Source organism: Pandoraea bronchicola (assembly GCF_902459805.1).
GTDB classification, from domain to species: Bacteria; Pseudomonadota; Gammaproteobacteria; order Burkholderiales; family Burkholderiaceae; genus Pandoraea; species Pandoraea bronchicola.
In genome coordinates this window covers 115343-173013 of record NZ_CABPST010000002.1, presented here as the reverse complement: position 1 = coordinate 173013, position 57671 = coordinate 115343, and the positions used below count along the sequence as shown (strand labels likewise).

The following is a 57671-nucleotide window of genomic DNA, read 5'->3' as shown; positions in this document are numbered from 1 at the left end:
CGGATATGCGCATGAGCCCGCGCGAAGCCGCTGGCAACCGTCGTTCGATGCGCTTCACTTCGTCGTCAATGTCCTTGCCATAGCGCTGTGCCGCAGTGCTCGCGCAACGCGCTATGGCGGCCGCATCGGTCAGGCGCTGGCACTGTTTGCGCTCAAATTCCAGACCTCGCTGCGGCACGGCGCCGCCGCCGTCCTCCTCGGGCACCGTCGCAGGCGTCAGACGGCCTTCCAGACGGAATGCTCCTGCCGACGCGCTCTCCAGATCCGCGCGGTAATACGTCAATGCCTGAGCCCGTCGTTGGGTCAGCATCATCACGTCGTTCGCATTCATAGGCGCGTACATCGTGCCTCGCGTCGTGGCGTACACTGCGCCGACCAGTTTCAGGTCGGCATCACGGCTCGCCAGCCACGCCCGCTGCGCCTCAAGCAACGCAGCCCGCGCCGCTTCCGGCAGATCACTGCGCAGCGCCTGATAACTGGCATTCAGCCGCGCGTCCCACGCATGGGTGGCGTTGACGATGCACTCGTCCTGATCGCCGGTTGACTGTTTGCCCGGATCGTCCAGGCACCGATCCAGACGCGAATCAATGTCACCGGCGCGGACTGACGACGGCCCGTCCCCCGCCATCGCTGCGAAGGACAGGCATAACGCCAGCATTGCCAAGGATTTCATCATCGTGCCAATCACGCTATCCGCCCTGAGCCCAAGGAATACCGGATTCAAACGCGTGCGGAACGGAAAATCAAGCGGCTGGCGACATTCCGGTGCCCAAGGTGTTCCGATCAGACGCCAATCGCCTCGCCGGGGTTGCCCGGCGGACCGGCACAGCGTCAGAGCGTCATGACTTTCCGAATGGCATCGGCAAACGCCTTCGGCGCTTCCTGCGGCAGGTTGTGCCCGTTGGCCTTACGCATAACAACCGATATGGTTATCGGAAATCCGTCATCTTCACCGCCGGGCCGCGTGATAGCATTCCGGCTTCCCCCGCGCGCCAACCGCTCACGACGCATGTCTTTCACCGCACGCAAACGCTTATTCGCATGGCTCGGCCTCGCCGCCATGTGGCTCGCGATTTGCATGCCGGCCGTCAGTCAGGGACTGGCCTCGCATCGCGCTGCGCAGGCGCGAATGCTGGAGGTCGCGTTCTGTACGATCGACGGCTTGGCGCCTGCGATGGCACCAGCCCCCTCGGCTCGTGCGTCTGACAGCGACGGCATGCATGGCGCGTCCATGTCCCACACGTCGCACGACGCTCAGGGCGACGTCTGCGGATACTGTTCGCTGCTCGCCAATCACCCGCCGCTCGTCATGCCCGTGCTCACCGGTGCAGTGTCGTTCGCATGGATTGGCCGCGCCGGACCGCTCGCCGATATCCGGCCGTCCCACACTCAACTCGCCTTCACGCCGCCTGCGCGCGCGCCCCCCGCCGTTTCCTGATCTCGCGTTCAGTCCGATGCCTCGCCGCTGCCGGTGACGGCGTCGTTCATTACTCGCGCCTCCTGCTTGCCTAACGTTCACGATGGCGGCAGGCGCGCGCCGCTGCCGCCATCCATCGCGCGCCGCAGCAGCAAAACGAGACGGAATCGTTGCCCTATGCAGATCCCCTATTCCCAGACGCGCGAAGCGCAACCGGCCACCACCGCCGGGCAATACCGAACTCTCTGGCGCTGGCATTTTTACGCCGGGCTGTTCGTCATGCCATGGCTCATGGTGCTCGCGATCACCGGAACGCTCTATGTCTTCCAGCCGCAAATCGAACCGTGGCTGTATCACGACCGGATGGTTGTCGCGGCTTCCACCTCCCCCCGGCAGAGCGAGCAAGCGTTGATGGAACGCGCGGCCGCAGCGCTGCCCGCCGGATCGCAAATCAGTTCCGTCGAAGTCAATCGTGACCCAGAACGCAGTGCCGAATTCATCTTTCGCCTGCCCAGCGGCGAGCGGGAAAGCGTCTACGTGAATCCCTATACGGGCACGGTGCTTGGCACCCTGAGCGTTGAGCATCGGTTGATGAAGCAGGCCCGGGCGCTCCACCGCTCGCTCATGCTGGGCAAGCCGGGTGAACTGCTCATGGAGTTGGCGGGTTGCTGGACGCTCGTCATGCTCGCGACAGGACTCGCGTTGTGGTGGCCGCGCGCCGGCGCGACATGGGCCGCCGCGTTACGCCCGCGTCTGCAATTGCGCGGACGTGCGCTGTTGCGCAATTTGCATGGCGTCGCGGGCCTGTGGCTGGCTGCCGGCGGACTGGCGTTCGTGCTGACGGGACTCCCGTGGTCCGGCTCGTGGGGCTCGCAGTTCAAGGCACTCGCGACGAAGGCCGGCATGGGCTCCCCAGCCGACGTCTGGGGCGCAGCGCCGGTGCGCTCGCAGATACCCGCCAAGCCAACGAAGATGGACGACCTGCCCATCGCGCAAATTCCCTGGGCCGTCGGGAACACGACGGTCCCTGTCTCGACATCGCCAATGTCGATGCCGGGGATGACGCATGGCGGCACCAGCGAGCACACCGCGCATGAAGGTCACGAGGGCATGGGTAGCACAGGGATATCGCCCGCGCGCTTGCGCGCCGAAGGTGCGCTGCCGATCGACGAGGTCATGGCGATTGCAGCGCGTCGTGGCGTTCAGAGCGGCTATAGCCTGGTCGTGCCGTCACGCCCGGACGGCGTCTACACCGTGTCGTACTTCCCGGCAGACCCGCGCGACGAGCGCACGCTGCACATCGACCAATACAGCGGCAAGGTCTTGCGCGACATCGACTACAACGCCTACGGCGCTGTAGCGCAGGCGATCTCGTACGGAACCTCGCTGCACATGGGCAAGTACTTCGGCACCGCCAATCAGTGGCTGTGCGCGCTGATTTCCATGGGACTGTTCACGATGGCCGTCACCGGTGCCGCAATGTGGTGGATACGCCGTCCGGCGCGCTCGCTCGGCGCGCCGTCCCGCCCGCAAGCGCGACCGCCGATGCGCGAATGGACGATCGGCATGTTCGCGCTTGGCTGCCTCTTTCCGCTGATGGGGGCGACGATGGCACTCGTCTGGGCCGCAGACCGTCTCATCTTTGCGCGGCCCGCGCGTGGATAACCTCGGCACGTCTCCGGGGGCTCACACCGGCGGTAATGCCGCCGGCCGCTCGCCGACATACGCCGCACGCGGGCGAATCAGTTGCGTGCTCTCGCGCTGCTCCATCGCGTGCGCGATCCAGCCGATGGTGCGGCCGAGCGCAAACAGGCCAAACGCCGCACCCACGGGCAGGTTGAGGTGACGGCGTACCGCCACGAGCGCAAAGTCGAGCGACGGACGTTGCCCGATGAGCCCATCGGCGGCGTCGATGATCGTCTGCCATGCCGGATGCGCGGGCAATACGCGGTCAAGCATCGCGCTCGCACGCACATCCCCCGCCGGATACAAGTGATGCCCGAAGCCCGGCAGCTTTTCGCCGCGAGCGAGCCGCTCTCGCATTCGCACAGCCACATCGATTTCACCGACTTCGTCCCACATGGCTTCATTGCGGGCGGTGGTGCCGCCGTGGCGGCCACCGGTCAGAGCCGACAGCCCCGCGATGACCGCTGCACGCAGGCTCGCACCGGTCGACGCGACGCAGCGTGCCGTGAAGCTCGAAGCGTTCAACTCATGGTCGGCGCATAGCACCAGCGCCATGCGGATGAGATCGGCGCCATCGGCATCTTGCACGCCCCACGCTTGCGCACACTGCTCGTGGATAGGCGCGTCGGCGGGCAACGTGCCCAGCAAACACGCCGTCATCAGCCGCAACAAGGCAGCGCTTCCCTGTGCGACGCGAACCGGGTCGTGCTGCCAGATCGCCGTCGATGCGTCGTCGCTCGCCACGGTAAACGCGGGCAACAGCGCCTCTTCCGCCCGCCGGCCGCGATAGCGCTCGAGTAATAGCACCGGCCAGTCGGCCAGTTGACGCTTGCGCTCGCCGGCTGCCACGAAGGCCGACGCCTCATCGCATTGCCAGAGCCAAGCGGCAGTCGCCTCAACCGACACGGTCCCGGCCATCGTCAGCGCATCACGTCCCCGGTAGTAGCAGCGGCCATCTTCGATCAGCGTGATTGACGACTCCAGTACCGGCATCCCCCAATCCAGCGCTGCCTTGGCCACCTCTTTCGGTTTGCGCCCTCGCGTACGCTGTGCGGCCAGACGCTCGACGTCCGCCACCCGATAACGGCGCTCGCGATGGGTTTTCCCCGGCTCCGCATGCAGCAATCCGCGGCTCACATAGGCGTAGAGGGTTTGCAGCGATACGCCGAGACGCTCGGCGGCCTGCGTGGCAGTGTAGTAATTCATCGTTTTCGCGGCGCGTGTCGAAGGGAAATGAGCCAACAGATTGATTAAGTTAATCAATATTGACAATAAAATCCATCGGCATAAGCTTCAAGGCGCCGGCAGTTTCGCATCGCGACTCATTGCGATGCCACGTATCGAATCGCTCAAGGACTTCCTATGCATTCCGCTGTTTCAGGGCGTGTAGTGCCGCTCGCCGAGGCGTCTCATTGCGTCGCGTCTTACCTGCACGAGATGCGTCTGGCGATCGCCGGGCACAACACCTCGCCCCTCAACGCCCCTATCAACCTGACGATCAGCGGCAATGGCGCATTACCGTGCGCCTTTCCGTACACCGATTTCGCCACGGCGTCCATTGCCAGTGCGACGCTCGCCATCGCCGGGCTCGCGGCCGGCCCGGCGGGAGAATATGGATTGGCGGATAACGCGGCAATACCGGCCGTGAATGTCGACCGCCGACTGGCGTCGTTCTGGTTTCAAACGTCGCTGCGGGCACAGGGATGGGCGTCACCGCCAATGTGGGATCCGATTGCGGGCGATTACCGGGCGGCCGATGGCTGGATTCGTCTGCACACCAATGCCCCGCATCATCGCGCCGCCGCCCTGTCGGTTCTGGGCGTGGACGCCGATCGCGACGCCGTGGCACGGGTCGTCGCCACCTGGCAGGCAGATGCACTGGAGACAGCCGTGGTGGCTCAGGGGGGATGTGCCGCAGCCATGCGTACGCTCGCGCAGTGGGACGCTCATCCGCAGGGCGAAGCCGTAGCCCGCGAGCCCTTGTTGCACTGGGAAACGTTCGACATCGGACCGGCTGCGGGCGCGAACCGCGATATCGCCAGTTGGAAGCCGATGCGCGAACGTCCGCTCAGCGGCATTCGCGTACTCGATCTCACACGCATTCTCGCGGGGCCAACGGCGACACGCTTTCTGGCGGGGTTCGGCGCACAGGTGTTGCGTATCGATCCCCCCGGCTGGGACGAACCCGGCACGGTGCCGGAAGTCGTTCTCGGCAAGCGTTGCGCGCGCCTCGACCTGAAGCAGGCTGATGGCCGCGCGACACTCGAAACGCTGCTGCGTGAGGCAGACATCGTCATTCATGGGTATCGCCCCGATGCGCTTGAGCATCTCGGTCTTGGTGCGGCGCGGCGTCGCGAACTCAATCCCATGCTGATCGACGTATCGCTCGATGCCTACGGTTGGCAAGGCCCCTGGCAGGCAAGGCGCGGTTTCGACAGTCTGGTGCAGATGAGTGCCGGAATTGCCGATGCAGGCATGCGGGCGGCGGGCGCACAACGGCCTGTGCCATTGCCGGGGCAAGGCATCGACTATGCAACGGGGTATCTGATGGCGGCAGCGGCCGTTCGCGCGCTTGCCCTTCGCCAGTCACAGCGCGTCGGCAGCACCGTGCGCGCCTCGCTGGCCCGGACCGCCCGCCTGCTTGTGATGCATCGCACGCCCGAACCTGCGCCGTCGCTGCTCGCGGCAGAGACGCCGGAAGATCTGTCTCCCCGGATCGAGGATACGTCGTGGGGACCGGTGCGGCGGGTGGCCGCGCCAATGTCGGTTGCAGGCGCGCCCGTCGACTGGGCCTTGCCGGCGATGGCGCTGGGCACGGCGACCCCACGGTGGCCTTGACGTCTGATTACTCCATGACGTGACGCCGCGCCTGCCGCGAGGCGTGGAGTTGGCGCTCCGCCTGACTCAGGAGTGCCGAGATGTTAGCCGGCTCACCGGCCGTCAGGCCGTTCGCGTCGAACGTCACCGCGTTGTCGACGGCAATACCGAAGCTCGCCGTCAGGGGCAGGACTTTGCCGTGCGGCAACGTCAGCGCCGTGGCTTCGATACGCCCGCGCAGCAGTTCCGCGAATTGCTGCGCGCGCGATCCGTCGAGCACGCGGGCGAGAATCACGAAGGCGTCCGCGCCCAGCCGCGCCACCACATCGCCGGGCTGAGAGGTATTCAGGCAGACAGTACCGACGCGGCGCAACACATCGTCCCCCACGGCATGCCCCCAGGTCGCATTGATCTGCGAGAAATTGTCGATGTCGAACTTGATCAATGCCACACGCCCCGGCGACGGCATCGCACAAAGTGCGCGCGCCTGCCGCTCGAACGCCCGCCAGTTCATCAGGCGCGTCAGCGGATCGGTATCCGTGCTCATCTCCAGTTCGCTTGCGAGGCGCGTACGTTCGCGACGCAACTGCACCAACTCGATGGCATTCTGTTTCAAAACGCGCAACGCCTCGAACAAGGCACGCACCTGCCCTCGGCGCATCGGTGTGCCTTCGTCAGGCAAGGGAGCCTCGAGATTGCCTTGAGCGAGCGCGTCGACAAAACGCGTTGCCGCCTCGAGCGGCTGCACCACGCTGCGACGGAAATTGCGCAGCACGAAGACGATCAGCAGCACCAGCGCCACCTCGGTCAACGCAATGAAAATCACCACTTTGAGCGCGCTCGAGCGTTTTGCGTCGACCTGATGCCTCGCCAGCGAGAACATGTCGTCGCGAAAATCGGTGATCGCCCGCATCGTCGGCACGTAGTTATGCGCAAACTCCGCCGTCGTAAGCGAGGTTGGCCGGGGCTGACTCGCCAGCGTGCGCACGGTCGCGACGTAATTCAGCCCGGCAGCAAAATACTGCCGGTTCAGGGCGTTGAGCATCTCGGGCCCAAGTTCCGGGGGCGCGTTCATCCGGGAGCCGATCATCTCGCGCAGTTGATCGATACGACCGAGCGTTCTCTCGATGGTGCGCTGATCCGCGTCGCTGAGGGTCTTGCCGGTGGTAAGTGTCGCGGTGAAGTTTGAGCCGAGTTGGCCTGCGTACTCACGCAAATCCGCCGCCAGACGGGCCAGGATGATGTAGTGCAGCGCGTCGGGCACCCCGCGCGAAATCACGTCGATACGCGACGACGCCACCGGGGCGAAATCAGCGATGACACGGACCATGCGATCGACAGCGTCGCGCACCGCCGCGTCACTGCGCATTTCGCGCGGGCGTTGCACCAGCAGATCGACGTTGGCACTGGCGGCGGCGAGATCGAGACGCGCGCGCTCGACCGCGCGCAAACTACTGCCACATGGATCGCATGCGTCGTCCGAGAGCGCGGAGAGCAATTCCTGCAATCGTGCATTCGTCGCCTCGCGTGCATTGCGCAGCGCGATGACGGACTCGTTCGGCAGCGGGAGATCGGCGCCCAGCACCGCGTTGGCCGGTCCGCGCTCGGCAGACGCCTTCTCCATCGCCAGCAAGGTGGCACGCAGGGCGTCGAGCGCGACAGACGCATCATTGGCGCGCTGGTAACTTTCCCAGGCCCAGATGAGCAGGCTGCTGCAAAGGATGACGACAACGGAGACGACGGCAAGGTTCTGCAACCGCAGACGGCCGTTGAGCGAAAGGGCCGAAAGTAACTTGTGCTTCATTGACGATCACACCGTCGGCCACACGGTACAGGCTCCAATGGCAGCCGCAGCGGGACTGCCGCAACGGCAGCAATCGGCAGCGCACTACGGAAACGTTGTGCCCGGCACAAGGCACGCACGCTTTGGCTTCGCTTCGGCACCGGCAGGCCACCCGCGCCGAAGCGGTGCCATTGTCTCACACCGTTTCACCCTTCCGGAGCGCGCACCGCTCTCACAGATCGATCGCCAGCTCCGTGCCCTGCTTGATCGCGCGCTTGGCATCGAGTTCGGCCGCCACATCCGCCCCGCCGATCACGTGTACGCGTGCGCCCGCCGCCTGAAGCCCCTCGGCCAATTCCCGCAACGGCTCCTGTCCGGTGCACAAGACAACGTTGTCGACAGGCAACACGTGCGGCATGTCGTCGATCGTGACGTGCAGGCCGTCGTCATCGATCCGGCGATAGGTCACGCCGGGAATCATTTCCACGCCGCGATGCTTGAGCGACGTGCGATGAATCCATCCGGTAGTCTTGCCCAGTCCGTCGCCCACCTTGGAGGTCTTGCGCTGCATCAGGTACACCTTGCGCGGCGATGCCTCCGGCACCGGCGGGCACAGGCCGCCCGCATGCGCGTAAGCCGGATCGATGCCCCATTCGGCGTAGAACTTCGCAGGCACCAGCGTGGCGCTTTCGCCTGCCTGCGTGAGGTATTCGGCCACGTCGAAGCCGATCCCGCCCGCCCCGATCACGGCCACGGTCTTGCCCACCGTCGCGCCGCCGCGCAGCACGTCGATATAGCTGAGCACCTTGGGGTGATCGATGCCCTCGATGGCCGGTGTGCGCGGCACCACGCCAGTGGCCAGCACGATGTCGTCATACCCGCCGCCGACCAGCGATGCGACTGAGGCACGTGTACCCAGTTGCACCTTGACGCCCGTCGCGTCCAGTTCATGACGGAAGTAACGCAAGGTCTCGAAGAATTCTTCCTTGCCGGGAATGCGCTTGGCCATATTGAACTGGCCGCCGATCTCGGTATCGGCCTCGATGAGCGTGACGTCGTGCCCCCTGCGTGCCGCCACGGTTGCCGCCGCCAGACCGGCCGGCCCGGCACCGACAACCGCCACGCGGCGCACACGGCCCGCGGGCTCGACGCGCAGTTCCGTCTCATGACACGCGCGCGGATTGACCAGACAGGACGTGATCTTGCCGCTGAACGTGTGATCGAGACACGCCTGGTTGCAGCCAATACATGTGTTGATGGCGTCGGCGCGCCCGGCGGCGGCCTTGTTCACGAAATCGGGATCGGCCAGCAACGGCCGGGCCATCGACACCATGTCGGCCTCGCCGTCGGCAAGAATCCGTTCGGCCACGTCCGGCATGTTGATACGGTTGGTCGTAATGAGCGGAATGCCGACATGCCCCTTGAGTTTGCCGGTGACCCACGCGAATGCAGCGCGCGGCACGCTGGTGGCAATCGTCGGAATACGGGCTTCGTGCCAGCCGATACCGGTATTGATGAGCGTTGCGCCGGCAGCCTCGATGGCTCGGGCCAATTGCACCACCTCGTCAAAGGTGGAGCCGCCTTCGACCAGATCGAGCATCGACAGCCGGTAGATGATGATGAAGTCGCGGCCCACGCGCTGACGCACGCGCCGCACGATCTCCGCCGGGAAACGCATGCGGTTCTCGTAACTGCCGCCCCACGCGTCGGTGCGATGGTTCGTCCGGGACGCAATGAACTCATTGATCAGATAGCCCTCGGAGCCCATGATCTCGACGCCGTCGTAACCGGCGCGCTGCGCCAGCGCGGCACAGTTCACGAAGTCGTCAATGGTCGCCTCGACCTCGTCGCTCGTCAGCTCGCGAGGCCTGGCAGGCGTAATCGGCGCCTGCAGTGCACTAGGGGCCACCAGATCGGGGTGGTACGCGTAGCGGCCGAAGTGAAGGATCTGCATGGCGATCTTGCCGCCGGCGGCATGCACCGCCTGCGTCACCACGCGGTGCTTGTCGGCTTCCTCCTCGGTACTGAGCTTTGCCCCACCGGCATAAGGCCGGCCGGCGTCGTTAGGCGCGATCCCCCCCGTCACCATCAGCGCCACGCCACCGCGCGCGCGCTCCGCGTAGAACTCCGCCATGCGGGAAAAACCATTGCGCGCCTCTTCGAGCCCGACGTGCATCGAGCCCATCAGCACACGGTTGCGCAACGTTGTGAAGCCCAGATCCAGGGGCTGCATCAGGTGGGGATAGCCGCTCATCGTTGTCTCTCTCATCTTTCGGTGCAAGCCTTGGGGTTTCGGGGGACTTTCCGGAAAGCATAGGACACGTCGCTCGCGTGTCTTTTATTTATGCAACCCGTTGCATAGTTTGTGGCGATTCTATTCGGGCCCAACGAACTATGCAACGGGTTGCATAGTGGAATTAGAGTCCCTACACTGCCGGTCATGCCGCTCGCCCATGCTCTGATGACCTCGCTGCTGGAGAAATCCTCTTCGGGGTACGACCTCGCCCGCCGTTTCGACAAATCGATCGGCTTCTTCTGGCACGCCACCCATCAACAGATCTACCGCGAGTTGGCGCGCATGGAGGCGGCCGGCTGGATCGACTCCATGGCGGCCCCTGACGGGGGGCGCACGCGCAAACGTGTCTACCGTGTGCTCGACGCCGGTCGCGACGAACTGCTCGCCTGGGCAGCCACCCCCACGGCTCCCTCCGACCTTCGCGACGATCTCATGGTCCGGCTGCGCGCCGACGCCGCCATCGGTCCTCTCGGACTGCAACCCGAACTGCGGCGCCGGGCCGCGCTTCACGCGCAGAAGCTCGCAGCCTATCGGGCCATCGAAGCCCGCGACTTTCCGGCGGGCGAACCGCCGACGCGCGAGGCCGCACTGCAACGGCACATTCTCTTGCTGGGCGTGCGTTATGAACAGGGGTGGCTAGACTGGACGCAGGACGCGCTAGCCCTGCTGGAACATTGGGATGGCGTAGCTGCCGGAGGCGGCGAGCAGGTCTGAAACGCTCGCTTACCATTACGCGGCAGCCGTATCGGCATAATGGCCAATTCGTCCCATTTTCCTGTCAACGGACGGGGTACATGGCGCGTTTAACCAAAGAATCGACGTACGGCTTACCGGCCATGCGTCGCCGTTTTTCGCCCCACCCTAGGCACTCATGGTGTTTTCTTCCAAGCTCTCCCGGCTTTCCTGGCTGACCGGCCGCGTTCGCACCCTTGCGACGATGTCCGCTCTGGTCGCCACGGCTCTCCCGCTCACCTCAGCCCATGCCGGCACGGTCATCGTGCTCGACTCCGGCGCCGCTCAGCTTTCGCTCATCGATCAGGCAACGCATAAGGTCGTTGGCACCATGCCGACGGGCAAGGAGCCGCATCACCTGATGATTACGCCCGACAAGCGTTCGCTAATCGTGGCGAACTCGGTGTCGAACAGCCTGATGTTCCTCGATCCGAACACCGGCAAGCTGCAACGCCAGGTCGCGGACATCGACGATCCGTATCAGCTCGGCTTCTCGCCCGATCGCAAGTGGTTTGTGACGGCGGCGCTGCGTCTGGACCGGGTCGACGTCTATCGTTACGACGGTGAGAACGTTGCGGTCGCCAAGCGCATTCCGCTGGCCAAAACGCCTAGCCACATGACCTTTTCCTCCGACAGCAAGACGGTATTCGTCACGCTGCAGGATTCGGGCGAACTGGCGGCCATCGACCTCGCCACGCAGACCGTCAAATGGCGCATGCCGGTCGGCAAAACGCCTGCGGGCCTGTGGATGACACCGGGCGACAAGTACTTGCTGGTCGGCATGACCGGCGAAGACGACGTCGCCGTGGTCGACTGGCGCGCCCAGAAAGTCATCAAGCGCATCCAGACGGGGCGCGGGGCGCACAACTTCCGTTCGTTGTCCGACGGCCGTCATATCGCGGTGAGCAATCGCGTGGAGAGCACGATCAGCATTCTGGATTACGAGTCGCTGACCAAGGTCGCCGACATCACCGGCCTGATGCCCGGGCCGGACGATATGGAATTGTCCGCCGACAAGCGCTATCTTTGGGTGACGTTCCGGTTTGCACGCCATGTCGGCGTGATCGACCTGACGACGCGACAACTGGTCGACCGCATTGCCGTCAACCGGTCGCCGCACGGCATCTTCTTTGCCGACCGTGCCCCCGTACTCTCGCCGAATCCGGATTGACAAGGCCACCAGATGATTCAGGAAGCCCTCAACTTCGTCGACAGCGGTATCTCTGCCGTACAGACACTCATCTACGTGGATGTGGTGCAGCCCCTGCTGTTCCATTTCAACCTGATGGGCTACGACGACGACATCTATGACGCCCTGTATTGGGTGCTCATCGGTGTCTTGCAGATTGGTGTGACGTACGCGCTGCTGCGCCCGCTCGAGGCGTTGCGCCCGGTCGAGCAGTGGCAGGACCGCCGTCAGGTTCGCGCAGATGTGATCTACACGTGGATCGCCAAGCTCGGCATTCTGAATCTGCTGTTTTTCGTGGTACTGCAACCGGTTTTCAACGAGTTGCAGAGTCAGATGGTAATTCACGGGCTGCCAAGCATCGATCTCGATGGCCTCTACCCGGGCGTGACGGATCAGCCGCTGGTGTCGTTCCTGATGTACCTGATCGTGCTCGACTTCGCCGGGTATTGGTATCACCGCTGGCAGCATCGTTTCGGCGTGTGGTGGGAGTTGCACGCGGTGCATCACAGCCAACAGCAGATGTCACTGTGGTCCGACGATCGCAACCACTTCCTCGACGACATCATGCAAGCCGGGTTCTTCGCCGCGATTGCGCTATTCATCGGCGTGCAGCCGGCGCAGTATGTCGTGCTTGTGGCCGTGGGCAACTTCCTGCAAAGCGTGCAGCACGTCAACGCCCGCCTGCCGTTCGGTCCGGTGCTCGAACGCCTGATCGTGAGTCCGATCTTTCACCGCCGCCATCACGCCATCGGCTACGGACACGAAGGCACGCGCTACGGGTGCAACTTCGGCGTACTGTTCCCGTGGTGGGACATGCTGTTCCGCACGGCGTCGTGGGACCGTGCGGTAGAGCCGACCGGCATTCGCGACCAGCTCCCGGCACCGCAAGGCCGTTCGCGCCGGTATGGTCTGGGGGTGATCGCGCAACAGGTGCGCGCATTCGGGCGCATCGCGCGGCGTCTCGCACCTCGCCGTCCGGCAATTTGACCCCCGCCCAGGCGTGCGGGGGCTCCCCGCCCGGACCGAACCGCGCACGCTTGGGTAACACGATGTAACAGGGGGACGGCCCTCGTCCCCCTGCCCGCCAAGCCCCTGCCCGCCAGTACCTGCGCCCTCGGTTTTCCTCGTCGCGACAGGCATTTACGCTACCCAATACCGCGCCGGCACGGCTGAAGACCGGTAACACGCCGTAACTTCCCGGGCCTGTTCAGCGCGCCAAAACCGGCACCCTCGTCGCTAGACTGCTAATCGTGGCATCCCGGGCCGTTCCGGGAGGCATTCCCCGCGCCTCGGCTCGGGATGTGTGCGGCGCAAGGCGTCGCGCAGGAGGCAGCTATGGACGACACACCGGGCACCGCGTCACCGCCGCCGCAGACGAACAGGCAGCCGAAGCGGCGTCGCACCGCGCTTTGGGTCGGCCTCTTCGTGCTTCTTGCGCTGGTGGCGTGGGTGACGTGGCATCTCATGCACCGGCCTGCGGCGCAGCGCGGCGCCCAACCGCAAATCGTTTCGGTCGCGCGAGCCGTCTATGGCGATATGCCGGTGACGATCACGTCGCTCGGCACGGTAACGCCCGAGGCGACCGTTACCGTTCTGCCCCAGTTGAGCGGCTATCTCACGCAGGTCGGCTATCAAGAGGGGCAGGACGTCAAGCAGGGCCAGTTCCTCGCCCAGATCGACCCGCGCCAGTACGAAATCAGCAAGGAACAGGCGCAGGCCCAACTGGCCAAGGACCGCGCGGCACTCGCGCAGGCCAGAGCCGATCTGGCGCGCTATACACAACTGCACGAGCAGAAGTCCATTGCCGAGCAAACCTTCGTCGACCAGCAATTCACTGTCGCGCAGGACGAAGCGGCCGTGCAGGCCGATCAGGCCAATATCAAACAGTTTGAACTGGACCTCACGTACTGCCGCATCACCGCGCCGGTATCGGGACGCGTCGGGTTGCGCCTCGTCGACCCCGGCAATTATGTGACGGCAACGAGCACGACCGGCATCGCGGTCATCACCAGCATCAAACCGACCACGGTCGAATTCACCGTGGCGCAGAACGCCCTGCCCGATGTCATGAAGCGCTTCCGTACCGGCACGCCGCTGACTGTGACGGCGTACTCCAGCGACAACAAGGAGCCACTCGCCACCGGCGCGCTCTACGCTGTAAGCAACCAAATGGCGACGGCCACTGGCACCGTGACATTACGCGCGCGCTTTGCCAACGACGACGAAGTGCTGTTCCCGCAAGAGTTCGTCAACGTGAAGCTGCTCGTGGACACGCTCCGGCACGTGGTACTCGCGCCAACGCCTGCCGTGCAAAGCGGTGCTCCCGGAGAATTCGTCTATGTCGTTACCCCGCAGAAGACCGCCGCACTGCGCAAAGTCACCATCGGCCCCAGCGACGGCAAGCACACCGTCATCACGGCGGGATTGAACGCAGGCGAGACGGTCGTCACCGACGGGATGGACCGATTGAGCGACGGGGCCCACATCGCGTTGCCGATGGCTGCCAGTGCGGCCGCCGCGCCGGGCCAGCCACCGGACACCCCAGCGGCCTCGCGGCACGGCGGGCATCGCGGTGCGGGCGCGTCTGCCCCCGCAGCCCAATGACTCGAGCCCCGGCGCCCGAGAGCCCGTCGCCCGGCCACCGCCCATGAACTTTTCCCGCATCTTCATCCTGCGCCCGGTGGCGACGTGGCTGCTGATGATCGCCCTCGTGCTCATCGGCCTGGTCGCCGTGCGCGTGCTGCCGGTCTCGTCGCTGCCGAGCGTCGACTATCCGACCATTCAGGTGCAGACGTTCTACCCGGGCGCAAGCCCGTCGGTCATGGCCACGACCGTCACGGCACCGCTCGAAGTGCAGCTCGGCCAGATCCCCGGCTTGCAGCAGATGATTTCGTACAGCGCTGAAGGGTCGTCGGTCATCACGCTGCAATTCGATCTCGCGCTCAATCTGGACGTCGCGCAGCAAAACGTGCAGCAGGCCATCAACGCAGCGACCAGTTTGCTGCCGAGCGGCTTGCCCGCGCCGCCGACCTACGCCAAGGTCAATCCGGCCGACCAGCCGATCATGACGCTGGCCGTCACGTCGAATTCGCTCTCGCTCACGCAGTTGCAAGACGCCGCCAACAACCGGCTGGCCGCGAAGATATCGCAGGTCGCGGGCGTGGGTGTGGTAACGCTCGCGGGCGGCAATGTCCCGGCGGTGCGAGTCGAGGCCGATCCACAGAAGCTCGCGGCATACGGGCTCAATCTCGACGATCTGCGCACGTTGCTCGCCAACGTGAACGTCAGCCAGCCCAAAGGCAACTTCGACGGGCCGGAGCTCGACTACACGCTCGATGCCAACGATCAGATCACCGATCCGCAGGACTATCTCGACACGATCATTGCCTACCAGAACGGCAACCCGGTGTTTCTGCGCGATGTCGCTCGCGTGTCCAAGGCCGCGCAGGATATCGAGCGCGGCGCGTGGCTGGGCAAGACGCCGGCCATCGTCCTGAACGTGCAGCGTCAGCCCGGCGCCAACGTCATTGCCACGGTCGACCAGATCAAGCGCACGCTGCCGCAGCTCGAAGCCACCCTGCCCGCCGGCATGCAGGTCAGCGTGGTGTCCGACAGCACGGGGGTGATCCGGTCTTCCGTGAGTGACGCCGCCTTCGAACTCGTCCTTGCCGTGGTGCTCGTGGTCGCCGTGATTTTCGTGTTCCTGCGCAACGTGCCCGCAACGATCATCCCGAGCATTTCAGTGCCGGTGTCGCTGATTGCCACGCTGGCCGTGATGTACGAGCTGGGCTACTCGATCGACAACCTCTCGCTCATGGCGCTTATCATCGCCACCGGCTTCGTGGTGGACGATTCCATCGTGATGATCGAGAACGTGGTGCGCTATCTCGAAGCGGGCATGCCTCCGCTCGAAGCCGCACTGGCCGGTGCCGGACAGATCGGCTTTACGATCATGTCGCTCACGATCTCGCTCATTGCCGTGCTGATCCCGCTGCTCTTCATGGGTGGCGTGATCGGACGGCTGTTCGGCGAGTTTGCCGTCACGCTCGCGGTCACCATCGTGATCTCTGCCATCGTTTCACTCACGGTGGTGCCCATGATGTGCGCGCGCATTCTCCGCGCGCAGGGCGACCGGCACCCCAGCCGCTTCGAGCGGATCAGCGAACGGGTGTTCGACAAGACGCTCGCCGCTTACGAACGTGGGCTCAGATGGGTGCTCGACCACCAGTTCCTGACGCTGATGGTCGCGTTGGCGACCGTGGCGCTGACCATCGTGCTGTATGTCGTGATCCCGAAGGGGCTTTTCCCGGTGCAGGACGTCGGTGTGCTGCAAGGGATCACCGTCGCGGACAATTCCGTGTCCTACGCTGCGATGGTCAAACGGCAGGCCGCGCTGGCGGACATCGTGCTGAAAGATCCAGACGTGACCTCGGTCACCTCGTACGTCGGCATCGACGGTATCAACACCACGCTCAACAACGGACGCCTCCTCATCAACCTGAAGGCACGCGACGACCGCTCGGAGACCGCCGTCGACATCGGCCGCCGCATCCAGCAGGCGAGCGAGACGGTGCCGGGCATCAAACTCTACGTGCAGCCCGCGCAGGATCTGACGCTCGACACCACGGTCTCGCCGAACCAGTACAAATTCGTGTTGCGTGGTCCCGATCAGGCGACGTTGGCACAATACGTGCCACCGCTGATCGCGCGGATGAAACAGATATCCTCGATCACGGACGTGGCGAGCGATCTCGACACCAGCGGCCTGTCGATTCAGGTGGAAGTCAACCGGCAGTTGGCGGCCCGCTACGGCATCACCCCTGCGACCATCGATAACGCGCTTTACGACGCACTCGGTCAGCGCATCGTATCGACAATCTTCCAACAGTCGAACCAGTACCGTGTGATCCTCGTCGCCCAGCCCGGGTCGCTCACAACGATCCAGTCGCTGGGATCGATCTACCTGCCCAGCCAGACGAGCGCCAGCGGTCAAGTGCCGCTCTCGGCCATCGCGTCGCTCAAGGTGGTCCGCACGCCGCTCGCGATCAGCCATTTGCAACAGTTCCCGGCCGTGACGGTGTCGTTCAATCTGGCGCCGGGGGCATCGCTGTCCAGCGCCGTGAAGGACATCCACGGTGCCGAACAGGCCGTGCATCTGCCTGCTTCGATCGCCTCGTCATTCCAGGGCGCGGCTCAGGCGTTCGAAGACTCGCTCTCGAGCGAGGTCTACCTGCTGATCGCGGCGCTGGTGGCCGTCTATATCGTGCTGGGCGTGCTGTACGAGAGCTTCATCCACCCGGTCACCATTCTCTCCACGCTCCCCTCGGCAGGCATTGGCGCATTGCTGGCGTTGATGTTGACCGGCAGCGATCTCGACGTCATCGGCATCATCGGGATCGTGTTGCTCATCGGGATCGTCAAGAAAAACGCCATCATGATGGTGGACTTCGCGCTCGACGCCGAACGCGTGCAGCACAAGCCACCGCGCGAGGCAATCTTCGAAGCGTCGCTACTGCGCTTCCGGCCGATTCTGATGACCACGCTCGCCGCCATGCTCGGCGCATTGCCCATGCTGCTCGGTTCAGGCACGGGCTCGGAGCTGCGGCGTCCGCTGGGGCTGGCCATCATCGGCGGCCTGACGCTCAGCCAGTTGCTCACCCTGTTCACCACCCCGGTGATCTATCTGTACTTCGACCGCCTGGCAGCACGTGCGCGCGAGCGGCGCGATGCACGGCGGGCCCGCCGCGCCCCTCCTGCCCCTGCTGCCCCGGACAACCCGGCGGATAAGCCACCGGACGGAGACGCGCCGTGAACCTCTCGGCGCTCTTCATCAAGCGCCCGGTCGCCACCACGTTGCTGGCGATCGCGGTGCTGATCTCCGGCCTGCTCGCCTACATGCGGCTGCCGGTCGCGCCGTTGCCCAACGTGGCATTCCCGGTCATTGCCGTGCAAGCCAGCATGGCGGGCGCCAGCCCGGAGATCATGGCCGCCACGGTGGCCGAGCCGCTGGAGCGCCGTCTCGGGGTGATTGCCGACGTGACCGAACTCACGTCCACCAGCACTGTCGGCTCGGTATCGATCCCGGTCGTCTTCGGTCTCAAGCGGGACATTGAAGGCGCGGCACGCGACGTCGAAGCCGCCATTCAGGCTTCGCGCGCCGATCTGCCGAGCACGCTTCGCAGCAATCCGAGCTATCGGAAATTCAACCCGGCCGACACGCCGGTGATGGTGATCGCCCTGACCTCGGCCACGCTCACCACCGCACAGCTCTACGATTCGGCCAGCTCGATCATCCTCCAGCAGCTCTCTCAGGTTGACGGCGTCGGCCAGATCACGGTCGGCGGCGGCGCACTGCCATCAGTGCGCGTCGAACTGGAACCGGGCAAGCTCAATAGCTACGGCATCGGCCTGGAAGACGTACGTGCGGCGCTGTCAGCGGCCAATGCCAACAGCGCGAAAGGTCATCTGGACCAGGGCGATCAGCGCTTCGAAGTCACATCCAACGACCAGATCAGCAAGGCGGACGGGTACAAAGACCTGGTCGTCGCCTATCGCAACGATTCGGCCGTCCTGCTGCATGATGTCGCCCTCGTGCGCGACAGCAACGAGAACATTCGCAACGCGGGCCTGTTCAACAACAAGCCCTCCGTGCTGGTGATCGTGTACCCGTCGCCAGGCAGCAACGTGGTCAAGACCGTGACGCAGATCCGCAAGATTCTGCCGCTCGTGGAAGCCACACTCCCCCACAACATCAAGGTCAACGTGGCGCTCGACCGCTCGGTGTCGGTGGAGGCGTCGCTGCAGGATACCGAACGCACGCTTATCCTTGCCGTCCTGCTCGTCATCGGCGTGGTATTCATCTTCCTGCGCTCCGGCCGCTCGACGCTCATTCCGGGCGTGGTGCTGCCGCTGTCGATCGTCGGCACCTTCGGGCCGATGTATCTGCTCGGCTACAGTCTCGACAACCTCTCCCTCATGGCGCTGACCATCGGCACCGGCTTCGTGGTCGACGATGCCGTCGTCGTCATGGAAAACATCGTGCGCCATCTGGAACTGGGCGTGCCGCCCAAGGAGGCGGCCCTGATCGGCGCGGGTGAAGTGGGCTTCACCGTGCTGTCGATGAGTCTGTCGCTCATTGCCGTGTTCCTGCCGATTCTGCTCATGCCGGGGATCGTGGGCCTGCTGTTTCACGAGTTCGCCGTCACGCTCTCCATCGCGATCCTGATCTCGATGGTGATTTCGCTGACGGTCACGCCGACACTGTGCGCCTACGTGCTCACCCGCGAGTCGGCCACCTCCAGCGCGCGTTGGTCGCAGTGGATCGGCCGTCAGTTCGACCGCTTCCGCGACGCCTACTCGCGCTCGCTCACCGCAGTGCTCGATCACGCCGGACTGGTCGGTCTGGTGATGCTGGCGCTGCTTGTCGGCAATCTGTTTCTGTTCCGCCTGCTGCCCGCGACCTTCTTCCCCGAGCAGGACACCGGCATTCTGATCGGGCAGATCATTGCCGATCAGAGCATTTCGTTCCCGGCAATGCGGCAGAAGCTCGAACAGTTGCAGACCATCGTGCAGACCGACCCCGCCGTAGCTTCGGTGGCAGGCTTTACTGGCGGACGGTCGCTGAACTCCGCAACGGTCTTCGTCCAATTGAAGCCGCTGGCGCAGCGGCACCTGTCGGCCGATGCCGTCGTCAACCGGCTCAGACCCAAGCTCAACGCCGTGGCGGGGGCACGGCTGTTCCTGCAGGCGCAACAGGATCTGCGCATCGGCGGAAGGCAGTCTGCCGCCGAATATCAGTACACGCTGACCAGCGACGACGCTCAAGCGCTTTACAAATGGGTGCCGAAGCTCGTTGCCGAATTGGGCAAGCACCGGCAAACCGTGCTCGACGTCAACACCGATCTCCAGCAGAACGGCTTGCAGATGTACATCGACATGCATCGCTCGACGGCCGCTCGCTTCAATTTGCAGCCGAATCAGATCGACAACGTGCTCTACGATGCGTTCGGGCAACGCACGGTATCGACGATCTACAACCCGATCAATCAGTACTTCGTGGTGATGGAAGTCGCGCCGCAGTATTGGCAGTACCCGAACTCGCTCGATCAGATCTATCTGAGCACGGCGGCCGGCAACGCCAACGGCACCGCGCAAACGCAGATGTCGGGCAAGACGGTCAGCGGCCTGAACTCGAAGACGAAGACGTCCGGCACCAATCCGCAGAACGCAGATGCCGTTGCCAACCAGCAGAACAACGCGATTGCCAACAGCCGCGGCGGCAATTCGAGCGGCAGCGCCGACAGCACGGCCGCCGAGACGATGGTGCCGCTCACAGCGCTCGCCAGCTTCTCGGCGCGTCATACCGCCACGCAGGTCAACCATCAGGGCGGCATGGTCGCGGCCACCGTCTCGTTCAACCTGCCCGCCGGCGGCTCGCTCAGTCAGGCACAGGCCGCCATCGATGAAGCGTCTCAGGCCATCGGCATGCCCGCGTCGGTTCACGGTGCCTTTGCCGGCGCAGCGCAGGCCTTTTCGCAATCGATGGGTACGGTGCCGCTGCTGATCCTTGCCGCGCTGGGTGTCGTGTACATCGTGCTCGGCGTGCTTTACGAAAACACCATTCATCCGCTCACGATCCTCTCCACGCTGCCGTCGGCAGGTATTGGCGCGACGCTTGCGCTGCTCATCTTTGGCACACCGTTCTCCGTCATTGCCATGATCGGGATCATCCTGCTCATCGGCATCGTCAAGAAGAACGGGATCATGATGGTGGACGTGGCAATTCAGTTGCAGCGCCATGAAGGCATGCCGGCCAAACAGGCGATCCATGAAGCGGCGGTTGTCCGTTTGCGTCCGATCATGATGACGACGTTCGCCGCAGTCCTTGGCGCCGTACCGCTCGCCATCGGGATAGGTCAAGGCGCCTCGCTGCGTCAGCCCCTGGGGGTCACGGTCATGGGGGGCTTGCTGCTCAGTCAGGTCTTCACGCTCTATACGACCCCGGTAATCTATCTGTACCTCGACCGGCTGCGCGCACGTGTCGCGCGCTGGTCCGCACGCCTGCCATGGAATCGCGCCGCAGGCACGGAGGTTTGACCATGAAACCACCCAGAATGTCATCCCGCCCCCACGTGTCGTCCATCGCGCCGTTGCGCCACTCATGCCGTTCGCGCCTGGCGCTCGCCTGCGTTGCCAGTCTGGTGCTGCTCGGCGCATGCGCCGTCGGCCCGGACTATCAACGCCCGGCCGTCGATATGCCCACGCACTTCACCGAACTCGAAGGCTGGACACAGGCCAGACCCGATGCCGAAGGGCCCAAGGGCGAGTGGTGGAAGGCGTTCCACGACCCGTTGCTCGACGAGCTCGAGCCGCAGGTGCAGGTCTCGAACCAGACGGTTCGTCAGAACTACGCCAACTACCAGCAGGCGCTGGCTGAAGTGCGTCAGGCGCGCGCAGGTCTTTTCCCGACGCTGGGGGTCGACGGCTCGGCCAACCGCTCGCGCGGCAGCAGCGGCGGTGCAAGTACGTCCGCAGCGCTCGCTTCGCACAGCGGTGCGAGCATCGTCAACTCGGCTTCCGCCGAAGGCACGGCGAGTTGGGCGCCCGATATCTGGGGCCAGGTACGGCGCAGCATCGAGCAAAGCAGCGCCACGGCGCAGGCCAGTGAGGCCACTTTGGCGAACGCCACGCTCTCCGAGCAGATCGCTCTGGCCAACGCGGTCATCGACCTGCGTATCACGGACGCCAACATCGACCTGCTCACCCAGACGGTCAGTGCCTATACGGAATATCTGCGCGTGGTGGCCGATCAGGATCGCGCGGGCACCGTGCCGCCATCGAATGTGATCACCGCTCGCACCCAGTTGGAGAACGCCAAAGCCAGCCTCATTGCACTGGGCGTGTCGCGCGCTCAGTACGCCCATGCGATTGCCGTGCTGGTCGGCCGCAGTCCCGAATCGCTCACCATCGCGCACAGCACGTCGGTGCCGGTGCAGCCCGACGTGCCCATCGGCCTGCCGTCAACGCTGTTGCAACGCCGGCCAGACATCGCGGTGGCCGAGCGACAGATGGCGGCACAAAACGCGGCCATCGGCGTGGCGGTCGCCGCGTATTACCCGAACATCACCTTGTCGCTCTCGGATGGCTTCTCGGCCGCACCGGTGGCAGGCCTGTTCAAGATTGCCAACTATGTCTGGGCGCTGGGCGCGAGTGCCAGTGAAACACTCTTCGACGGTGGCGCCCGCAGCGCCAAGGTCGACGCCGCCCGGGCGGCCTTCGATGGCGCCGTCGCCAACTACCGGGGCACGGTGCTGAGCGCGTTGCAGGGGGTGGAGAACGATCTGGCGTCGCTGCGCATCCTCGAACAGCAGGCACAGGCGCTGGACGCCGCCGTGCGCGACGCCACCGACGGCGCGCGCATCGCGATGAACGAGTATCAGGCGGGGACCGTGGACTACACCACAGTCGTCACCGCACAGACGACGCAACTCAACACCCAGCAAAACGCGCTGAACGTGCAGGAGTCACGGCTGCTTGCCGCAACGTCGCTCATCGGCGATCTGGGCGGGGGGTGGTCCGATACCCAGCTCTCGCAGGCCACGCCGGCCGCTCCGGACACGCCATCCGGCAAGTGATGGCGCGGCACGCCCGCCAACGCGTGACACCGAACCGACTGCGTGACGGCACGGCCCCACGGAGGCGACCCAAGCGGTTGGCGGACGTTGTGCGGCCTCGCCTGCCTTGTCTCGGATACCTAAACTTGCGCTATGCTGCCCGGGCAGGGGATGTGCGCCCCCCCGTGCATGCCGGTCAGTGGTACGGAAACGGTCTGCTGGTATGCTCTCGCGCTGAACTTGAATAATGGGTCGTACACCGCATCGGCTGGGCCGCGCGGCTGACAATCATGGTGCAACTGCAATCGCATGCCGGCGACGCGCTCGCTGGCCCTCACATTGCGTGGTACGTCTATGTACTGCGTTCGTTTCTTGCCCTCGGGGTACTGGGCGCATGCGCCTGGGGAACCATGGCCCTCGCCTATCGCTGCCCCGGCGCGCCGGCGGTCAGGTATTTCGTCATCGCCTGGTGGATCGCGCTCGGGATCGCGGCCATCGTCGCGTTGCTGCGCGTGCGCGCGAGCGTCCCGCTCAAGGGCTGGCCGCTCGGGTTCCTGATCGCGATGGTCCTGCTGCTCGGCTGGTGGCACACGATCAAGCCCGCCAACGACCGTAACTGGGCTGCCGATGTTGCCCAGTTGCTCGACCCGCAGCAGGATGGCTCACGCATCACGCTGCACAACGTGCGCAACTTCGAATGGCGCACCGAGACCGACTTCACGCCCCGCTGGGAAACCCGTGAGTACGACCTCGACAAGCTCGTGAGTGCCGATCTCGTGCTGTCGTACTGGATGGGCCCGGCCATCGCCCACACGCTGGTGTCGTTCGCCTTTTCCGATGGCCAGCGGGTCGTGTTCTCCATCGAGATTCGCAAGAAGCAAGGCCAGAAGTTCTCGGCGGTCGGCGGCTTCTTCAAGGACTTCGAAGCGACACTGGTCGCCGCCGACGAGCGCGACATTCTGCGGGTGCGCAGCAACGTGCGTGGTGAAACGGTCTACTTGTATCGCCTGAATATCCCGCCCAAGGCATTGCGCGAGGTGTTCCTCGGCTATCTGGAACGGGCGCGCGAGCTGCGACGCACCCCGGCCTGGTACAACACGCTCACCAGTAATTGCACGACCATCGTGTTCGAACTGGCCCGCATCATTGCGCCGGGGTTGCCTCTCGACTATCGCCTGTTGCTGTCCGGCTATTTCGCCGAGTACGCCTACGATCAGGGCGGGCTCACACCGGGCTTCACCTATGCGCAACTCTATGATCGCGGCAATTTCGTCTCCCGCGCGCTCGCCGCAGGCGACTCGCCCGATTTCTCGACGTTGATCCGTCAAGGGGTGCCCGGCGACGATCCGAAGGTGACGCCATGACGTCGCCGGCGATTCGCCCGCCCGCGCAAACCTTCTGGCGGCGCCGACTCCACCGGGCGGCAATGCTCGCTGCCGCCGTATGGCTGACGGGCCTGTCGGGCTGCGCGATGGTCGAAGTCCGGTCGCTCGGCCCGGACCAGTACATCGCCATGAAACGCGGCGACATCCTGTCCACAGGCAAGCTCAGTGCTTCGACCGACGATGTCATTCGCGTCGCAGGGCTCGATGAAACGATCTGTGCCAAGCCGTCACTCGACTGTATCGACGCGCTGGGCCGTGCCAAGGAAATCGATATCGACCGGCGTCTGGCTGCGATGGCCGAGATGTCGATGCAGCTCGCCATTGCGCAAACGCCGGCGGGCGAGACGCAGTGGAACGACGCACAGTTCGATCTCTGGCTGCGCTCGGCACGTTATGCGTACGCCTACCTCTTCCATGGAGACCGGCGCTCGAGCGAGCGGGCGTTCGAAGACCGTCAGACGCAGGTGCGCGACTACTACAACTACGCGGTGCAGACCTTCTCCGTCGCCCTCTTTCGCCGCGTGCAACAAACGGGCAAGGTCCAGATTGCCGGATGGACACTGCCGATCGACGCCAGCAGCGTGCGCTTTGCCAACGACCGAATCCTGCCGCGCGAGGTGTTGCCCGCGTCCACTCTGTCGTTTGCGGGACTGCGCAGTCCGTATCGACGTGACGGCTTCGGCGCAGAACTGGTCGCCGTACTCGACGAAAAATCGGCCGCCGACGCCTTGACCTCGGGCAGTGGCAGCCCGGCACCACGCGGCGATGCAGCGACTGGCCTCGACAACCGCCAGGTATCTTCCGAACAAAACGAGGAAAGCGGCGGGGCCCGCAACCCTCGCGAGAGCCGCGCATCACGTGATTTCCGGCGTGCCACCGATCCCGAGGCGGGCCCGGTGTTCAGCGAAATGCCTTCGCCTTCGCTCACGTTGCTGCTGCGCTTCGACGGCACATCGCTCGCGCAAGTGCTGACGACCCGCGTCGCGACGCTGGTCGTCTACGACCCGTACCGGCAGTCGTCGGTCGAACTGAATGGCCAGACGGTGCCGCTCGCGGGCAACTTCACCGCTGGCTATGGCCTGTGGCTGGCGCGTTCCGGCTTTGCCCAGCAATCGTTACGCACCTTGTTCGGCCGTGACCGGGGGATCGTGCGTCCGCACATCTACCTGATGCAGCCGTTCGATCCGGGCCGCCATGTCATTCTGATGCTGCATGGACTGGCAAGCAGTCCGGAGGCGTGGGTGAATCTGGCCAACGAGATTCAGGGCGACGCTACGCTGCGCGAGCATTTTCAGATCTGGCAGGTGTATTACCCGACGAACGCGCCGATCCTCGTGAATGCAATGGCGATTCGCAATGCCTTCGAGGCCACGCTGAAGCATTTCGATCCGGACGGCCTGTCCGCTGCGTCGCACGGCGCCGTGGTTATCGGCCACAGTATGGGCGGCGTGATCGCCCGGCTGATGGTCTCTAGCGCAGACGACGAACTGTGGTCCGTGTTCCAGGACGACTACCACCTCGACGACCATCAGGTCGACCGCGCTCGCGGCAGGCTCAATCCGCTGTTTCAGTTCAAGCCGGTGCCGCAATTCGAGCGCGCCATCTTCATTGCCGCGCCGCATCGAGGCACGCCCTTCGCGCGCAACCGGCTGGGACGCTGGGTCTCCAACCTCATCAAGCTGCCTGTCACGCTGCTCTCGGGGATCGACGACGTGTTGCACTTCGCGACCGGCACCGAGGACAGTCCGTCGGACGGCAAGACAGGCTACGTGCCTAACAGCGTCGATCAGCTACGGGACAACGATCCGTATGTGGTCGCGACCGCCGGTCTGAAGATATCGCCATCCGTGCAATATCACTCGATCATTGCGCGACGTGACCCCAAAGGGCCGCTGGAGGAGTCCAGCGACGGCGTGGTGCCCTACAAGAGCGCCCATCTCGCCGGTGCGCAGTCGGAGCGCGTGATCGTCTCGGGTCACAGCGTGCAGGAAACGCCGCAAGCGATTCTCGAGATCCGCCGTATCCTGCATGAGGATGTCGACGAACTCGATCCGATCAGGCGCCCCGGCCGGCCCGGACCGTTTCAAGCCATCAATCCACCGCCGCTCGCCACGCCGGCGAAAGCAGGAACACAGCCGAATTCCACTGCCGGACGCCCGACGTCGCGCTGAAAATCCGCCGGTTCAGGAAACGGCGTTGACCTGAATGTGATAAACGCCCCACGGGCAAAGGCTGAACCGCTCCTTGAGCGGTTTGCCCGCCAGCAATGGAATCTGCGCCGGATCATAGACCGCCCACAGCGGCCCCAGGCCGCCGAGCGGAAGCGGTTTGTCGCCAAGATGCGTCGCGAGCAGGAACCCGTAATCGCGAACCTGCTCAAGGGTGGTGGAGACGATGTACCCGTCGATGGCGCGCAGCAGCACCTGCGTGAGCGGATTACCGGGCACGCCCGCCTGAGTCAGCACGTCGATCAGACGCGGGCCGCGCAGCGTGTGCGGCCGTGCGTCGTATTCCAGTGTTGGGCGAATCGTCTGCACAGGCATGCGCGTGAGCATGCCGAAATCGAACGCATAAGCGGCGTCGAAGCGCACGAGTTGCTTATGGAATAGCTGATCGAGCGCCGGGTCGACGGGCCCCCGGTTGTGCTGCCGGATGGCGCCGCTGATCGTGACGAGCGGCGTCGTGGCGGACACCCCCATGGCACTTTCCGTTTTGGCCAACACCGGCACCGACACACCAAGGGCTGCCGCACTCGCGAGGAATTCTCTTTTCTTCATGGATATTGACCAAGGCGATTGGGCCTGGGGACAGGTGCGCCCAAGCGTTGCCCGAGCGTATCACGAAGGTTGCGTCGCATATCACCCGCGCGCCGGACACGCACCAACATGAATTAAATTAACGCGAATCACAAATAAGACCATTTTCATTCATGCATCGAAATCTCTATGATCGTTGTCACGGTTTCATTCATCTGGCGGCAAGCGTCAATAGAGAACATGGCAAAGACACATAACCTCGGATTCCCGCGCGTCGGCGCGAAGCGTGAGCTGAAGTTCGCTCAGGAAGCGTACTGGAAAGGCCAATCGTCGCGCGACGAGTTGAAAGCACTCGGCGCCTCGCTGCGCCTGCGCCACTGGCAGGATCAGGCGGCACTGGACCTGGCCCCGGTCGGCGATTTCGCGTTCTACGATCAAGTCCTCGACATGAGCTTCACGCTGGGCAACCTGCCCGAGCGCGTGCAGGGTTTCCATGGCGACGCGCTCGACAACTACTTCCGCGTGGCCCGTGGCCGCTCGGCACAAAGCGCCGAAGCGCACGCAGGCTGCTGCGGCGGTGTGGCGGCCGGTGAAATGACCAAGTGGTTCGACACCAACTACCATTACATCGTCCCGGAATTCTCGGCCGCAACGACCTTTACGCTCGACGCCTCGCGTCTGGTCGAGCAACTCAACGAAGCCCGCACCGCCGGCGTGAAGGCCAAGCCGGTCGTCATCGGTCCGCTCACGTATCTGTGGCTCGGCAAGGCCAAGGACGACAGCGACAAGCTGGCCCTCCTGCCGCGTTTGCTGCCGGTCTACGTAAAGCTGCTCGAAACGCTTGCCGCGCAGGGGGTGGAATGGGTGCAGATCGACGAGCCGATTCTCGCCACCGAACTGAGCGCCGAATGGCAAAAGGCTTTCGAGACGGCTTACGCCGCCCTCGCCGCCGCGCCGGTCAAGCGTTTGCTCACCACGTACTTTGGCGAACTGCAAGACAACCTGCCGCTGGCCTGCCGTTTGCCAGTCGACGGCCTGCATCTGGACGCCGTGAACGCCCAGAACGAAGTCGCCAAGGCCATCGCCGCACTGCCAGCCGACAAGGTCCTGTCGCTTGGCGTGGTCAACGGCCGCAACATCTGGAAAGCGGATCTGAGCGCTGTCCTCGACTGGCTTGAGCCGATCGCCAGGACGCTGGGCGAGCGCCTGTGGGTTGCGCCGTCGTGCTCGTTGCTGCACGTGCCGGTCGATCTGGATAGCGAGCAGAAGCTCGACGCCGAAATCAAGTCGTGGCTGGCCTTTGCCAAGCAAAAGCTGGCCGAAGTGAATGTGGTGGCGCGCGCCATCAACGAAGGGCGTGAAGCTGTCGGTGCCGAACTGGCTGCCAACGCGGCGGCCATCGCCAGCCGGCGTGCGTCGCCACGCGTACACAATCCGTCCGTCAAGGCGGCCGTGGTGAAGATCGAAGCGTCGCTGGGGCGTCGTCAGAACCCATACGCTACCCGTGCCGAGAAGCAGGCCGCCACGTTGAACCTGCCGCGCTATCCGACCACCACGATCGGCTCGTTCCCGCAAACGGCTGAAATCCGCACCGCGCGCAGCCAGTTCAAGGCGGGCGAATTGGATCAGGCCGGCTATGTCGCCGCCATGCAGGCCGAGATCGCGCGCAGTGTGCGGGAACAGGAAGCCCTGGGGCTGGACGTGCTAGTACACGGCGAAGCCGAACGCAACGACATGGTCGAGTACTTTGGCGAACAGCTCGAAGGCTACGCTTTCAGTCAGTTTGGCTGGGTGCAGTCGTACGGCTCGCGTTGCGTGAAGCCACCCATCATGTTCGGCGACATCAGCCGCCCGAAGGCCATGACCGTCGAATGGATCAAGTACGCGCAGTCGCTGACCAGCAAGCCAATGAAGGGCATGCTGACCGGCCCGGTCACGATCCTGAACTGGTCGTTCGTGCGCGACGATCAACCCCGCTCGGTGTCGTGCTTCCAACTGGCATTGGCGATTCGTGAAGAAGTGCTGGATCTGGAACGTGCCGGCGTGCGTGTGATTCAGATCGACGAAGCCGCGCTGCGCGAAGGCCTGCCGCTGCGCCGCGCTCAATGGCAGACATATCTGGATTGGGCCGTCGAGTCGTTCCGCATCACCGCTAATGGCGTGCAGGACGACACGCAGATCCATACGCACATGTGCTATTCGGAGTTCAACGACATCATCGCGGCCATCGCCGGCATGGATGCCGACGTGATCACCATCGAGACCTCGCGCTCGGATATGGAACTGCTCGATGCGTTCGACTCGTTCCAGTACCCGAACGAGATCGGACCGGGCGTGTACGACATTCATTCGCCGAATATCCCGACGCAAGCGCACATCGTGTCGCTCATGCAAAAGGCCGCCGAGCGCATTCCGGCAAAGCGTCTGTGGGTCAACCCGGACTGCGGCCTGAAGACGCGCCAGTGGGCCGAAGTCATTCCGGCGCTGCAGAACATGGTCGCCGCCGCGAAGACGCTGCGCGCCCAGTAAATCACTGCACGGTGCGCAGACTCGACAGGCCCGCCACCGTGTGAGCGTTTCTGGCAAAACGGGCCGGCAATTGCCGGCCCTTTTGCCTTCTGTTACCGCTTCCCTGAGCCCCAACACCGCCGTCAAGCCACCGCCATTCCCGTCGGCTTCCGCCCAAAGCGCCTCCGGTATCGTCCCACTATCGCGGTATCACACGAAATAACTTTGCTAACTCATTGATTCACAGTGGCTTTGCGTGGCATAGTCGCGCGGGCGGGCACCGACGCAAACTAAGTTTCTCCTAAGTTTCGCGCGCTATCGTGCGCCCGTGCCATCCTCTGTGACTGGCAGGGTATTGGGCGTGCGCCTTTGCGGCCGCGCCGGGAAGCGTTTGGAACCATGCGGATATTGCTCGTAGAAGACGACACCATGATCGGTGAGGCCATGATGCAGGCGCTCAAGGATGCCTCGTATGCGGCCGATTGGTGCCGCGACGGCGACGCCGCACTCGCGGCTTTGGCCGCTCACGCTTACGACCTCATGCTGCTCGACCTCGGCTTGCCCGGACGCGACGGCTGGGAGGTACTTCGTGCCCATCGTGGCGCGGGCGGGCGCACGCCGATCATTGTCGTGACGGCCCGTGACGGCGCAGAGGACATCATTCAGGGCCTCGATCTGGGCGCCGACGACTTCGTCGTGAAGCCATTCGAAGTGGGTGAACTGCTTGCGCGCATGCGGGCGGTGATCCGCCGTCAGGCGGGCGTGGCGGTGCCCGTGTTGAGCAACGGCGCGCTTGCGCTAGATCCCGCGACGCATCAGGCGACCTATGGCGAGAACAGTTGCGTGCTCTCGGCGCGCGAATACGCGCTGCTGCACGCGCTAATGCTACGCCCGGGCACGATTCTTTCTCGCGACGCGCTGGAGCATCGTCTGTACGGCTGGGGGGAAGAGATCGAGAGCAATATGATCGACTTCCTGATCCATTCCATTCGCAAGAAGCTCGGCGCCGACGTCATCCGCAATATCCGTGGCGCCGGCTGGCTGGTGCCCAAGGCATGATGCGCTCCCTGCAATCCCGGCTAGTGGTTACGCTCTCGGCCTGTGCGCTGGGATTGGCCATCGTCGCGGGCTTTGTGTCGTACTGGGCGGCCTTTCGCGAGGCCTACCGTTTTCAGGACGATCAACTGCTGCAACTCGCGGCACTCGTGGATACGCGTAATCTGGCCGCCGCCGACAGCGCCATGCACGGTCTGCCGATTCAGGATCACGACTACCGCCTTACGGTGCAGCGCCTTGGCGGCACGTTCCCCGTCACACTGGCCGATGGCTTTCACACGGTGAACACCGGCGACCACACGTGGCGCGCGTTCGTGCGCACCATCGCCCCGGAATTGCGCATCGTCGTCGCCCAACCGACGGAGGGCCGCAACGAAATCGCCCGAAACAGCGGTCTTCGCACCGCACTGCCCTTCGTCGGCTTCGTGCCGCTGCTGATCGGCGCCATCGTAGTGACCGTGCGCCGCGCGTGGCGACCGGTACAGCGGCTCGCCGACGAGGTCGACACCCGGCGCGATACCGACCTGCGTGCCCTCGACACCCGGGGAGCGCCCACGGAAATCGAGCCGTTCATCGTATCGATCAACCGCCTGCTGGCCCGGCTGGCCAAGGCGCTCGACGAGCAGCGCCGGTTCGTTGCCGACGCAGCCCATGAGTTGCGCTCGCCGGTCACGGCACTGGTGATCCAGTCCGAAAATCTCGACCGGGCGCTCGCCCCTGCGGGCCTCGATACCGAAACGCGCACCCGTCTCACCAAGCTCAAGAGCGGGTTGCAACGCACGCGAACATTGATCGAACAATTGCTGACCCTTGCCAGAGCGCAGAGCGCACCGGCGGTCGCAGCCACACCGCTCGTGCTGCTGCCCGCCGTGCATGAAGCGCTGGAAGACGTCTTCGTCCTGGCGGACCGCAAACAGATCGTGCTCGACCTGGTCGATGCGTCGTCGAGCGTGCCCGGCCGCTCCACGTTGCGTGTCACAGGGTCGAAACGCGATATTGTCACGCTGCTGAGCAATCTTGTCGGCAACGCCGTACGTTATACGCCAGCGGGCGGCAACGTCTCTGTCCGCCTCTCGGCCACGGGCGCCGACGTGGCCATCGACGTGATCGACTCGGGCCCGGGGGTCGATGCCGACAAGCGGGAGCGTGTGTTCGACGCGTTCTACCGGGCAAGCGAGCAACGCGATTCCCGTGAGCATGGCGGCGAAGGCACCGGGCTGGGCCTCGCCATCGTTCGTGCGATCGTTGACCGCCTCGGCGGCCAGGTGAACCTGAAGGACGCCAGCCTGACACCGCCGCGCGGCCTTCACGTGCGCGTCACGCTGCCCAACCCCGACGTCTCGCCGGGTACCGGCACCTGACGGTCATTTGCCCTTCATCCCATTTCCCCTCATTCATCAAGACTGGAAGCCTCGCATTCATGTCCACACGTCCTCAACGTGACGCCGGGTTGGAACCCTGGCCGATCTCTCCCGCCGCCCTGCTGTGGCTGCTCACCGTGTTCGCACTGGTCTGGTTTGGGGTATTGAACCTGCGCCATCTGATTCCGAGCGACGAAGGCCGCTACGCCGAGATGGCGCGCGAAATGCTGGCCACGGGCGACTGGGTCACGCCGCGCTATAACGGCTATCTGTACTTCGAAAAACCGCCCCTCCAGACCTGGATGAACGCGCTGACGTTCATGATCTTCGGTCTCGGCGACTGGCAGGCACGCCTGTGGACGGCGCTGACCGGTTTCGGCGGCGTGCTGCTCGTGGGCTACACCGGGCGCCGGGTGTTCGGCGCGCGCGCGGGCTTCTTCGCTGCGCTGACGCTGGCAAGCGCCCCGCTGTGGAGCCTGCTCGGTCACTTCAATGTGCTCGACATGGGCCTGTCGTTCATGATGGCGCTGGTGCTGTGCTCGCTGCTGCTGGCCCAACGTCCCGGCCTGACCGACACGCAGACCCGTAACTGGATGTGGCTGTGCTGGGCGGCGATGGGGCTGTCGATCCTGAGCAAGGGACTGATCGGCGTGGTGCTGCCGGGTGCCGTGCTCGTGATCTACACGCTGATTTCGCGCGACTGGGCGTTATGGAAACGCCTGCACATCGTGAGCGGGCTGATCGTGCTGCTCGCCGTGACGGTGCCGTGGTTCGCCGCCGTGATGGCACGCAACCCGTCGTTCTTCGACTTCTTCTTCATCAACGAGCACTTCAACCGCTTCCTGAAGCCGGATCACCATCGCCCCGGTGCGCTTTGGTACTTCGTGCCGGTGCTGATCGTCGGCTTCCTGCCCTGGCTGTCGATGATCCCGCGCGTCTTCAAGGCGTCGCGCGCTGTCCCCCGTCAGGCCAACGGCTTCCGGCCGGTGCTGATGACGACGGTCTGGGCCGTCTTCATCTTCTGCTTCTTCTCCCTGTCGCACTCGAAGCTCATTTCGTACGTGCTGCCGGTCGTGCCGGCCATCGCGCTGCTCATCGGGCTGGGCATTGCGGACATCTCGCGTGAGTCGCTGCGCAAGCATCTCATCGTGTCCGCCGTGCTGTTCGTCGCGACGATCGTGACGTGTCTGGTCTTCCTGTCGCATCACTCGGATAGCCGCAATCCGGTGGAAGCCTACCGCGCGTTCTCGAATTACCTGTACGCAGCGAGTGTTGTCGGGTTGATCGGCATCGGCATCACCCGCTGGCTGAGCACGCGCAGCACGAAGCAGGCGCTCGTCGCCTTTGCAGGAACGTGGCTGGCCTTTACGATGATCGGCGGCACGGGCCACGAAGCCTTTGGACGTGCGAGCTCGGGAATCGATCTGGTGCCGGCGGTGCGCGCGGAAATGGATCGTCTCGGACCGGACACGCCGTTCTACTCGGTCGGCACGCTCGATCACACCATGCCTTATTACCTGCGTCAGCCCATGATCATGGTGGCCGTTCAGGACGAACTGGAGTTCGGCATCTCGCAAGCGCCCGATAGCTGGATTCCGACGCTCGACAAGTTCGCGCAAGTCTGGATCGCCGCGCCCAAGGCACTCGCGTTGGTCGATCCGGATAAGTTCACGGTGCTCGAGACGCTCGGCCTGCCGATGAAGGTCATCGCCCGCGACGATCGTCGCGTCATCATCGAAAAGCCGACGACCGGGCAGTCTCCCGCTGCCAACTGATCGCGGCAACATCCATAAAAAAACGGCTGGGGCGATGTCTTGCCCCAGCCGTTTTTCTTTTCCCGTCAGGGACTTGAACGCGTTACTTCGACTTCTTCTTGCTGTCGACAGGTTTGGCCGCACCGACCGAGACACCGGCCTCGGCGGTCAGCATCAGAAACGTGAAGGTCTCTTCAAGGTACAACCGGACCGTGGTCGCCGTGTGGTCGAGGTAGCCGATCGAGACGTCCTGACCGATGTGCATCTCGTAGTCGCCGCCGCGCGTCGAGAGGACGCAGCCGCCATCGATGGCCGGCGCCCAGATGATCTCGCCGCTCACGATATGTCCGATGTGCTCGAGAATCGGATAGCCCTGATCGTTCGCCTCGGTCACGGCGGTGTAGGCATCGGCGCCAAGCAGCACGCTGTACGGACCGTCCACGCCTTCCAGACGCAGTTGCTCCAGCGCCTTGGCGATCACGGCCGGATAGTCGGCGATGCTCGCTGGCAGCGGCAACACCGGATTCGAGGTGCCCTCGCGCACCCCCGTAATGTGGGCTGCCTTGTAGCCATCAAAAATCGCGCGATCTTCCGCATAGGCCAGCTTGATGGCCGCGTCTTTGGCGGGTTGCCAGTCGGAATCGTTCGCGCCGCGCTCGACATCGTCGATGGCTTCGCGCGAGAGTTCGAACGGCACGCGCAGCGCCACGAGCGGCATCACTTCGCGCTGACGCGCGCCCACGCCGTCGAGCGGCGCGTCGATGGCTTTCTGATGACCAGTGCCGACGCCCGCGAGCGCCAGACCGCCCGGTCCCTTGACGTCGACCACACGACGGCCGGCGACCGTGCGCTTGAACGTGCGGGCCACCTCTTCTTCGATTTGCGCCCAGGCGGCGTTCGAAATGGGGGCCAATTCGCGATGCAGGTTATTCATGCCTGAGAAACTCCTTTGAGCGATCCGATTTGCAACGAGCCCGCCGCCGGGGCGGCGCTCGATGGGGTGAGAGACGATACCGTGACATCGACAACCGGCGTGGCCGTCGAGGTCACATCGATCAGGGTCTTGATCGCCGTCGATTCGGCGGCGGCCGCCGACGGGGCCTCGCGTTCGGCGAGCGCTTCGAGCAGCGGTGCCGAAGGCACGAAGAACAGCCCGCCGGTCACGGCGTTGCTGAAGTCGAGCAGACGATCGTAATTGCCGGGCGGACGCCCCACGAACATGTTCTCGAGCATCTGCTCGATAGGCGCCGGGGAACGGGCGTACCCGATGAAGTAGGTGCCGAACTCGGCCGAACCGGGGCGGCCGAACGGCATGTTGTCACGCAGGATCTTGATTTCCTTGCCGTCTTCCTCGAGCGTGGTCAGCGCGCTGTGCGACCAGCTAGGCTTCACGCCTTCGTCGAGCTCGACGTCGGAGAGCTTGGTGCGGCCGATGATGCGCTCCTGCGCCTCGACCGGCAGCGCGTTCCAGCCCGTCATGTCGTGCAGGTACTTCTGCACGAGCACGTAGCTGCCGCCTTCGAACTCGGGGTCTTCGTCGCCCATCACCGTGAACTCGAGCGCTTCCTCGCCCTCGGGGTTCTCGGTGCCATCGACAAAGCCGACCATGCTGCGCATGTCGAAATAGCGGAAGCCGTGGACTTCATCGACGACGCTCACGGCATCGCCCAGCTTGCCCAGCATGAGCGTCGCGAGATCGAAGCACAGATCCATCTGTTCGGCGCGGATGTGCAACAGCAGATCGCCGGGCGTGGCCGGGGCATGACGCTTGCCCGAGCCGAATTCACGGAACGGATGCAGCTCGGCCGGACGCGGGTCGCCGAACAGGCGATCCCAGGCGTTGTCGCCGAAGCCAACCACACACGACAAATTGCCGGACGGCACGCGCTTGCCGACCGAGCGGACATAGGCGGCAGCATCGGCACACCAGCCCCGCACGCGCGCGTGGGCCGCTTCGTCATCACGCACGGTGGCAACGAGAAAGATGGCGCTGCGGGTAACGGTGCCGGAGACGGGCTGAGGTTCTGGAGGAGACGTCGGACGTTCGGTCATTGCTTTCCTGCGTGGGACTGGGGTTCTCGGCGCCGTTGACCTCAGCCTCGGCGGGAACGGCAGGCCATCGGCTATCGGGCAGCGACTTTTGGTGTGCCAACTTTATAACGCAACACACCGTAATATGCCACTCCCATCGTCGTTCGGGCGAGCAAAGCCTTATGCGACAAGGCTTTGCAGCGAGCCCGGAAGTTTATGGCAGTTTTGCCATTTTGGCGCCATTTTGGCGTTGGGGGTGCGCCCCTACCATGGCGGCGTTCCTTCCGGTACCGGTACGGCGCGGCTGCGCGCGTGCCGGACGGTCCTTGTGCATACGCTTGCGACTGCGCCTGAGCGCGTCTGAACCATGTGGATTGTTAACGTTGCGCTCAAACGGCCATACACGTTCATTGTGATGGCTATTCTGATTCTGCTCGCCACGCCGCTCGCGCTCATGCGCACCCCGGTCGACGTGCTGCCGGAAATCAACATCCCGGTCATCAGCATCATCTGGACCTATAACGGCCTGTCGGCACAGGACATCGCCGACCGGATGATCTCCGGCAACGAACGCGGGCTGACGACAACCGTCAACAACATCGAGCATATCGAGTCGCAATCGTTGCCGGGTATCGGCATCATCAAGATCTTCCTCCAGCCCACAGCCAACATCCAGACGGCCATCGCTCAGGTCGTCGCGGTCGAGCAGGCGCAGGTCAAGCAGATGCCGCCGGGGGCCACACCGCCGCTCGTCATCAGCTACTCGGCCTCGTCGATCCCGGTCATGCAGCTCGGCCTGTCGAGCCCCAGCCTGTCGGAGCCGGCGCTCAACGATACGGCGCTCAACTTCCTGCGCCCGCAACTGGTCACGATTCCCGGTGCCGCCGTGCCCTATCCGTACGGCGGCAAGACACGGCTCATTTCGGTGGACATCGACACGCGCGCGTTGCTGGCCAAGGGACTGACGGCGCAGGACGTGGTCGCCGCCGTCAACGCCCAGAACCTCATTCTGCCGACCGGTACGGCGAAGATCGGCCCGCGTGAGTACACCGTCGACATGAACGGTTCGCCGCCGACGGTCGAAGGGTTGAACAACATTCCGGTGCGCACGGTCGGCGGCGCCACCACGTACTTGCGTGAAGTCGCCCATGTGCGCACGGGCTTCTCGCCGCAGACGAACATCGTGCGTCAGAACGGCCAGCGCGGCGTGCTGATGTCCATCATGAAGACGGGCGACGCGTCCACCCTGTCCGTGGTCGACTCGCTCAAAGCCCTGCTGCCCGAGGCGCGTGCCGCGCTGCCGCCGGATCTGCATATCTCGGCGCTGTTCGACCAGTCGGTCTTCGTGAAGGCTGCCGTGCAGGGCGTGATTCGCGAGGCGCTGATTGCGGCCGCACTCACGGCGGCCATGATCCTGCTGTTCCTCGGCAACTGGCGCAGCACTTGCATCATCGCCATCTCGATTCCGCTCTCGATTCTCTCGTCGCTGCTCGCCCTGCATGCGCTGGGCCAGACGATCAACATCATGACGCTGGGCGGGCTGGCGCTCGCTGTGGGGATTCTGGTCGACGATGCGACCGTGACTATCGAGAATATCGAGCGTCATCTGCACATGGGCACCCCGCTGCACCAGGCGATTCTCGACGGCGCCGGCGAAATTGCCGTGCCCGCGCTCGTCTCGACGCTGTGTATCTGTATCGTGTTCGTCCCGATGTTCTTCCTGACGGGCGTGGCGCGTTACCTGTTTGTGCCCCTCGCCGAAGCCGTGGTGTTCGCGATGCTGGCGTCGTACGTCCTGTCGCGCACGCTGGTCCCCACGCTCGCCATGCTGCTCATGGGGCACGCCCATCCGGTCGATCCGAATGCGAAGCCCGGGGCGTTCCGCCGTATCTACCTGCGCTTCGACGCGGGCTTCGAGCGCATGCGCGCCGCGTACATCGTCGTGCTCTCGATGCTGCTCGTGCGCCGGCGGGTCTTCGCCACGGGCTTCCTGGCGTTCTGCGTGCTGTCGATGGGACTGGTGTTCGCGCTGGGTGCGGACTTCTTCCCGACGGTGGACGCCGGCGATATTCGCATGCACATGCGCGCACCTACCGGTACCCGCATCGAGGAAACGGCGCGTCTGGCCGATGAAGTCGAGAAGGTGGTGCGCGAGGTCGTGCCCGCCAACGAGCTCGAGACGATTCTCGACAACCTGGGCTTGCCCTACAGCGGCATCAACCTGTCGTATAGCAACGCCGGCACCATCGGCACGCTCGACGGCGAGATCCAGATCGCGCTAACCCCGGATCATCGGCCGAGCGCGAACTACATCGACAAGCTGCGCGCCGTGCTGCCGCAGCGCTTCCCCGGCGTGGAGTTCTTCTTCCAGCCAGCCGACATCGTCACGCAGATTCTCAATTTCGGCTTGCCTGCCGCCATCGACATTCAGATCAGCGGCAACCAGCAACTGGCGAATTTCGACGTCGCCGCGAAGCTGCTCAAACAGGTGCGTCAGGTGCCGGGCACGGTCGACACGCACATCCAGCAACGCGTAAACGCCCCGACGCTGCACCTGAACATGGACCGCACGCGCCTGCAGCAACTGAATCTGAACGCCAACGCCGTCGCCCAGAACGTACTGATCTCGCTCTCGGGCAGTTCGCAAACGTCGCCGGGCTTCTGGTTCAACAACCAGAACGGCGTGGAGTACAGCTTGTCGGTGCAATCGCCGCAGTACCGCATCAGTTCCATCGACGACCTGTTGCGCCTGCCGGTGGCGGGCACCGCCAATAACGGTCAGCCCCAGTTGCTCGCCAACTTCGTGAAGGTCGAGCCGAAGCAACAGTTCGCCGTGGTAAGCCACTACAACATTCGCCCGGTGACCGACATCTTCGTCAGCGTGGAGGGCCGGGATCTGGGCAGCGTGGCGGGCGATATCGACAAGCTCGTCGCGCAAGCCCGCAAGGACCTGCCGCGCGGCAGCCAGATCACCGTGCGCGGTCAGGTCAGCACGATGCAAAGCTCGTACCTCGGGCTGGGCGTGGGCGTGGCAATGGCCATCGTGCTCGTCTACTTGCTGATCGTGGTGAACTTCCAGTCGTGGGTCGACCCGCTCATTATCGTGAGCGCCCTGCCGGCCGCACTCGCGGGCATTGTCTGGATGCTTTTCCTCTCCGGTACACGACTGTCGGTGCCGGCACTCACGGGGGCCATCATGACGATGGGGGTTGCCACGGCCAACAGTATTCTCGTGGTGGCATTTGCGCGGCAGCGCATGGAAGCGGGTATGGCGCCGCTCAGGGCCGCCCTCGAAGCCGGTGCGAGCCGCATTCGGCCGGTGCTGATGACGGCGCTCGCGATGATTATCGGCATGGTGCCGATGGCGCTGGGACTGGGGGAAGGGGCCGAGCAGAACGCGCCGCTGGGCCGTGCAGTGATCGGTGGACTCCTGTTCGCCACGGTCTCGACGCTGTTCTTCGTGCCGCTGGTCTTTGCCGGCATCCACACGCGGCTCGTGCAAAGCAAGGCACAGCGGCCGGCTTCCCCCCTACCAGATACGAAGATTTGACGGGTTGAACGACATGACCGAGAAACATCACGCCGAACTGGCCATTCCCGAGCACGATCCTGCCGATGGCCGGCAATTGCCCCCGCGTCGCGGCGAATTCCGGCGCGCCAAGATTGTGTTGATCGTGGTCGCCGTGCTGTTGGCGGCAGGCGCGGCGCGCACCACCATTTCCAACGCGCTGCAACGCCGCGAAGTTGCCAGCGTGACGGCAGAGAACGCCAGGCAGTACGTGAGCGTCGTGACGCCGCAAGCGACCGAGGCGAGCGAAACGCTGCTGCCCGCCACGTTGCGCGGCGCTGTCGAATCACCCATTTATGCGCGCGCGACCGGCTATCTGCTGCACCGATACGTGGACATCGGCGCCCGCGTGAAGCAAGGCCAGTTGCTGGCCGATCTCGATACGCCGGAAATCGATCAGGAACTCGCACAAGCCGTTGCCCAGCGCAACCAGATCAGCGCCAGTCTCGGACTTGCGAAATCGTCGTTGGCGCGCTGGCAACAACTCCGTCAGCGCGATGCCGTCTCCCAGCAAGAACTCGATGAGCGTCAGAGCACTTACACGCAGGGCACCGCCAATCTGGCCGCGGCCGACGCCAACGTCAAACGGCTGCAGCAACTCGAGTCGTTCAAGCGCATCGTCGCGCCCTTCGACGGTGTGATTACCCAGCGCAATGTCGATGTCGGCGACCTGATCGATGCGGGCAGCGGCAACAGCCGCGCGCTGTTCTCGCTGGCGCAGACCGATCCGCTGCGCGTGTACGTTCAGGTGCCGCAGGCTTACGCGCAAGGCGTGGCCGTGGGCCAGCCTGTCGTGGTGACGCAGGCCGAGCTGCCAGGCGAGTCCTTCCAGGGCAAGATCACGCATGTGTCCGGCGCGATCGATGTGGCGACCCGCTCGCTGCAAATCGAAGCTGCCTTGCCGAATCCCGACGGTAAGCTGCGCCCCGGCGCCTATGTGCAACTCGCGCTGCCCGGTGCCGTACAGGCGCATCTGAGCGTACCTTCCAACGCCCTGCTGTTCCGCGCCGAAGGCCCGCGCGTGGCGGTCGTGGACAATCAGGGCGTCGTTCATCTGCATAAGATCGTGATCGCGCAGGATCTCGGGCAGGCCCTGGAACTGGCCGATGGGGTGGCGGCGACGGACCGCGTGATCGTCAATCCGAGCGATTCCATCGACGACGGGGACCACGTGCAAGCCAAGGCGCTCGAGGTCAAAGGCGGCGCCAAGGCGGGCGGCAAGCCGCACGGAGCACAATCGTGAACGCGCCCGTGCGCAGCGCGCGGCTCGGCGCGGCGTGGCTCGCCGTCACCGCGCTGCTCGGCGCCTGCGCCGTCGGCCCCGACTATCACCGCCCCGAGGTCTCAACCCCGCCCGACTGGAAAACCGACGGTTACTGGCGGCTCGCGCAACCGTCGCACGCACCGTTGCAGCCCGATTGGTGGAAGGGGTTCCAGGAGCCAATACTCGACGCGCTGGAGACACAGGCACTCGCGCAGAACCAGACGCTCGCCGCCGCCGTGGCCCATTACGATCAGGCGCAGGCGACGTTGTCCGGCATCTCGGCCCAACGGCTTCCGGAAGTCGATGCGTCTTTCGGTCTGGCCCGCCAGCGAATCTCGGCAAACCGGCCGGTCACGAGCTACTCGTCGAGCAGCATGTCCACCGTGCAGAACAACGTGCAGGCCGGCCTCGGCGTGAGCTACGACACCGATCTGTTCGGCCGTATCCGCCGTCAGGTCGAAGGCGCACGCGCCTCCGCCGAACAGGCGGGCGACGATCTGACCAACGCGCGTCTGGTGCTCACCACGCAACTCGCCGCCGCTTACTTCCAATTGCGCGCACTCGATGCCGAGATCAAGGTGCTCGACGAATCGGTCGCCCTGCAACAGAAGGCACTCGACTACGTGAGCGCGCAGCACGATCTCGGGGCCGTCTCGGGGCTGGACGTTCTCCAGCAGCAATCGGAACTCGACACCACGCGGGTGCAGGCGCGCCTGCTGCATCAGCAACGCGACCAATACGAGCATGCGATCGCTGCGCTCGTCGGGGTGCCCGCCCCGGCGTTCTCGGTGCCGGCCGGGGCGCTGCCGGGAACGCTGCCGCCGATTCCGCTCGGCGTGCCGAGCGACATCCTGCAACGCCGTCCGGACGTGGCATCGGCCGAGCGCGGCATGGCAGCGGCGAATGCGCAGATCGGGGTGGCGAAGGCGGCATTCTTCCCCAGCCTGACGCTCAACCCCGGCATTGGCTGGCAAAGCACGGAGTTCGCCAACCTGCTGTCTGCCCCGAGTCTGCTGTGGACCGTGGGCACACTCGCTACGCAAGCGATCTTCGATGGCGGACGCCGTCAGGCCGGGGTCGACTTCGCCAGTGCGGGATACCGTGCCGTCGAGGCGAACTACCGCCAGACCGTGCTCACCGCGTTCCAGCAGGTGCAGGATGGCGTGGCCGGTCTGTCGGTGCTCGACGCCGCCGCGCGTGAATCGCATGCGGCTGTCGTCGACGCCCAACGACTCCTGAGTCTGGCCAACGATCGCTATTCGGGGGGTCTCACGGCGTATCTGAGCGTCATTACAGCCCAGCAAGGGTTGCTGGCGAGCGAGCGTCAGGACGTTCAGATCCGCGGCCAGCAACTGGTCTTATCGGTCGCCTTGGTCAAGGCTCTGGGCGGCGGCTGGCTACCGTCATCGGACACATCCTCTGACTCGTATAATGCGCAAAGATGAGGTGGCGACATGAAAGTACTGATCGTTGAAGACGAACACAAAGTGGTGGACTATCTGCGCTCCGGGCTGACCGAGCAAGGCTGGGTGGTCGACGTCGCGCTCGATGGCGAGGAAGGCACGCATCTGGCGCTGGAGTTCGACTACGACGTGATCGTGCTCGATGTCATGCTGCCCAAGCGCGACGGCTTCGCCGTGCTCGGCTCGCTGCGCGAGCGCAAGTCGACGCCGGTCATCATGCTCACGGCACGCGATCATGTGAACGATCGCGTGCGCGGCCTGCGCGAAGGTGCGGACGACTATCTGACCAAACCCTTCTCGTTTATCGAACTGGTGGAGCGCCTGCACGCCCTCGCCCGCCGCACGCGCGCGCAAGAATCGACACTGATTTCGATCGGCGGCCTGTACGTCGACCTGATCGGCCGTCGGGCCACACGCGACGGCCAGCGGCTCGACCTGACCGCCAAGGAATTCCAGTTACTGTCGGTACTCGCCCGCCGCCAGGGCGACATTCTGTCGAAGACGGCCATCACCGAACTGGTCTGGGACGTCAATTTCGACAGCCACACGAACGTGGTGGAGACGGCCATCAAGCGGCTGCGCGCCAAGCTCGACGGACCGTTCCAGACCAAGCTGCTACATACGGTACGAGGCATGGGCTATGTGCTGGAGGTGCGCGAGGCCTGAGCGCCGCGCGCGGCTTCAGGAAAGCGTCGTCATGAAACACTCGATCTCCCGCCGCCTTGCCGCCATGTTCGCCGTCGTGGCGCTGTCGGTGTTCGCGCTGGTGGGCGCGGCCCTTTTCCTGATGCTGCGCGTGCAACTGGAGCGGCATCTGCGCGAATCGCTCGACGACCGTGCGCAGATCGCTCACATCATCGTCTATCACGGCGGCACGCCCGAGAAGTGGCAGATTGTCCGCGAAAAGCTCAGTGACATGACGCCGCGCGACGGCACCACGACCTACGCCGTGACCAGCGACGATCCGAAATACACGTTCGGCACGCCAGTGAGCGGCATGTTCGTCAAACGTCTGTCGAACGGTTACGTGCGGTTACGGCCTGACGGCGGCGGTGACGATATGCTGACCACGCGTGAAATCCTGCCGCCCTATGGCTCGCGTCCGGCAGTTACCCTGCAAGTTGCCGCCAGTTATGCGCCGAACGAACGCACGCTGCGCGCCTTCGGTCTGGGCCTCGCGGCACTCTCCGCCCTCGGCAGTCTGGGCGTGCTGCTGCTCAGCTATTCCGTCACGCGCCTGGGGCTCGCACCGCTCACGCGTCTCACACGCGAAGCCTCCGAAATCAGTCCGGACAATCGTTCACAACGGCTCGATACCCGTTCACTGCCCGTCGAACTCGACGATCTGGCCCACTCGTTCAATGGCGCGCTGGCTCGCCTTGACCGCGCGTATGAACGTCTGGAGTCGTTCAATGCCGACGTTGCGCATGAACTGCGCACACCGGTGACCATCCTGATCGGGCAGACAGAAGTGGCGCTCACGCGTGACCGGCCAGTCGAGGATTTGCGCGTGCTGCTGCAATCGAATCTGGAAGAGCTGGGCCGCATGCGCACGATCATCAACGACATGCTGTTCCTGTCACGCGCCGATCAAGGCGAACGCGCGACCGGGCTCACTGCGGTTTCGCTCGCCGCCGAAGCCGCGCATACGCTGGAGTTTCTGGAGATTCCGCTGGAAGAAGCACAGGTCACGGCCCGTCTGCACGGCAGCGCCGTAGCGCATGTGAACAAGGCGTTGTTCGGGCGCGCGCTGGCCAATCTGGTGATGAACGCCATCGAGCATTGCGCGTCGCACGCCCATATCGACGTGCGGATCTCTCCCAGAACTGATGACCCTCGCCAAGTGAGCATCGACGTCACCAACCCTGGCGCGCCGATTCCGCCCGATGTGCTGCGGCATCTGTTCGATCGCTTTTACCGGGCAGAGCCGTCGCGTACCAACAGCCGCGAGAATCACGGATTGGGGTTGGCCATCGTCAAGGCGATTGCCGAAATGCACGGGGGCAACGTCTGGGCGCGCAGCGAAGGCGGGTTCAACACCTTCGGTTTCTCGGTGTCCACCGGCCACGAAACCGGTACACCTGTCTTCGAGGCCGAGCCGTCTCACCACCGTGACGGCACAACAGCGCCGTCTTCCCTCGCACGTCAGACGCCGTGACGGCCCTGAGTGCCCATGTGCGACATGGCATTGGGTGCGAAGACCGTCAGCGTCTCACCGAGCGCCTCGCGCGCATAAGCCGCCGCCGCCGTCATCTGCGCAAGTCGCGCACGTAACGCCAGATTCTCGCGCTCGAGATGTTGCACACGCCGCATGGCGTCTGCCACATCGGTCACGGCGTCGCCGGCGGTGTTGTCACCATCGGGCATGGCACCGAGCAGTGTCATGGCGCGCGCCAGATTCTGCTCGAGCTTCTGCGCCCAGACGGATTGAGCGCCCGGCAGCGATGATCCAAACGTCGGGACGGCCGGCACTTCATAAGCCGCTCGGGCACGCACGATGGCCTTCTGCACCGTTCCGGCACTGGGGCGACGCGTTACGCCGGCCTGCGCCACAAAGCGCAGGTAGGTCTGCGCGCCATAAATGCGATGCGCAGCTTTCCACGCGTCTGCGAGAAAAGCGTCGAGAAAGGCGGGATTGTCGTGAGGATGTGCCGCATCGGCATCACGCGCGGCGGCGAGCAAGGCAGCATAGGTTGCATCGTCGAACTTCAAGGCGGAACGTGCCATGGCGATCTCCGGGCGCTTGCCGTATCGAGGAGGGGCTGTGCGTGCCGGCCGGCCTTCACTGGCGAGATCGGCAACGCAACGGTCAAAGGGACTGCGCACGCACCGTGCGCAGGCAGTCCCCAGGCACGACGTCAGGGCTTCGGGGCCGGCGCAGGAACCGGCGGCACCCACTTGCGCTTGGCATCGGGGGCTTGCGTGACGGCGACGGCAATCGCCTCGGTATAGTTCACCGTGACGGCATCGCCCACCTTCACACCTTCCAGCAACTTCGGATCTTCGACCGCGACATCGACCGTTCGGTGCGGGCCGCGCAGCGTCACGACATTCGACTGGCGATCGATTCGTTGAACGGTTGCCACCAGCTTCAGATTTCGAGCGGCGTCGGCTGCGGGGAGCTGCCCGGGGGCTGCGCGATCAGCGCCTTGCGTCACGACGCTGCTGCGAATGCCGTCACCCGGCGCAACGGAAATGGCGACGGAACGCTGATATGCCAGGATCACCTTGTCGCCCTTGCGCATTTGCGCAAAGTTCTGCACCTCCGGCCCGACCACGAAGGTCACCGGTTTGCCCTGGTCATCGGCCACCTGAATGGTACGGTTCTTGGCGTCGACGGCGAGAATCGTCGTACGGAATTCGATAACGCCCCCCCTGACGATCGGCGCCGGGCGCGCCGCATCCTGAGCATGCACCACCGTCCCAAGCGACAACAGGCCGGCCAGAATCATGGCTTGCGTAATCTTCATGGTGAATCCCTTTGTTATCGACGAATGCGATTCCCGCACCGGGATCGCAATTTAGTTAATTGTCCGAATAAAAACAGCCGGATTAATCAAACCTCGTACAAACCCGAATGTTTCGAGTGAATAGTAACAAAATAATTCTGAGCCGCAATGTAATTTTGATTTGCATGCCAAATATCAGGAATGTCACGCGAAATTCAAATGGCTCGCGCGCTTCCTCGCAACAGCGCTGGAAGCGCTTATATATCGTGAAACAGCGCATCGTCTTTTGATGCAGATCAACCTTCCCTGCGGTTCAAAATTGAAATACGCAAAGTTCCGGCATCGAAAAGATACAAGTTGTTACAAAATTACCCATGAAATTCAAGTATTTCTTAATCCGTTCGGATGATGTCTTTACGACTCGACGATTTGTATTCCGAATCACTAATCCGAACGAGAACTGGCCGTGCCCCGATGACGCCAGCCGTTCGCGCCGGCGGCGCCGGTCAGGTGCGCTTGTGGACGAGGCGGCGAGAACGTTATCCTTGCCCCATGAACCGTCGCATTCTCATCGCTCCCGAAGACGTCGAACTCACCGCCATGCGTGCGCAAGGCGCCGGTGGCCAGAACGTCAACAAAGTCTCCAGCGCCATCCATCTCCGCTTTGACGTGATGCGCTCGTCATTACCTGACGACGTCAAGTTCCGCCTGCTCTCCCGGTTGGACCAACGCATCACCCAGGACGGCGTCATCGTTATCAAGGCGCAGCAGCATCGGTCTCAGGAACTCAACCGGGCCGATGCGCTTGCGCGTCTACAGGCGCTGGTCGATGCCGCCGCCGTCCCGCCCCGCCGCCGCGTGCCGACCCGACCCACCCTCGGCAGCCAGATCCGCCGCCGGGATGCCAAGCAGGGTCGCTCCCGCGTCAAAGCGTCACGAGGTAAGATTCACGCCAGCTGGGATGATTAATGCCAACAATCATTAGCATTAATCGATAAAAGCTAATTTTTATTAGCTTTTCATGGAAAATTTGCGCTGAGATGCTAAGATAAAGCATCATTTCCCTACAAAAGCGCATCACTATGAGCTTCATGGAAACATTGGTGGCGGCCCGCAAGGATGCCGCCATGACGCAAGCGGAACTGGCCGATCGGGCCGGACTATCGCGCATGACCGTACAAAAGATGGAATCCGGCCTGCTCGACCCGCGCATGTCGACCGTGCTGGAAATGGCTCGCGCCCTCGGACTCGAGCCCATGCTCGTGCCAGCCAGCTTGCGGCAGGAAGTCGAAGCGTTCCTTCGCTCGGGCGGCAAATACCTCGCACAGCCCAGCGGCGTTTCCGCCCCGCCGTCCATTGTCGAGACGCTCGCCCTCGCCCGCTAGCCCGCCCCGGCCCCGAATCTCTGCCCATGAACATCAAATATCTGCGCGCGTATCTGCACATGCCCGACGGGACGCGTCGCGCCATCGGCTACCTGTCGCAATATGGTGACATCCTGCGCATGTCGTTCGACGACAACTACATCGCCGACGCCCGGCGGCCGACGCTCTCGCTCGCCTATCGGGGCGCCAACGAGACGGCGACGCGGGAGATTCTCGCGTCGCCGCAAGATGCGCGTCTCGTGCGCACGGATGGCCGCTGGCCGGTGTTTTTCGAGAACCTGTTGCCCGAAGGTCATAACCGCGAACGCCTCGCCGCAGAGCGCCGCTGCAGCCCGGACGACGAGTTCGAGCTGCTCGCCGCGGCCGGTCACGATCTGATGGGTGCGCTCGAAGTCGAACCCGTGCCTGCGCGCGAAGGGGTTCCGGATGTCGTCCACCGCTGGCACACGGCCCTTGGCCTCGAAATGGTCGAGCCGGGTTTCGTCGACACGCCGGTGGAAGATGCCGCGTCGCTGCCCGGTGTGGTGACAAAGTTCTCCGCGGTTCGAGATGGGCGACGCTACATCGTCAAGCGTCAGGGGCGCGCGGGCTCGGTCATTCTCAAGCTGCCAACGACGCGTCACCCGGATCTCGTTGAGAACGAGTTCACAGGCTATCGGCTGTGCGAAGCCCTCGATCTGGATTGCGCAAAGGCTGAAATCATCTCGCGACGCGACGCCGACTTGCCGGAACAGGTGCCGTTCGAACACATCCTCGCCGTACCTCGCTTCGACCGGCTGCCCGACGGACGCCGCGTGCACATGGAGGAATTCGCACAGGTGCTGCAATACCCGCCGCGCAGCAAGTACGGGCGCGGGCTCGATATCGACTACACGACGATGTTGAGGGTGCTCGATCAACTGTCGGGTGAGCCGGTGCGAGACGTGCGCGAGTTCCTGCGCCGTCTGATCGCCTTCATCCTGCTCGGCAATACCGACGCGCATCTCAAAAACTGGGCCCTGACCTATCCCGACGCCCACACGCCACAACTGGCCCCGGTGTACGACCCCGTGTGCGTTGCCGCCTTCTTCCTCGACGTGCCCGAATCCCACTACGGGGTCAACCGGGCCATCGACAAAACGTTACGGGCCTTCGACTGGCATGCCCTCGAAGGGCTGCTCAGGAGCGCCGGGCTCCTTCGCGTCAGCCGGTTGACGAGCATCGCGCGGGAAACCGTGCGTGAGGCGCAGGCCAAATGGCCCTCGCTCCTCGAAGACGCCCCGAACGCCGTGCGCGCCACCGTGCTCGAGCGCCTGAACGGCGGCGTCGCCCTCACCGCCTGAGTTCCCCTCGCCGCCAACGCGGATCGCGCAGCACAAAAATATTACCCGGGTAATATTGCAATTCAAATAACACCCGGGTAATATTCGCCGGTACCGATATTTTCCTATCGCCATCGGAGTCTGCCGTGCCCGCCAATTCCCTCGGATATACCGTCTTCCGTAACATGCGTCGCATCGCGTCGGGCTCGCTCGCCGACGCGGCCATTGCCTATCAGCAGGCGATGATTGCCGATCCGCACGCCTCGGTACTGATCTTCGACGACCTGAACGGAGACACGCGCGACGTTGACGTGCGCGGCTCGGCTGCCGACATTCGGGCGCGATATCCAGCACCTGCCGCCACCGTCGTTGCCGGCTCGTCCGATGCGCCCCCCGTCAAAGGACGGGGCCGTCCCAAGCTCGGCGTTGTGGCACGCGAAGTCACGCTATTGCCACGTCACTGGGATTGGCTGGCGGAACAGCCCGGGGGCGCATCCGTCGTCTTGCGCAAGCTGGTCGACGAGGCGCGCCGCAAGCATGCCGGACGAGACCTGCTGCGTCGCGCGCAGGAGCGGGCTTACCGCTTCATGTCAACCATCGCAGGCGATTTGCCTGAGTTCGAAGAAGCTTCACGTGCGCTCTTTGCCCATGACCTCGACGCGTTGGGCAAACGAATCGCCGGTTGGCCCGAGGATGTTCGCGTGCATCTGCTGCATCTCGCATCCACGGACAACCTGGTCGACGGCGCCGTATGAAGCTGTATGAAACCGCATTAGGCGGCGTAAGGCCGCGTCAGGCCGCATAAGGCCAAGCAGACCACGGGCGCGCTACGCGCCCTGACCTCCTGATTTCACAGCTCGCCGGGCGGACCGCCGCACCGGACGGGCACCGCTTTGCCTGTCGTTTTTGCGCCTTCCCGTTCATGACTTGACCAAGGAAACACCATGACGCAACGAAAATCCGCGCCATCAGCGCCGCCACCCCCGCTCTGGCGGGCATGGCTCATGATCGCCATACCCATGATGCTGACCAACGCCCTCCAGTCCATTGCAGGCACAGCCGACGGTATCTACCTCGGCCATCTGCTCGGTACCCATGCCATCGCGGCGGTCTCCGCGTTCTTCCCCGTCTTCTTCTTTTTGCTCGCCGTCGTGATCGGCCTGTCCGCTGGCACCACGGTGATGATCGGTCAGGCGTGGGGCGCGCGGGATCTGATCCGGGTGAGAAATATCGCGGGCACCGCTCTCGTGATGGTGTTCGCAGCAAGTGCTGTCATCAGCGTGCTCGGTGGCCTGTTTGCCGCACCGCTCATGCGCGCCCTCGGCACGCCGCAGAGCGTGTTCGACGCGGCGACCCTGAATGCGCGCTGGATGCTTGCCGGCATGCCGATCGTGTTCCTGCTCTGGCTGACGACATCCATGAGTCGCGGCACGGGCGACGCCGTTTCACCGCTATTCACGTTATTGATCGCGACGTCGCTTTCGCTGGGCCTCACACCGGCGTTCATCTTCGGCTGGGGACCGTTCCCCCGGCTCGGCGTGGCCAGCGCCGCCGCCTCGACACTGCTCGCGTCCAGCATTGCGTTGGGGTGGATGGCGGCGTACTGGCGTCGTAAAGGGCACCCGCTCGCGCCCGATCAAGGCTTGTGGCATGCCGTTCGCTGGAATCCGGCACTGGCACGGGGCATTCTGCGCATCGGTGTGCCGGCAGCCATGCAGATGTTCACCATGGCCATCGCCGAAATGGCACTGCTCGGCATGGTCAATCGCCACGGTGCAAGCGCCACGGCGGCCTACGGCGCTGTCACGCAAGTGATGAGCTGGCTGCAGCTTCCGGTGATGACGCTAGGTATCACGGCATCGATTCTGTGTGCCCACGCCATTGGCGCGGGCCGAAGCGAACGCATTGGCGCCATCGTACGTACCGGCTTTCTCTGCAACCTGGGATTGACCGGCAGTCTGATCGTCCTGGTCTGTCTGACAGCCCCAACGATCATGCGCGGGTTTCTCACCGACCCGGCGGTGCTGGCCCTTGCCACGCACCTGCTCTATGTTGTCGCCTGGAGCGCAGTACTGATGGGGATGACGGCGATCATGGCCGGCGCCATGCGCGCGAGCGGAAAGGTGTGGGTACCGACGCTGCTGGGCGTTATCGGACTGCTGGGAATCGAAGTGCCCGCGGCATGGGTCTTCGAGCGGATCGCCGGACTCACCGGTATCTGGTGGGCGTATCCGCTCGCGTTCGTCGCCATGCTGGTGATGCAGGGCCTGTGTTACCGGGCCTTCCGGCGGGCGTCGTGCCGCGCCCAGAAGAACATCACCATGCCTGCGCAAGACAGCAGAACGCCGACCCAACCGGTCGACGTCCAGCCGTAACCCGCAGAAATCGCCACGCCGCCGAGCCACGCACCAGCGGCGTTGGCCATGTTGAACGCCGAATGGTTAAGCGCCGCCGCCAGCGTCTGGGCCTCCCCCGCCACGTCCATCAGACGGATCTGCAACGCCGGGCCGATGATGATGATGGTGCCGATGGCAAGCACATTGATACCTGCCAGCCACGGGCTCGACGACGTGAACGTGAACGCGCCGAGCAGAAACGCCGACCAGATGAGCGTACCGCCGATGGCACGCATGAGCGACGCGGCGGCTACCAGACGCGGACCGACGATCGTACCCGCCACCATGCCGACACCAAACAGCGCGAGGTAGAACGGCACCCAGGTTTCCGGGACACCCGCGACTTGCATGAGCGTCGGCTTGATATAGCTGAACACCGCGAACATGCCGCCAAAGCCGATGGCACCGATACCCAGCGTGAGCCACACCTGCGAGTTACGCAGCGCGTTCAGCTCGCGCAACGGACTCGCCCCATGAGGTGCCGGTGCATTCGGCACCCAGCGCCAGACCATCACGGTCGTGATCGCGCCGATGATGCCCACGAGCACAAACGCAGCGCGCCAGCCGAGCCACTGGCCCAGACCTGCGGCCAACGGCACACCGAAGAGCGTGGCGAGCGTCAGGCCCAGCATGACTTGTCCCACGGCGTGCACACGGCGATGCGGCGGCACGAGCGACGCCCCTACCAGCGCCGCGACACCGAAATAGGTGCCGTGTGGCAGACCGCTTAGAAAACGGAGCACGACCAGCGCGATGTAGTTCGGGGCAAGCGCGCTCGCCAGATTACCGACGGCAAACATCGCCATGAGGGCAATCAGGAATGCGCGACGCGGCAAACGCACGCCGAGCACAGCGAGCAACGGCGCGCCGATCACGACGCCCAGCGCATAGGTGCTGATCGCATGGCCGGCTTGCGGAATGGTGATGTTCAACCCGTGCGCGACATCGGGCAGCAACCCCATGATGACGAATTCGCCGGTTCCGATACCGAAGCCGCCCATGGCAAGCGCCACGAACGAGAGCCAGACGGGGATGGACGACTGAGGCAAGGCTTCGGCAGCCTCAGCGGGCAGGATTTGGGGGGCACTCATCGGGATTCGGTCATGACAGCCGGTGCGGGACTGGAGAGGCTGTCCGCAACGGCAAAGGAAACGGCATCGGGCGCTGCACATGTTGCCGATGGCGAACTCTCAAGGCAACCCCGTTCAAGGATGCCGATTTTACGCCAACGCAATAACTTCTGCAGTGCGAGCGCCGCAACGCAACATCACTAAAACTTCACAAGTGCGTACAGATTCCGGCGGCATGCCAATTTTCACCTTGCGCTGCAATATGCCGCCAGGACCCACGTCGACAAGGCGGCCGCGCCTCATCCGCAGACCCACAAAAAAACCGGCCCAGTGAGGGGCCGGTAATCTACGATTGCGCTCTGGTTGCGGGAACCGGCGGCAATCGTACTGGGGGTCAGCGTTGAGTGGCGTCTTTCCCGCGCGCGGCTAGCATCGCCTTCGCATCCGCGCCGCTCCCAGAACGGTCGATCAGTGGCGAGATGTTTTTGCGTGCCACTGGCCAGACTTTTCATCCTTTTCGTAGGTTGTCTTCACGGCGGCCCAGGCCACTTTGTGTGCCACCTCGTCACGCGATTCGTGACCACGCCGCTCGCCGGGATCGCGGTACTCGTCCCAAGCGGCGTTGAACGCCTTGAGATAGATCTCCTGCGCATGTGCCGGCAAGTGATCCTTGACGCTTGCCGGCAGATCCTGCGTCTGGCGATAAGGCATGGCGGTATCTCCTTGCACACGGCCCCCGGCGTAAAGCGGGGCCAAGCGGGGCCAAGCGGGGCCGTTCGTTGAGCTTCGGTGACGCGGGCGGTTTCGCGATCGGGCAACGCACCGCCCGCCAGCGTCAGATGTGCCCCATGAGCACCAGTATCAGTACGATCACCACTATGAGACCAATGCCACCGGACGGGTAGTAGCCCCACCCTCGGCTATGCGGCCACGCGGGTATCGCACCGATCAACAGCAAAATCAAAACAATCAACAAGATGGTGCCAAGCATGACTCTCCTCCCTTGCCGATTCGATCACAGACAGTTCGTGCGCTACCGAACCGTCACTCCCCGCACACCGCGACGTCCGGCGGCAACATATTTACCGGGAGGGCGAAGCGGCGGCTCTCCCACTGGTGGATCCAGCGGCCTGTCGGGCGGCGGCATCGGCGTCGGCTCGTCCTCGTCAGGGGGCGACTTCGGCGGCGGTGTCCCCGGCGGCTTGCCCGGGTCGTAAGGCTCAGGCAAATGCGCGTGCAGGCGCGGGGACCGCGTCGGCCGGCAGATTTCGATTGGGCTCGGCATGAGCAGATTCTCGTCAGGCTCAATGCCAGTACGGGTCGACGGTGTAATACGTATGCACCTGCTCGGCCCAATGCAGGTCGGCCATACTCGGCCAGTGATCCTTGTCGAAGCCCGGCGCCTTCTTGAGCGCTTCCTTGTCGATATCAAGAATGAAGCGCTTGTTTTCGACGTCGAGCTGCAACGCGTGCCACGGAATGGCGAACAGCTTGTCACCCATGCCGAGAAAGCCGCCGAACGACAGTACGGCATACGCCACCGTGCCGCGCTGCACGTCGAGCATGATGTGCTTGACCTTGCCAAGGCTCTCGCCGGCAAGATTCACGACATCTTCGGCGTCGAGCGTGTCAGCCGCCATGACCGACGGCCCCGGGCCATCGGGCAGTTTGTGGGAGGCGCCTACGATGCGGGCGCCTGGTTGGGCCATCGGGCCCCGACCTGTTTGCACAGTCATGATTGACTCCTTCGTCCAATGATGTCGAGGCGCGCGAATACGCGCCGTCGACGTGGCGAAATCCGAGTTACTTCATTACCTTGATGTCGTCCTTGACGTCGACCACGCCGTCAACACCCTTGACCGTGTCCACGACGAGAGTCCGCTGCGCCGTCTGCGGTACCGAGCCAGTCAGATGCACGACGCCGTGACGCGTGGTCACGTGGACCTTGGTCGACGGTACATCCTTCTTGGCGAGCAATTCGGCCTTGACCTTCGCGGTAAGCGCCGAATCATCGATCTTGCGGCCGGTATCGCTCATGACACCGCTGGCGCCTGAGTTATCGGCGATCTTGATCATCCCGCCCTGATCGAGAGCGTGGGCGGCGATGCCCGTCGTAGCGAGTGCACCGGCCATGATGAGCTTGAGCAGATTCGATTGTTTCATTGTTGACCTCCCGAAAATTAGTCGTCGCATCGGTGGCATTGCTGCCTTGGGCGTCACCTCCTGCACGGTGGACGTGCGGCACCCAGCGACGACCGAGTGGTTGGTGATACATCTCCTCGCCCGGAGATGCCCGGTCTTGCCTTGTTACCGGCCCCGGAGTGCGCGTCTTTCGGTGGTTTCGAAAACACGCCCCAGGTGCCCGGATGTCCTGTACTGCGATGTCACCTGTCAGATCTTGTGCCCTTCCTGACTCTCGCCCGGCCGGCTCATCGCCTTCTCGCGACGCTCGTGCAACTGGTTGTCCACACCGCGCACGCCGGGGACTTTCGAGACCACCGTCTGCACCACATGCTGCATCCAGCGCTCAGGCACATGGCCCGTGAGCAACACCAATCCCGACGTGACCGTGACATCGACGTGCGACACCTCGAGGTCGCGCGCTTCGGACAACGCCTTGCGAACGTCGTCGCGCACCTTCGTATCGGCAGGCGACGGACCACGCGAGCCGGCGTGCACGGTGGCACTTGCCGTGTGCACATCACTAACAGCAGACTGACGGGCTTCATGCGGCGGCACATCGCCAGCGCGCTCCGATGCCGAGGGTTGCGCACCGGTCGTCTCGGCATCACCGTCCTCGTGCGTCAGCGCGTGCTGCTCGTACTGGGTCCCTTCGTCCGCCGTCTTGTCCTCAGACGACTTCCGCGTTGGGGGGATACGCTTCGTCATGACAACCTCCTCGACTGCCGTCCGTGCTGTCGTAACCGGCACCGGACTTGTTGAAATCGATTGTAGATAGCCGGATTCATCCGGCGAATCGGCGAAATCCGAAAGATGTGTAGGCGGACGCTGGCAAACGATACTGCGCGGCAGCGACGTTGATTTTCAGAGAAAATATTTTCACTAAAAATCAATAGCTTGAGAGACAAATTAAAAGCAATTCGGGAAGATAAAAAGCGGCATCCACACGAGAAATGCGTACAGATGCCGGCAGTGGCATCGGACAATTCCTACGAATTACCCATTGGGCCCGCATCGTCCTGCGATGCGACGAAGACCCGGTTGCGGCCGGCTTCCTTCGCCTGATAGAGCGCTTCGTCGGCGGACTTGACGAGAACGTCGACGGATTCCTTTGCCTGCGGCGTGCGACACGCAACGCCGATACTCACCGTGACATGTCCAAAATCGCTCGACGCATGCTCGAGGTTCAGCCGGTCCACGGACAGACGAATTTCCTCGGAGACCTTCTGCGCCCCCAAGGCGTCGGTATCCGGCATGACGGCGATGAACTCTTCACCACCGTAACGCCCTGCGGTGTCGGAGGGGCGTTGCAGCGCCGCCCCGATCGCACCGGCCACGGCGGCGAGCGCAGCGTCACCCGCCTGGTGCCCGTGCGAGTCGTTGTAGCGCTTGAACCAATCGATATCGATGAACGCCACGGCCATCGCGCGGCCCGCGCGACGCATGCGCCGCCACTCACTCGCGAGAATATTGTCGAGCGAACGGCGATTCGATAGCCCAGTAAGCCCGTCGGTACGCGCCAGCAACCGCAACTCCCGTTCCGCGCGCAACCGTCGTCTCAATTGGGCCGCCAGAAGCAACGAGGCGCCGATGAAACCGGCATTGAGCAGCAGAAACAGGCCGCCGAACTCGACCGCACGCTTGCGCCATGGCGCAAGTGCCTCTTCGCTCGAGATCACAACGATCAACGTGAGCGGCACATTGCTCAGAAACCGGCGCGACATCAGGCTGTCGCGGCCGAGGAATCGGATAGGAAAGATGCGCCGGTCGTCACGTCCGCCCGGCAGCGCCTCATAGCGCCCCGTCTGCGCCATCGTGCGCCCGATCACGCTCGGGTCATAAGGCTTGCGCATCAGAATGGCGCCGTCCTTGCCCAGCAGCAGGATCACCCCCTGCTTCCCCACCTCGATGTGATCGAACAGATCGCGGAAGTACTCGATATCCACCGACAATGACACGACGCCCCCAAACAAACCGTCTGGGCGCGTGATCCGTCGGCTGAGCACCATGGTCGGGGCATTGTCGCGCAAGCGTGACTCAATGAATCCGCTGATGAACAGCCCGGCATGCGGGTCGTCGCGGTGAACTTTGAAGTAATCGCGATCCGAGAAATTGAAGTTACGGGGCGTCTCGCTGGCGGCGTCGATCGCGATTTCGCCGTTCGCATCGAGAACGACCAGCGATCCGATGTGGCGAGACGCCCCCGCCCGCTCAAAGATCAGCTCACGGCGCAGCGCAGGAGGAAGCGCTTCGACATCTGCACGCGCGAGCAGCGTCACCACGGCGTCGAGCGAGGCTTCGTAAAGCTGGAAATTCAGTTCCAGATCGCGCTCCATTACCTCGGCAATGTTGCGCTGGTTGTCGGCCGCACGGGCGAGCACCAGCAAGCGCCCCTCGTAAAGCAATGCCACGGCCACCGCCATGACCATCACGGAGATCCCTACGCCACTCCACACAATTAATATCGGCGTTCGGACGACCCAGTGCATAGCCTTGCTGGCCGCCAGTGCGACATGTGCTCGCAACCGATGAATCGGCATACGCCAAAGCTCCCCTCTCACTGCGCTCAACGCTCGTTCGTGCTGGCCGCTCACGCCACGAAGTCGGCCGCCATGTCGGCATCCGTGCGGGCTTCGAGTCTTCCGTCACGGCATGCTTTGCGGAACACTTCGTAATCGTGTTCGACCTGATCGGCATAACCCGTCGCGTAACGAGTCAGCGCCTCGCCCAGACGAATGCCCTTGCCCACGTAACCGACCAGTTCCGCCGCACACCCGCCGGCCTTGGCGTGCGCGCGCGCCAGCACCCATCCGCAAAGGCTTGCGTACTCCCGGAAGCCGTCGGCCCGGAACAGCTCGAACTGGGCCGAAATCTTCATGTCGCGCAGTTGACGTCCATAGATGGAGCGGCCGAACGGGCCGGCGCCCCAGCCCAGGAAGGCATCGGAGGCCGCCTGCATCAGACGCTGCCCCTCGACCACACGACGCCCATCGTGCCTGGGTGTAACGCTCCTGAAGAACCGCGAGACGACCGACTTCGATGCCTCCTTGAACTGCAGGAAGAGCGGTTGCTCGTGCGTGTCCATCAAGAGCAGCACCAGACACCGCGTGCCGACGCTGCCGACGCCCACGACCTTGAACGCCAGATCCTCCTGTGTATAGTTCGACAGCATGCGGGCGCGGTCAGGAGACAGCGAACTCACATAGCTCTTGTAGACGGGTTCGAACAGAGTGCGCCAGTCGCCCAAACCGAGCCAATCATCCTCTGGCCCGAAAAGCGTCGTTGCGCCGTGGACATGGAAAACCGTGGGCGGCGCATCGCGAATCTGCCAGTGATCGCCGACATGCTGGGCGAACTTGGGCAGCACGTTTTCGTGCGTGCGGCCGGTCGCCCGCGCAATGCCTCGCTTGACGCCCTCGCGCACCCGCTCGGTCTGGGCGAGGCCGAGCATGCGCTCGAACGTCACTTGCTCGTGCCAGAGCGCAATGGTCGGCATGTGGGCATATTCGTTCAGCCGCCGCGCGTAGGTATCCACCGCCGCCCGCACCATCTCCACGCCCAAAGTGTCACCGAAGCCGAATTGCCGCGCGGCCAGTACCAAACTGGCGCTCAGACGCTTCAGATCCCACTCCCAAGGACCGGGCGCCGTCTCGTCGAAATCGTTCAGATCGAAGATCAAGGTGCGCTCGGGCGTGGCAAACCCACCGAAGTTGGCCAGATGGCAGTCTCCGCAAATCTGCATGGTGAGGCCGGTATTCGGCGTGCCCGCCAGAGCGTGCGCCTGCACGATGGCGCTGCCCCGGTAGAACGCGAAGGGCGAGGCCAGCATGCGCCCATAGCGCAACGGGACAAGCGCACTGACACGCCCCTCGCTGCTGATGCGCAACAGTTCGACGATGTCCCGGTCGACGTTACCGAGATGGGCATGACTGCTGCGAGGCGTTTTGTCGCGCAGCTTGCGCCCGGCGGCGACGCGGGTTTCGAACGGCACCACGGGCACGGGCGGCGTGTCGGTGGTGGCCGGTGGTGCGTCATTCGGCGCGGGAGCAGAGGGTGCGACGGCGCTTGCCTTGGGGGACGGCGGCACGGGCGACGATTTAGCGGGCATGACCAGTTCCTTGTCCTTGCGAGGCGACGGGTGACTCTGACGGCGACGGCACCCCGCCGGCCGGGGCCCGTGCCGGGGCCGGGTACCAGTGTTCCGGAGGGA

The 57671-nt window shown here is 64.1% G+C and carries 44 protein-coding genes (2 of these 44 running past the window's edge); 26 read left to right on the top strand and 18 right to left on the bottom strand.

What is annotated here, in order from left to right:
- Positions 1-676, bottom strand: the 5' portion of a protein-coding gene (locus PBR20603_RS04975; protein ID WP_150558454.1) for a lysozyme inhibitor LprI family protein. Its footprint begins 170 nt before the window's first position; only the first 676 of its 846 coding nucleotides appear in the window; the start codon lies at positions 674-676; its stop codon lies off the left edge, out of view.
- Between the two features lie 333 nt (positions 677-1009).
- Here PBR20603_RS04975 and PBR20603_RS04970 point away from each other — a divergent pair, with 333 nt between their 5' ends.
- Complete coding sequence (locus PBR20603_RS04970; RefSeq protein ID WP_174977783.1) at positions 1010-1438, top strand: DUF2946 domain-containing protein; 429 nt, start codon at positions 1010-1012, stop codon at positions 1436-1438.
- A 156-nt stretch (positions 1439-1594) separates the two neighbouring features.
- A complete protein-coding gene (locus tag PBR20603_RS04965) occupies positions 1595-3082 on the top strand; it encodes a PepSY-associated TM helix domain-containing protein (RefSeq protein WP_150558452.1) in 1488 nt (495 codons plus the stop codon).
- A 21-nt stretch (positions 3083-3103) separates the two neighbouring features.
- Here the strand turns inward: PBR20603_RS04965 and PBR20603_RS04960 are convergent, their stop codons facing one another.
- Positions 3104-4309, bottom strand: a complete 1206-nt coding sequence (locus PBR20603_RS04960) for a citrate synthase family protein (protein WP_150558451.1) — start codon at positions 4307-4309, stop codon at positions 3104-3106.
- A gap of 231 nt (positions 4310-4540) precedes the next feature.
- On the opposite strand from PBR20603_RS04960, the gene PBR20603_RS04955 reads away from it, so the two are divergent.
- Complete coding sequence (locus PBR20603_RS04955; protein ID WP_150558906.1) at positions 4541-5941, top strand: CoA transferase; 1401 nt, start codon at positions 4541-4543, stop codon at positions 5939-5941.
- 7 nt (positions 5942-5948) lie between these two features.
- Here the strand turns inward: PBR20603_RS04955 and PBR20603_RS04950 are convergent, their stop codons facing one another.
- Positions 5949-7724 carry a GGDEF domain-containing protein gene (locus PBR20603_RS04950; RefSeq protein WP_150558450.1) on the bottom strand — a complete coding sequence of 592 codons (1776 nt, stop codon included), beginning with the start codon at positions 7722-7724 and terminating at the stop codon, positions 5949-5951.
- 211 nt (positions 7725-7935) lie between these two features.
- Positions 7936-9957 (bottom strand): NADPH-dependent 2,4-dienoyl-CoA reductase, encoded by a 2022-nt coding sequence (locus PBR20603_RS04945; protein ID WP_150558449.1) that lies wholly within the window; start codon positions 9955-9957, stop codon positions 7936-7938.
- A gap of 186 nt (positions 9958-10143) precedes the next feature.
- On the opposite strand from PBR20603_RS04945, the gene PBR20603_RS04940 reads away from it, so the two are divergent.
- From PBR20603_RS04940 to PBR20603_RS04900, 9 genes are all read left to right on the top strand, one after another.
- On the top strand, positions 10144-10713 hold the full coding sequence (locus tag PBR20603_RS04940) for a PadR family transcriptional regulator (RefSeq protein WP_150558448.1): 570 nt from the start codon (positions 10144-10146) through the stop codon (positions 10711-10713).
- A gap of 157 nt (positions 10714-10870) precedes the next feature.
- The gene (locus PBR20603_RS04935; RefSeq protein WP_150558447.1) at positions 10871-11902 is read left to right on the top strand and encodes a YVTN family beta-propeller repeat protein; all 1032 of its coding nucleotides are present in this window, start codon (positions 10871-10873) and stop codon (positions 11900-11902) included.
- Between the two features lie 12 nt (positions 11903-11914).
- Positions 11915-12907: a sterol desaturase family protein gene (locus tag PBR20603_RS04930; protein ID WP_150558446.1), complete on the top strand. Its 993-nt coding sequence runs from the start codon at positions 11915-11917 to the stop codon at positions 12905-12907.
- Between the two features lie 348 nt (positions 12908-13255).
- Positions 13256-14524 carry an efflux RND transporter periplasmic adaptor subunit gene (locus PBR20603_RS04925; RefSeq protein WP_150558445.1) on the top strand — a complete coding sequence of 423 codons (1269 nt, stop codon included), beginning with the start codon at positions 13256-13258 and terminating at the stop codon, positions 14522-14524.
- A 43-nt stretch (positions 14525-14567) separates the two neighbouring features.
- On the top strand, positions 14568-17732 hold the full coding sequence (locus PBR20603_RS04920; protein ID WP_150558444.1) for an efflux RND transporter permease subunit: 3165 nt from the start codon (positions 14568-14570) through the stop codon (positions 17730-17732).
- Positions 17729-21016, top strand: coding sequence for an efflux RND transporter permease subunit (locus PBR20603_RS04915; RefSeq protein WP_150558443.1), 3288 nt, complete (start codon positions 17729-17731; stop codon positions 21014-21016). The genes PBR20603_RS04920 and PBR20603_RS04915 overlap by 4 nt, the downstream gene beginning before the upstream one ends.
- Positions 21017-21033: 17 nt before the next feature.
- On the top strand, positions 21034-22554 hold the full coding sequence (locus PBR20603_RS04910; protein WP_150558442.1) for an efflux transporter outer membrane subunit: 1521 nt from the start codon (positions 21034-21036) through the stop codon (positions 22552-22554).
- A 269-nt stretch (positions 22555-22823) separates the two neighbouring features.
- A complete protein-coding gene (locus tag PBR20603_RS04905; protein ID WP_150558441.1) occupies positions 22824-23897 on the top strand; it encodes an Lnb N-terminal periplasmic domain-containing protein in 1074 nt (357 codons plus the stop codon).
- Positions 23894-26089, top strand: coding sequence for an esterase/lipase family protein (locus PBR20603_RS04900; RefSeq protein ID WP_174977782.1), 2196 nt, complete (start codon positions 23894-23896; stop codon positions 26087-26089). Before PBR20603_RS04905 ends, PBR20603_RS04900 begins: the two co-directional genes overlap by 4 nt.
- Before the next feature lie 12 nt (positions 26090-26101).
- Here the strand turns inward: PBR20603_RS04900 and PBR20603_RS04895 are convergent, their stop codons facing one another.
- Positions 26102-26695: a molybdopterin-dependent oxidoreductase gene (locus PBR20603_RS04895; protein ID WP_150558440.1), complete on the bottom strand. Its 594-nt coding sequence runs from the start codon at positions 26693-26695 to the stop codon at positions 26102-26104.
- A 219-nt stretch (positions 26696-26914) separates the two neighbouring features.
- Between PBR20603_RS04895 and metE the strand changes: the two genes are divergently transcribed.
- The 4 genes from metE (at position 26915) to PBR20603_RS04875 (ending at position 33374) form a co-directional block, all read left to right on the top strand.
- Positions 26915-29203: a 5-methyltetrahydropteroyltriglutamate--homocysteine S-methyltransferase gene (gene metE, locus PBR20603_RS04890; RefSeq protein WP_150558439.1), complete on the top strand. Its 2289-nt coding sequence runs from the start codon at positions 26915-26917 to the stop codon at positions 29201-29203.
- Positions 29204-29581: 378 nt separating this feature from the next.
- Entirely contained in the window at positions 29582-30241 is a 660-nt protein-coding gene (locus tag PBR20603_RS04885; protein WP_150558438.1) for a response regulator transcription factor, read from the top strand.
- Positions 30238-31599 (top strand): sensor histidine kinase, encoded by a 1362-nt coding sequence (locus PBR20603_RS04880; RefSeq protein ID WP_150558437.1) that lies wholly within the window; start codon positions 30238-30240, stop codon positions 31597-31599. Before PBR20603_RS04885 ends, PBR20603_RS04880 begins: the two co-directional genes overlap by 4 nt.
- A 59-nt stretch (positions 31600-31658) precedes the next feature.
- Positions 31659-33374 carry a glycosyltransferase family 39 protein gene (locus PBR20603_RS04875; RefSeq protein ID WP_150558436.1) on the top strand — a complete coding sequence of 572 codons (1716 nt, stop codon included), beginning with the start codon at positions 31659-31661 and terminating at the stop codon, positions 33372-33374.
- Between the two features lie 82 nt (positions 33375-33456).
- Here the strand turns inward: PBR20603_RS04875 and PBR20603_RS04870 are convergent, their stop codons facing one another.
- Complete coding sequence (locus tag PBR20603_RS04870) at positions 33457-34287, bottom strand: family 1 encapsulin nanocompartment shell protein (protein ID WP_150558435.1); 831 nt, start codon at positions 34285-34287, stop codon at positions 33457-33459.
- A complete protein-coding gene (locus tag PBR20603_RS04865; RefSeq protein ID WP_150558434.1) occupies positions 34284-35405 on the bottom strand; it encodes a Dyp-type peroxidase in 1122 nt (373 codons plus the stop codon). Before PBR20603_RS04865 ends, PBR20603_RS04870 begins: the two co-directional genes overlap by 4 nt.
- A 346-nt stretch (positions 35406-35751) precedes the next feature.
- Between PBR20603_RS04865 and PBR20603_RS04860 the strand changes: the two genes are divergently transcribed.
- From PBR20603_RS04860 to PBR20603_RS04840, 5 genes are read left to right on the top strand one after another with little or no spacing between them, the layout of a single operon-like run.
- Positions 35752-38934: an efflux RND transporter permease subunit gene (locus PBR20603_RS04860; protein WP_150558433.1), complete on the top strand. Its 3183-nt coding sequence runs from the start codon at positions 35752-35754 to the stop codon at positions 38932-38934.
- Between the two features lie 13 nt (positions 38935-38947).
- The gene (locus tag PBR20603_RS04855; RefSeq protein ID WP_150558432.1) at positions 38948-40195 is read left to right on the top strand and encodes an efflux RND transporter periplasmic adaptor subunit; all 1248 of its coding nucleotides are present in this window, start codon (positions 38948-38950) and stop codon (positions 40193-40195) included.
- Entirely contained in the window at positions 40192-41661 is a 1470-nt protein-coding gene (locus tag PBR20603_RS04850; RefSeq protein WP_246174402.1) for an efflux transporter outer membrane subunit, read from the top strand. The genes PBR20603_RS04855 and PBR20603_RS04850 overlap by 4 nt, the downstream gene beginning before the upstream one ends.
- 9 nt (positions 41662-41670) lie before the next feature.
- Positions 41671-42345 (top strand): heavy metal response regulator transcription factor, encoded by a 675-nt coding sequence (locus PBR20603_RS04845; protein WP_150558431.1) that lies wholly within the window; start codon positions 41671-41673, stop codon positions 42343-42345.
- Between the two features lie 31 nt (positions 42346-42376).
- Entirely contained in the window at positions 42377-43837 is a 1461-nt protein-coding gene (locus tag PBR20603_RS04840; protein ID WP_150558430.1) for a heavy metal sensor histidine kinase, read from the top strand.
- Here the strand turns inward: PBR20603_RS04840 and PBR20603_RS04835 are convergent.
- Together PBR20603_RS04835 and PBR20603_RS04830 are read right to left on the bottom strand one after the other, a co-directional pair.
- Complete coding sequence (locus PBR20603_RS04835) at positions 43825-44406, bottom strand: hypothetical protein (protein WP_150558429.1); 582 nt, start codon at positions 44404-44406, stop codon at positions 43825-43827. The genes PBR20603_RS04840 and PBR20603_RS04835 overlap by 13 nt on opposite strands.
- A gap of 131 nt (positions 44407-44537) precedes the next feature.
- Positions 44538-45149 (bottom strand): hypothetical protein, encoded by a 612-nt coding sequence (locus PBR20603_RS04830; RefSeq protein ID WP_150558428.1) that lies wholly within the window; start codon positions 45147-45149, stop codon positions 44538-44540.
- 531 nt (positions 45150-45680) lie between these two features.
- Between PBR20603_RS04830 and arfB the strand changes: the two genes are divergently transcribed.
- From arfB to PBR20603_RS04805, 5 genes are all read left to right on the top strand, one after another.
- On the top strand, positions 45681-46097 hold the full coding sequence (gene arfB, locus PBR20603_RS04825; RefSeq protein WP_150558427.1) for an alternative ribosome rescue aminoacyl-tRNA hydrolase ArfB: 417 nt from the start codon (positions 45681-45683) through the stop codon (positions 46095-46097).
- 113 nt (positions 46098-46210) lie between these two features.
- A complete protein-coding gene (locus tag PBR20603_RS04820; protein WP_150558426.1) occupies positions 46211-46513 on the top strand; it encodes a helix-turn-helix transcriptional regulator in 303 nt (100 codons plus the stop codon).
- 26 nt (positions 46514-46539) lie between these two features.
- Entirely contained in the window at positions 46540-47835 is a 1296-nt protein-coding gene (locus PBR20603_RS04815) for a type II toxin-antitoxin system HipA family toxin (protein WP_425495789.1), read from the top strand.
- 125 nt (positions 47836-47960) lie between these two features.
- The gene (locus PBR20603_RS04810; RefSeq protein ID WP_281355986.1) at positions 47961-48569 is read left to right on the top strand and encodes a DUF2239 family protein; all 609 of its coding nucleotides are present in this window, start codon (positions 47961-47963) and stop codon (positions 48567-48569) included.
- A gap of 189 nt (positions 48570-48758) precedes the next feature.
- A complete protein-coding gene (locus PBR20603_RS04805; protein WP_217425941.1) occupies positions 48759-50189 on the top strand; it encodes an MATE family efflux transporter in 1431 nt (476 codons plus the stop codon).
- Here PBR20603_RS04805 and PBR20603_RS04800 read toward each other — a convergent pair.
- From PBR20603_RS04800 to PBR20603_RS04760, 9 genes are all read right to left on the bottom strand, one after another.
- Complete coding sequence (locus PBR20603_RS04800; RefSeq protein ID WP_150558424.1) at positions 50087-51301, bottom strand: MFS transporter; 1215 nt, start codon at positions 51299-51301, stop codon at positions 50087-50089. The genes PBR20603_RS04805 and PBR20603_RS04800 overlap by 103 nt on opposite strands.
- A gap of 447 nt (positions 51302-51748) precedes the next feature.
- A complete protein-coding gene (locus PBR20603_RS04795; RefSeq protein WP_150558423.1) occupies positions 51749-51991 on the bottom strand; it encodes a ChaB family protein in 243 nt (80 codons plus the stop codon).
- A gap of 124 nt (positions 51992-52115) precedes the next feature.
- Entirely contained in the window at positions 52116-52271 is a 156-nt protein-coding gene (locus tag PBR20603_RS04790; RefSeq protein ID WP_150558422.1) for a DUF3309 family protein, read from the bottom strand.
- Between the two features lie 313 nt (positions 52272-52584).
- On the bottom strand, positions 52585-53016 hold the full coding sequence (locus tag PBR20603_RS04785) for a PRC-barrel domain-containing protein (protein ID WP_150558421.1): 432 nt from the start codon (positions 53014-53016) through the stop codon (positions 52585-52587).
- A gap of 67 nt (positions 53017-53083) precedes the next feature.
- Entirely contained in the window at positions 53084-53443 is a 360-nt protein-coding gene (locus PBR20603_RS04780; protein ID WP_174977781.1) for a BON domain-containing protein, read from the bottom strand.
- Positions 53444-53671: 228 nt separating this feature from the next.
- A complete protein-coding gene (locus tag PBR20603_RS04775) occupies positions 53672-54169 on the bottom strand; it encodes a BON domain-containing protein (RefSeq protein ID WP_150558419.1) in 498 nt (165 codons plus the stop codon).
- A gap of 281 nt (positions 54170-54450) precedes the next feature.
- On the bottom strand, positions 54451-56001 hold the full coding sequence (locus tag PBR20603_RS04770) for a diguanylate cyclase (RefSeq protein ID WP_150558418.1): 1551 nt from the start codon (positions 55999-56001) through the stop codon (positions 54451-54453).
- Between the two features lie 50 nt (positions 56002-56051).
- Entirely contained in the window at positions 56052-57569 is a 1518-nt protein-coding gene (locus tag PBR20603_RS04765) for a DUF2252 domain-containing protein (RefSeq protein ID WP_150558417.1), read from the bottom strand.
- Positions 57559-57671, bottom strand: the 3' end of a protein-coding gene (locus PBR20603_RS04760; RefSeq protein WP_150558416.1) for a mechanosensitive ion channel family protein. The gene runs 1660 nt beyond the window's last position; 113 of the gene's 1773 nt are visible here — the last part of the coding sequence; the start codon falls outside the window, past its right edge — the gene reads right to left on this strand; its stop codon occupies positions 57559-57561. Before PBR20603_RS04760 ends, PBR20603_RS04765 begins: the two co-directional genes overlap by 11 nt.

What these genes read in the sequence shown, in the direction of transcription:
- PBR20603_RS04940 (WP_150558448.1), top strand. Translation starts at nt 10,144, where the DNA reads ATGCCGCTCGCCCATGCTCTGATGACCTCGCTGCTGGAGAAATCCTCT.
- PBR20603_RS04870 (WP_150558435.1), bottom strand. Translation starts at nt 34,287, where the DNA reads ATGAATAACCTGCATCGCGAATTGGCCCCCATTTCGAACGCCGCCTGG.
- PBR20603_RS04800 (WP_150558424.1), bottom strand. Translation starts at nt 51,301, where the DNA reads ATGAGTGCCCCCCAAATCCTGCCCGCTGAGGCTGCCGAAGCCTTGCCT.
- PBR20603_RS04960 (WP_150558451.1), bottom strand. Translation starts at nt 4,309, where the DNA reads ATGAATTACTACACTGCCACGCAGGCCGCCGAGCGTCTCGGCGTATCG.
- PBR20603_RS04775 (WP_150558419.1), bottom strand. Translation starts at nt 54,169, where the DNA reads ATGACGAAGCGTATCCCCCCAACGCGGAAGTCGTCTGAGGACAAGACG.
- PBR20603_RS04905 (WP_150558441.1), top strand. Translation starts at nt 22,824, where the DNA reads ATGGTGCAACTGCAATCGCATGCCGGCGACGCGCTCGCTGGCCCTCAC.
- PBR20603_RS04780 (WP_174977781.1), bottom strand. Translation starts at nt 53,443, where the DNA reads ATGAAACAATCGAATCTGCTCAAGCTCATCATGGCCGGTGCACTCGCT.
- PBR20603_RS04880 (WP_150558437.1), top strand. Translation starts at nt 30,238, where the DNA reads ATGATGCGCTCCCTGCAATCCCGGCTAGTGGTTACGCTCTCGGCCTGT.
- PBR20603_RS04805 (WP_217425941.1), top strand. Translation starts at nt 48,759, where the DNA reads ATGACGCAACGAAAATCCGCGCCATCAGCGCCGCCACCCCCGCTCTGG.
- PBR20603_RS04815 (WP_425495789.1), top strand. Translation starts at nt 46,540, where the DNA reads ATGAACATCAAATATCTGCGCGCGTATCTGCACATGCCCGACGGGACG.
- PBR20603_RS04955 (WP_150558906.1), top strand. Translation starts at nt 4,541, where the DNA reads ATGCGTCTGGCGATCGCCGGGCACAACACCTCGCCCCTCAACGCCCCT.
- PBR20603_RS04770 (WP_150558418.1), bottom strand. Translation starts at nt 56,001, where the DNA reads ATGCCGATTCATCGGTTGCGAGCACATGTCGCACTGGCGGCCAGCAAG.
- PBR20603_RS04875 (WP_150558436.1), top strand. Translation starts at nt 31,659, where the DNA reads ATGTCCACACGTCCTCAACGTGACGCCGGGTTGGAACCCTGGCCGATC.
- PBR20603_RS04820 (WP_150558426.1), top strand. Translation starts at nt 46,211, where the DNA reads ATGAGCTTCATGGAAACATTGGTGGCGGCCCGCAAGGATGCCGCCATG.
- PBR20603_RS04785 (WP_150558421.1), bottom strand. Translation starts at nt 53,016, where the DNA reads ATGACTGTGCAAACAGGTCGGGGCCCGATGGCCCAACCAGGCGCCCGC.
- PBR20603_RS04965 (WP_150558452.1), top strand. Translation starts at nt 1,595, where the DNA reads ATGCAGATCCCCTATTCCCAGACGCGCGAAGCGCAACCGGCCACCACC.
- PBR20603_RS04860 (WP_150558433.1), top strand. Translation starts at nt 35,752, where the DNA reads ATGTGGATTGTTAACGTTGCGCTCAAACGGCCATACACGTTCATTGTG.
- PBR20603_RS04795 (WP_150558423.1), bottom strand. Translation starts at nt 51,991, where the DNA reads ATGCCTTATCGCCAGACGCAGGATCTGCCGGCAAGCGTCAAGGATCAC.
- PBR20603_RS04930 (WP_150558446.1), top strand. Translation starts at nt 11,915, where the DNA reads ATGATTCAGGAAGCCCTCAACTTCGTCGACAGCGGTATCTCTGCCGTA.
- PBR20603_RS04840 (WP_150558430.1), top strand. Translation starts at nt 42,377, where the DNA reads ATGAAACACTCGATCTCCCGCCGCCTTGCCGCCATGTTCGCCGTCGTG.
- PBR20603_RS04925 (WP_150558445.1), top strand. Translation starts at nt 13,256, where the DNA reads ATGGACGACACACCGGGCACCGCGTCACCGCCGCCGCAGACGAACAGG.
- metE (WP_150558439.1), top strand. Translation starts at nt 26,915, where the DNA reads ATGGCAAAGACACATAACCTCGGATTCCCGCGCGTCGGCGCGAAGCGT.
- PBR20603_RS04945 (WP_150558449.1), bottom strand. Translation starts at nt 9,957, where the DNA reads ATGAGCGGCTATCCCCACCTGATGCAGCCCCTGGATCTGGGCTTCACA.
- PBR20603_RS04830 (WP_150558428.1), bottom strand. Translation starts at nt 45,149, where the DNA reads ATGAAGATTACGCAAGCCATGATTCTGGCCGGCCTGTTGTCGCTTGGG.
- arfB (WP_150558427.1), top strand. Translation starts at nt 45,681, where the DNA reads ATGAACCGTCGCATTCTCATCGCTCCCGAAGACGTCGAACTCACCGCC.
- PBR20603_RS04895 (WP_150558440.1), bottom strand. Translation starts at nt 26,695, where the DNA reads ATGAAGAAAAGAGAATTCCTCGCGAGTGCGGCAGCCCTTGGTGTGTCG.
- PBR20603_RS04835 (WP_150558429.1), bottom strand. Translation starts at nt 44,406, where the DNA reads ATGGCACGTTCCGCCTTGAAGTTCGACGATGCAACCTATGCTGCCTTG.
- PBR20603_RS04910 (WP_150558442.1), top strand. Translation starts at nt 21,034, where the DNA reads ATGTCATCCCGCCCCCACGTGTCGTCCATCGCGCCGTTGCGCCACTCA.
- PBR20603_RS04970 (WP_174977783.1), top strand. Translation starts at nt 1,010, where the DNA reads ATGTCTTTCACCGCACGCAAACGCTTATTCGCATGGCTCGGCCTCGCC.
- PBR20603_RS04885 (WP_150558438.1), top strand. Translation starts at nt 29,582, where the DNA reads ATGCGGATATTGCTCGTAGAAGACGACACCATGATCGGTGAGGCCATG.
- PBR20603_RS04765 (WP_150558417.1), bottom strand. Translation starts at nt 57,569, where the DNA reads ATGCCCGCTAAATCGTCGCCCGTGCCGCCGTCCCCCAAGGCAAGCGCC.
- PBR20603_RS04865 (WP_150558434.1), bottom strand. Translation starts at nt 35,405, where the DNA reads ATGACCGAACGTCCGACGTCTCCTCCAGAACCTCAGCCCGTCTCCGGC.
- PBR20603_RS04920 (WP_150558444.1), top strand. Translation starts at nt 14,568, where the DNA reads ATGAACTTTTCCCGCATCTTCATCCTGCGCCCGGTGGCGACGTGGCTG.
- PBR20603_RS04790 (WP_150558422.1), bottom strand. Translation starts at nt 52,271, where the DNA reads ATGCTTGGCACCATCTTGTTGATTGTTTTGATTTTGCTGTTGATCGGT.
- PBR20603_RS04950 (WP_150558450.1), bottom strand. Translation starts at nt 7,724, where the DNA reads ATGAAGCACAAGTTACTTTCGGCCCTTTCGCTCAACGGCCGTCTGCGG.
- PBR20603_RS04845 (WP_150558431.1), top strand. Translation starts at nt 41,671, where the DNA reads ATGAAAGTACTGATCGTTGAAGACGAACACAAAGTGGTGGACTATCTG.
- PBR20603_RS04935 (WP_150558447.1), top strand. Translation starts at nt 10,871, where the DNA reads ATGGTGTTTTCTTCCAAGCTCTCCCGGCTTTCCTGGCTGACCGGCCGC.
- PBR20603_RS04900 (WP_174977782.1), top strand. Translation starts at nt 23,894, where the DNA reads ATGACGTCGCCGGCGATTCGCCCGCCCGCGCAAACCTTCTGGCGGCGC.
- PBR20603_RS04855 (WP_150558432.1), top strand. Translation starts at nt 38,948, where the DNA reads ATGACCGAGAAACATCACGCCGAACTGGCCATTCCCGAGCACGATCCT.